This window comes from Sedimentitalea sp. XS_ASV28 (assembly GCF_041224545.1).
Taxonomy (GTDB): domain Bacteria; phylum Pseudomonadota; class Alphaproteobacteria; order Rhodobacterales; family Rhodobacteraceae; genus Sedimentitalea.
On the sequence record NZ_JBGFGP010000090.1, the window covers coordinates 1 to 56,933 of the forward strand.

54 protein-coding genes and 1 tRNA gene (1 of these 55 running past the window's edge) are annotated in these 56,933 nt (G+C 61.9%); 28 read left to right on the top strand and 27 right to left on the bottom strand.

From position 1 onward, the window contains the following. Positions 1-106: 106 nt before the first annotated feature. From AB9K34_RS04720 to AB9K34_RS04765, 10 genes are all read right to left on the bottom strand, one after another. Positions 107-1,198, bottom strand: a complete 1,092-nt coding sequence (locus AB9K34_RS04720; protein ID WP_369953279.1) for a hypothetical protein — start codon at positions 1,196-1,198, stop codon at positions 107-109. Continuing rightward, complete coding sequence (locus AB9K34_RS04725) at positions 1,195-1,428, bottom strand: acyl carrier protein (protein WP_369953280.1); 234 nt, start codon at positions 1,426-1,428, stop codon at positions 1,195-1,197. The genes AB9K34_RS04720 and AB9K34_RS04725 overlap by 4 nt, the downstream gene beginning before the upstream one ends. Next, positions 1,425-2,372, bottom strand: coding sequence for a ketoacyl-ACP synthase III (locus tag AB9K34_RS04730; protein ID WP_369953282.1), 948 nt, complete (start codon positions 2,370-2,372; stop codon positions 1,425-1,427). The genes AB9K34_RS04725 and AB9K34_RS04730 overlap by 4 nt, the downstream gene beginning before the upstream one ends. Next, on the bottom strand, positions 2,362-2,943 hold the full coding sequence (locus AB9K34_RS04735) for a hypothetical protein (RefSeq protein ID WP_369953283.1): 582 nt from the start codon (positions 2,941-2,943) through the stop codon (positions 2,362-2,364). The genes AB9K34_RS04730 and AB9K34_RS04735 overlap by 11 nt, the downstream gene beginning before the upstream one ends. Positions 2,944-3,257: 314 nt before the next feature. Continuing rightward, positions 3,258-4,211, bottom strand: coding sequence for a hypothetical protein (locus tag AB9K34_RS04740; protein WP_369953284.1), 954 nt, complete (start codon positions 4,209-4,211; stop codon positions 3,258-3,260). Then, complete coding sequence (locus AB9K34_RS04745; protein ID WP_369953285.1) at positions 4,175-5,485, bottom strand: TRAP transporter large permease; 1,311 nt, start codon at positions 5,483-5,485, stop codon at positions 4,175-4,177. The genes AB9K34_RS04740 and AB9K34_RS04745 overlap by 37 nt, the downstream gene beginning before the upstream one ends. Further along, entirely contained in the window at positions 5,482-6,195 is a 714-nt protein-coding gene (locus AB9K34_RS04750; RefSeq protein ID WP_369953286.1) for a TRAP transporter small permease, read from the bottom strand. Before AB9K34_RS04750 ends, AB9K34_RS04745 begins: the two co-directional genes overlap by 4 nt. A 59-nt stretch (positions 6,196-6,254) precedes the next feature. Then, positions 6,255-7,226 carry a TRAP transporter substrate-binding protein gene (locus AB9K34_RS04755; RefSeq protein WP_369953287.1) on the bottom strand — a complete coding sequence of 324 codons (972 nt, stop codon included), beginning with the start codon at positions 7,224-7,226 and terminating at the stop codon, positions 6,255-6,257. Between the two features lie 26 nt (positions 7,227-7,252). Further along, positions 7,253-8,503 (bottom strand): NAD(P)/FAD-dependent oxidoreductase, encoded by a 1,251-nt coding sequence (locus AB9K34_RS04760; protein WP_369953288.1) that lies wholly within the window; start codon positions 8,501-8,503, stop codon positions 7,253-7,255. A gap of 83 nt (positions 8,504-8,586) precedes the next feature. Beyond that, positions 8,587-9,483, bottom strand: a complete 897-nt coding sequence (locus AB9K34_RS04765) for an alpha/beta fold hydrolase (protein WP_369953289.1) — start codon at positions 9,481-9,483, stop codon at positions 8,587-8,589. A gap of 190 nt (positions 9,484-9,673) precedes the next feature. On the opposite strand from AB9K34_RS04765, the gene ppk2 reads away from it, so the two are divergent. The 4 genes from ppk2 (at position 9,674) to AB9K34_RS04785 (ending at position 12,611) form a co-directional block, all read left to right on the top strand. After that, positions 9,674-10,648, top strand: coding sequence for a polyphosphate kinase 2 (gene ppk2, locus AB9K34_RS04770; RefSeq protein WP_369953371.1), 975 nt, complete (start codon positions 9,674-9,676; stop codon positions 10,646-10,648). Between the two features lie 472 nt (positions 10,649-11,120). After that, on the top strand, positions 11,121-11,702 hold the full coding sequence (locus AB9K34_RS04775) for a TetR/AcrR family transcriptional regulator (RefSeq protein WP_369953290.1): 582 nt from the start codon (positions 11,121-11,123) through the stop codon (positions 11,700-11,702). 6 nt (positions 11,703-11,708) lie between these two features. Continuing rightward, entirely contained in the window at positions 11,709-11,996 is a 288-nt protein-coding gene (locus AB9K34_RS04780; protein WP_369953291.1) for a YciI family protein, read from the top strand. Between the two features lie 3 nt (positions 11,997-11,999). Continuing rightward, positions 12,000-12,611: a DNA-3-methyladenine glycosylase I gene (locus AB9K34_RS04785; protein ID WP_369953292.1), complete on the top strand. Its 612-nt coding sequence runs from the start codon at positions 12,000-12,002 to the stop codon at positions 12,609-12,611. Between the two features lie 278 nt (positions 12,612-12,889). Here the strand turns inward: AB9K34_RS04785 and AB9K34_RS04790 are convergent. After that, positions 12,890-12,975 (bottom strand) — tRNA-Leu (locus AB9K34_RS04790). Positions 12,976-13,175: 200 nt separating this feature from the next. Between AB9K34_RS04790 and AB9K34_RS04795 the strand changes: the two genes are divergently transcribed. Further along, positions 13,176-13,754: a YqaA family protein gene (locus AB9K34_RS04795; RefSeq protein ID WP_369953293.1), complete on the top strand. Its 579-nt coding sequence runs from the start codon at positions 13,176-13,178 to the stop codon at positions 13,752-13,754. Beyond that, positions 13,751-14,233: a disulfide bond formation protein B gene (locus tag AB9K34_RS04800; protein ID WP_369953294.1), complete on the top strand. Its 483-nt coding sequence runs from the start codon at positions 13,751-13,753 to the stop codon at positions 14,231-14,233. Before AB9K34_RS04795 ends, AB9K34_RS04800 begins: the two co-directional genes overlap by 4 nt. Positions 14,234-14,398: 165 nt before the next feature. Here AB9K34_RS04800 and AB9K34_RS04805 read toward each other — a convergent pair whose 3' ends face one another. Further along, entirely contained in the window at positions 14,399-15,148 is a 750-nt protein-coding gene (locus AB9K34_RS04805; RefSeq protein WP_369953295.1) for a DsbA family protein, read from the bottom strand. 204 nt (positions 15,149-15,352) lie between these two features. Between AB9K34_RS04805 and AB9K34_RS04810 the strand changes: the two genes are divergently transcribed. From AB9K34_RS04810 to AB9K34_RS04840, 7 genes are all read left to right on the top strand, one after another. Next, entirely contained in the window at positions 15,353-16,498 is a 1,146-nt protein-coding gene (locus AB9K34_RS04810) for a pyridoxal phosphate-dependent aminotransferase (protein WP_369953296.1), read from the top strand. Between the two features lie 134 nt (positions 16,499-16,632). Next, positions 16,633-19,185: a penicillin-binding protein 1A gene (locus tag AB9K34_RS04815; RefSeq protein ID WP_369953297.1), complete on the top strand. Its 2,553-nt coding sequence runs from the start codon at positions 16,633-16,635 to the stop codon at positions 19,183-19,185. A gap of 84 nt (positions 19,186-19,269) precedes the next feature. Further along, complete coding sequence (gene prfB / locus AB9K34_RS04820; RefSeq protein WP_369953298.1) at positions 19,270-20,397, top strand: peptide chain release factor 2; 1,128 nt, start codon at positions 19,270-19,272, stop codon at positions 20,395-20,397. Between the two features lie 93 nt (positions 20,398-20,490). Beyond that, a complete protein-coding gene (locus AB9K34_RS04825) occupies positions 20,491-21,981 on the top strand; it encodes a calcium-binding protein (protein WP_369953299.1) in 1,491 nt (496 codons plus the stop codon). A gap of 180 nt (positions 21,982-22,161) precedes the next feature. Beyond that, on the top strand, positions 22,162-23,955 hold the full coding sequence (locus tag AB9K34_RS04830) for a calcium-binding protein (protein WP_369953300.1): 1,794 nt from the start codon (positions 22,162-22,164) through the stop codon (positions 23,953-23,955). A gap of 86 nt (positions 23,956-24,041) precedes the next feature. Further along, positions 24,042-25,439 carry an amidase gene (locus tag AB9K34_RS04835; protein ID WP_369953301.1) on the top strand — a complete coding sequence of 466 codons (1,398 nt, stop codon included), beginning with the start codon at positions 24,042-24,044 and terminating at the stop codon, positions 25,437-25,439. Between the two features lie 25 nt (positions 25,440-25,464). Next, complete coding sequence (locus tag AB9K34_RS04840; protein ID WP_369953302.1) at positions 25,465-26,244, top strand: DUF2189 domain-containing protein; 780 nt, start codon at positions 25,465-25,467, stop codon at positions 26,242-26,244. On the opposite strand, the gene AB9K34_RS04845 is transcribed toward AB9K34_RS04840, so the two are convergent. The 3 genes from AB9K34_RS04845 to AB9K34_RS04855 all read right to left on the bottom strand — a co-directional run bounded on the left by AB9K34_RS04845 (position 26,241) and on the right by AB9K34_RS04855 (position 28,527). Beyond that, the gene (locus AB9K34_RS04845) at positions 26,241-26,456 is read right to left on the bottom strand and encodes a hypothetical protein (RefSeq protein WP_369953303.1); all 216 of its coding nucleotides are present in this window, start codon (positions 26,454-26,456) and stop codon (positions 26,241-26,243) included. The two genes, AB9K34_RS04840 and AB9K34_RS04845, sit on opposite strands and share 4 nt — an antisense overlap. Next, the gene (locus AB9K34_RS04850) at positions 26,453-27,613 is read right to left on the bottom strand and encodes an aromatic ring-hydroxylating dioxygenase subunit alpha (protein ID WP_369953304.1); all 1,161 of its coding nucleotides are present in this window, start codon (positions 27,611-27,613) and stop codon (positions 26,453-26,455) included. The genes AB9K34_RS04845 and AB9K34_RS04850 overlap by 4 nt, the downstream gene beginning before the upstream one ends. Positions 27,614-27,729: 116 nt before the next feature. After that, positions 27,730-28,527, bottom strand: a complete 798-nt coding sequence (locus AB9K34_RS04855; protein ID WP_369953305.1) for a helix-turn-helix domain-containing protein — start codon at positions 28,525-28,527, stop codon at positions 27,730-27,732. A gap of 240 nt (positions 28,528-28,767) precedes the next feature. Between AB9K34_RS04855 and AB9K34_RS04860 the strand changes: the two genes are divergently transcribed. Beyond that, entirely contained in the window at positions 28,768-29,133 is a 366-nt protein-coding gene (locus tag AB9K34_RS04860; RefSeq protein WP_369953306.1) for a hypothetical protein, read from the top strand. A gap of 75 nt (positions 29,134-29,208) precedes the next feature. On the opposite strand, the gene ilvN is transcribed toward AB9K34_RS04860, so the two are convergent. The 6 genes from ilvN to AB9K34_RS04890 all read right to left on the bottom strand — a co-directional run bounded on the left by ilvN (position 29,209) and on the right by AB9K34_RS04890 (position 34,411). Continuing rightward, entirely contained in the window at positions 29,209-29,769 is a 561-nt protein-coding gene (ilvN, locus tag AB9K34_RS04865) for an acetolactate synthase small subunit (protein WP_369953307.1), read from the bottom strand. Positions 29,770-29,841: 72 nt separating this feature from the next. Next, positions 29,842-31,593, bottom strand: coding sequence for an acetolactate synthase 3 large subunit (locus AB9K34_RS04870; protein ID WP_369953308.1), 1,752 nt, complete (start codon positions 31,591-31,593; stop codon positions 29,842-29,844). 411 nt (positions 31,594-32,004) lie between these two features. Continuing rightward, positions 32,005-32,826, bottom strand: a complete 822-nt coding sequence (locus AB9K34_RS04875) for an arginyltransferase (protein WP_369953309.1) — start codon at positions 32,824-32,826, stop codon at positions 32,005-32,007. Between the two features lie 64 nt (positions 32,827-32,890). Next, entirely contained in the window at positions 32,891-33,334 is a 444-nt protein-coding gene (locus AB9K34_RS04880) for an RDD family protein (RefSeq protein ID WP_369953310.1), read from the bottom strand. 68 nt (positions 33,335-33,402) lie between these two features. After that, positions 33,403-33,831 carry a DUF2852 domain-containing protein gene (locus AB9K34_RS04885; RefSeq protein ID WP_369953311.1) on the bottom strand — a complete coding sequence of 143 codons (429 nt, stop codon included), beginning with the start codon at positions 33,829-33,831 and terminating at the stop codon, positions 33,403-33,405. A 112-nt stretch (positions 33,832-33,943) separates the two neighbouring features. After that, positions 33,944-34,411 carry a YbaK/EbsC family protein gene (locus AB9K34_RS04890; RefSeq protein WP_369953312.1) on the bottom strand — a complete coding sequence of 156 codons (468 nt, stop codon included), beginning with the start codon at positions 34,409-34,411 and terminating at the stop codon, positions 33,944-33,946. An 83-nt stretch (positions 34,412-34,494) separates the two neighbouring features. On the opposite strand from AB9K34_RS04890, the gene AB9K34_RS04895 reads away from it, so the two are divergent. Genes AB9K34_RS04895 through AB9K34_RS04910 form a run of 4 tightly spaced genes read left to right on the top strand, consistent with a single transcriptional unit; the run spans position 34,495 to position 39,349 of the window. Next, a complete protein-coding gene (locus AB9K34_RS04895; protein WP_369953314.1) occupies positions 34,495-37,278 on the top strand; it encodes a bifunctional [glutamine synthetase] adenylyltransferase/[glutamine synthetase]-adenylyl-L-tyrosine phosphorylase in 2,784 nt (927 codons plus the stop codon). After that, positions 37,275-37,547 (top strand): hypothetical protein, encoded by a 273-nt coding sequence (locus tag AB9K34_RS04900; protein ID WP_369953315.1) that lies wholly within the window; start codon positions 37,275-37,277, stop codon positions 37,545-37,547. Before AB9K34_RS04895 ends, AB9K34_RS04900 begins: the two co-directional genes overlap by 4 nt. A gap of 54 nt (positions 37,548-37,601) precedes the next feature. Continuing rightward, positions 37,602-38,810: an RSP_2647 family RNA methyltransferase gene (locus tag AB9K34_RS04905; protein ID WP_369953316.1), complete on the top strand. Its 1,209-nt coding sequence runs from the start codon at positions 37,602-37,604 to the stop codon at positions 38,808-38,810. After that, positions 38,807-39,349, top strand: a complete 543-nt coding sequence (locus AB9K34_RS04910) for an RSP_2648 family PIN domain-containing protein (protein ID WP_369953317.1) — start codon at positions 38,807-38,809, stop codon at positions 39,347-39,349. Before AB9K34_RS04905 ends, AB9K34_RS04910 begins: the two co-directional genes overlap by 4 nt. 8 nt (positions 39,350-39,357) lie before the next feature. Here the strand turns inward: AB9K34_RS04910 and AB9K34_RS04915 are convergent, their stop codons facing one another. The 6 genes from AB9K34_RS04915 to AB9K34_RS04940 all read right to left on the bottom strand — a co-directional run bounded on the left by AB9K34_RS04915 (position 39,358) and on the right by AB9K34_RS04940 (position 44,824). After that, positions 39,358-40,047 carry a M48 family metalloprotease gene (locus AB9K34_RS04915; protein WP_369953318.1) on the bottom strand — a complete coding sequence of 230 codons (690 nt, stop codon included), beginning with the start codon at positions 40,045-40,047 and terminating at the stop codon, positions 39,358-39,360. Between the two features lie 72 nt (positions 40,048-40,119). Further along, positions 40,120-41,304 (bottom strand): VWA domain-containing protein, encoded by a 1,185-nt coding sequence (locus AB9K34_RS04920; protein WP_369953319.1) that lies wholly within the window; start codon positions 41,302-41,304, stop codon positions 40,120-40,122. Positions 41,305-41,308: 4 nt separating this feature from the next. After that, a complete protein-coding gene (locus tag AB9K34_RS04925) occupies positions 41,309-41,476 on the bottom strand; it encodes a hypothetical protein (protein ID WP_369953320.1) in 168 nt (55 codons plus the stop codon). Between the two features lie 7 nt (positions 41,477-41,483). Next, complete coding sequence (locus AB9K34_RS04930) at positions 41,484-42,863, bottom strand: DUF2927 domain-containing protein (RefSeq protein WP_369953321.1); 1,380 nt, start codon at positions 42,861-42,863, stop codon at positions 41,484-41,486. Further along, a complete protein-coding gene (locus AB9K34_RS04935; RefSeq protein WP_369953322.1) occupies positions 42,860-43,315 on the bottom strand; it encodes an N-acetyltransferase family protein in 456 nt (151 codons plus the stop codon). The genes AB9K34_RS04930 and AB9K34_RS04935 overlap by 4 nt, the downstream gene beginning before the upstream one ends. 105 nt (positions 43,316-43,420) lie before the next feature. Then, positions 43,421-44,824, bottom strand: coding sequence for a diguanylate cyclase (locus AB9K34_RS04940; protein ID WP_369953323.1), 1,404 nt, complete (start codon positions 44,822-44,824; stop codon positions 43,421-43,423). Positions 44,825-44,919: 95 nt separating this feature from the next. Here AB9K34_RS04940 and AB9K34_RS04945 point away from each other — a divergent pair, with 95 nt between their 5' ends. The 10 genes from AB9K34_RS04945 to AB9K34_RS04990 form a co-directional block, all read left to right on the top strand. Further along, positions 44,920-45,204: a DUF3572 domain-containing protein gene (locus tag AB9K34_RS04945; RefSeq protein ID WP_369953324.1), complete on the top strand. Its 285-nt coding sequence runs from the start codon at positions 44,920-44,922 to the stop codon at positions 45,202-45,204. A gap of 28 nt (positions 45,205-45,232) precedes the next feature. Beyond that, complete coding sequence (locus AB9K34_RS04950; RefSeq protein ID WP_369953326.1) at positions 45,233-45,922, top strand: HAD family hydrolase; 690 nt, start codon at positions 45,233-45,235, stop codon at positions 45,920-45,922. A gap of 115 nt (positions 45,923-46,037) precedes the next feature. Beyond that, a complete protein-coding gene (locus tag AB9K34_RS04955; protein ID WP_369953327.1) occupies positions 46,038-47,597 on the top strand; it encodes a trimethylamine methyltransferase family protein in 1,560 nt (519 codons plus the stop codon). Between the two features lie 91 nt (positions 47,598-47,688). Further along, a complete protein-coding gene (locus AB9K34_RS04960; RefSeq protein WP_369953328.1) occupies positions 47,689-49,461 on the top strand; it encodes a hypothetical protein in 1,773 nt (590 codons plus the stop codon). An 89-nt stretch (positions 49,462-49,550) separates the two neighbouring features. Next, positions 49,551-50,138, top strand: coding sequence for a heme NO-binding domain-containing protein (locus AB9K34_RS04965; protein WP_369953329.1), 588 nt, complete (start codon positions 49,551-49,553; stop codon positions 50,136-50,138). Further along, a complete protein-coding gene (locus AB9K34_RS04970) occupies positions 50,135-51,175 on the top strand; it encodes a diguanylate cyclase domain-containing protein (RefSeq protein WP_369953330.1) in 1,041 nt (346 codons plus the stop codon). Before AB9K34_RS04965 ends, AB9K34_RS04970 begins: the two co-directional genes overlap by 4 nt. A gap of 315 nt (positions 51,176-51,490) precedes the next feature. Further along, on the top strand, positions 51,491-52,201 hold the full coding sequence (locus tag AB9K34_RS04975; protein WP_369953331.1) for a hypothetical protein: 711 nt from the start codon (positions 51,491-51,493) through the stop codon (positions 52,199-52,201). Between the two features lie 5 nt (positions 52,202-52,206). Next, a complete protein-coding gene (locus tag AB9K34_RS04980) occupies positions 52,207-53,931 on the top strand; it encodes a S1C family serine protease (RefSeq protein WP_369953332.1) in 1,725 nt (574 codons plus the stop codon). Between the two features lie 7 nt (positions 53,932-53,938). Beyond that, positions 53,939-54,997: a hypothetical protein gene (locus AB9K34_RS04985; protein WP_369953333.1), complete on the top strand. Its 1,059-nt coding sequence runs from the start codon at positions 53,939-53,941 to the stop codon at positions 54,995-54,997. Between the two features lie 5 nt (positions 54,998-55,002). Then, positions 55,003-56,933, top strand: partial view of a virulence factor SrfB gene (locus AB9K34_RS04990; protein ID WP_369953334.1) — the 5' portion only. It continues 1,150 nt past the right edge of the window; 1,931 of the gene's 3,081 nt are visible here — the first part of the coding sequence; its start codon is at positions 55,003-55,005; its stop codon lies beyond the right edge, outside the window.

The window sequence follows — 56,933 nt, forward strand, 5'->3', positions numbered from 1 at the left end:
GCCACTGCAAGCGCGCCGAGCGCTTGAGCAATTTGAGGGCTCCGCGCCCGGCGCGCTTGCCCAAACCGAAACCCATGATTATCAAGATCAAACCCGCAGACTCTCGTTATGAACGAGGGACCGAAGGGGGGCAGGTCAGGACGATTACGGTATGCTTGTCGGACTCATAGAGATGTGGAACGACGATATCGGTATTGTCCTTCAGCGCGGTCATCTGTGACATGTCGAATTCGTGATATTTTCCGACAAAGAAATCGACCCGCTTGATTCCCGAGTTTTTGACGACGCTGATCAGATCGATGAGTTCGAGTTCGCCCGCTTCTGCCGCAGCTTGCGCACGGTTGAAGTGCTGGCGATTCTCGGCTTCGACCCCAAGTTCAAAAGACGTCGGGCCAGACGTCGCAATGACGTGGTCGATCCCGAGATCGCAGCTCATGTGCAGGGCACCGTAGACACCGGCAGATCCTCCGATCGCGGTAATCTGGGTGTCGCGAAACTCATCAAGCAGATCGTGCAGGTAGGCAAGCGTCTGCTGTCGGTTTCCGATCTGTCTTATGCCGCCGAGATACAGAAGACGCGCCTTGTCAAAACAGGCAATGACATTGGCGTTCAGGGGCTGACCAATCGCGCGGTCCAGAAGACAGGTCGTCAGGTTGGACATCAGATAGGGGATGCCGGGAAACATCATCAGGGTGCGGGTGGCGCCGGGGCGGCGGATGACGACGATCCCCTCTTCGGGATCGATGCGCGGTGTCGGTTTCACACTGTCAATCGTCTGATAAAGCGAGGAAAGTTCGTTCGGTCCCTGCGCTTGCGGATATGTTGCGGCGATCCCCGCGAGGAACGGTTTCTGGAACTCGAAAACCGGGCAGTCGCGTTCCAGTTCCCACAACTGGATACGGGCTTCGTTGATGTTCCGGTAATTCGGAACCAGTTCTCCGGTCAGCCGCCAATGAGCGAGAGATTTGTAAACGCCCAGCTTCGCACGCCGTTGGGCGCCACCTTGCCGGGGCGGCAGCTGTTCGATCCGGTTCAGGATTTGCTGTGTCTCTTCGCGCCGGTCAGCATCCCAGAGAATGTCGCGCGCATCTTCCAGAAGTTTCAGCAGCGGGCGCGCTTCTGCGTCTGCCATGTCGTCATCCGTTCCGGTGCGCTCTGGCTGCGCCGCTTTGCGCTTGAACAGGTGGAGTGGATTCACGCTTGCGACTCCGAGACATAGGCGACGAGGCTGTTCAACGTGTCGTACTTGTCTTCGTCGCCTTCCGCGATCACCACATCGAACTCTTCCTGCACTTCGAGAAGCACGGTCGCCAGGTCCAGGGAATCCAGCCCGGAGTCGAAAAACTTGGCATCTGCCTTGATCATGCTGCCATCGATACCGTCGACATTTTCGGTGATGATCTCGCGAATTTTGGCTTCGATTGTCATTGGGTTTCCTTTGTCGTCAGAATGGTTGTCGCCCAGCCAAGGCCGACGCCGAACCCCGAGACCATGACGGTCCGGACCGCGGCGCGATCGAGATCGGCGAGGATGAGCGGAATCGAGGAAGAAACGGTATTTCCATAGGCGGCACAGGGCAGCACGTCGGGCGCAGGAATACGCGCGCGTTTGCACACCGTGTCGACGATGAACTTGGAGCCGGGGTGCAGCGCATACGCGTCGATATCCTCGGCGACCAGATCGTTGGCGGCCAGCGTACGCTTGAGGCTCTTGGGAACGTTGAGGGCGCAGAAATCGAAAACCGCGCGTCCGTTCATTTCCAATACGCCGTCTGCGTTCCGACGGATGGCTGCGGCCTTTTCCCCCTTGGTTCCAAAGTCGAACGCGCCGATGCGCCAGGAGGAACCCGGCTCGATCAGGGTCGCGGTTGCCGCGTCGCCAAAGATCATCGAGGTGTTCTTGTCATCCTCGCTGAGCGATTTGGAATAGGGGTCGGCGGTAAAGATCACCGCGCGCTGTCCACCCGCTGCCATCAGGTGCCCGGAAACGGTCGCCAGCGCCGACACGAAGCCCGAACAGCCCAGCGAGATGTCGAATGCGAAACAGGACGCGGGCAGGCCCAGCTTGTCATGCACTATAGCGGAACAATGCGGCAGCCCGTGACCATCCGGATGCTGGGTCACGACCACGATCAGGTCGAGCGAGTCCGCGTCGAAATCATCACCCAGTTTGTGGGTCAGATCCGAGAATGCGGCGACGCAGAGATCGCTGGTTTCCTGTTCCGCGTCCTTGCGGGCGGTTGCCTTGAAACCGATCTTGGAACGCAGGGAATCGAGATCGTATTCGAACTTTTCAGCCCGGGGCACATTGTCGAGGCGCGTCTCGGGCAGATAGGTGCCGATCTCGGAAATCGCAAAGGGGTTATTCGCCATAAAAAACCAATTCTCCACAAGAGGTTCCATTCGACAGAATTCGCGACTTGAATATTCGCGTTCCCATGTGCGAGGCAAGCTCTAGATCAAAGGGCGCATCATTCGGCAGGAAACGACCCAGAGAGACTTTGGCGGCGATCAATTTGACCCCGGGATTAAGCTCCTTGTTGATCAGAACCTTGTTGGCGGCGATCAACCGGTCAAAGACCGTCGCGCCGGGCTTTGGCTCCGAATGGATGGTTTTTTCAGTCACGTCCGCAGGGTCGGCAAGGGCGGCTTCGTCATAGCTGTCGCGTCTGACCACGGGCATATCGGTGTCTTCGGACAATTCCCAGCTGCGGGTCACGTCGCCGCGGGTGATCGTCACATGGCCCGAGCCGCTCTTGGGGCGGGGGGCGTCGACGGGCGTAAAGCAGACCCGGCTCGTCATCCAGTTCCGGAGCACCAGAGACATCGCGTCATAAGGTGCGAAACGCGCGGTCAGTTCGTTGCACAGGCTTGCGCTGTGAACATAGCTGCGCGCTTCGCGGAACGGGCAATCAAGATGAAAAGGGATATGTTGCAGCGTCAATGCAGGCTCCTCTGAGCGTCGCCCCGTTCAGGTGGGCATCTTCAAAGCCTGCGTATTGGAAGCGCCGCAGCGCGGCAAGCGCCTATTGGATTTCCCAGATGCATAGGTGACGTGTTTTTGCGCGGTCGCGAACCGATATACCGCCAACGGCGAAACCGACGTAATTCCAGGAAATGCCAGCGGACGTATCGTCAACTGGGTTCTGACGAATTCCAACGCGATGTCATGGCGCGATGGCAAAGGCCTATGGATCTGCGGTCTATCGGCCAGCGCATCGCCGGGCGTCTGAACGTGGTGGCTCCGGTCCCGGCAGTCTAGTGGCGATAGGCTCGCGCCAGCAGTACCGGGGTCAGCAGCATCGGGAGCTGATAGCAGCCCAGAAAGACCAGCAGCGGCGCGGTCACGTCCGGGGGCAGGGCGACGAAGAAAAGAGACACGTTCCGGTTGCCGGCGACGAGGGCGCGGGCACCGCTGACCGGATCGCGGCCAAAGCACAGCATGAAGAGCTGGGTGCCGAAATTCGCGGCGAATGCGACGATCAGCCAGAACAGGAAGGTTGCCGTGTCCTGTGTTATCGCCTCGGAGACAGAGGCCATCAGCGCGATGACGAATATCGCCAGAGCAACCACGGATAGCCCATCCATGCGCTGCACGGTTACGGCTGCGGGACCGGCTTTGGAGAATGCGACACGGCGCAGGATGATCGCGCCGCCCCCGGCAAGCAGGATGGTCAGAACCAGTCGCAGGGTTGCGGCGATAACCTGTTCCGGCGGGCCAAGTGCGGGCAGCAGCCAGAACACCGGCAGGGCCGTCAGCGGCAGCAACACGCTTCCCATACTCATCAGCTGCATCGCGGTCGCCACATCCAGCCGCATGATGGCGGCGATGTTGGGGCTGCTGACGATAGGGGGCGCGCAGGCCAGCAGGACAAGTGCCAGCGTCACGGCGGAGTGCGCGGCATCGAGGGCGAAGGCGACCGCCAGGATCGCCATCGGCAGGGCCAGTTGCGCGATCAGGACATATGCCGTGGCACGCGGCAGGCCACTGCCCAGCAACCGCAGATCGGCCGGTGACAGGCGCAGGGCACCGAAAAACAGCAGGATGACCACCATCTCGGGAATCCAGCGTGACAGGATCTCTGCAAGCCCGGGCAGGGCGATGCCGACCGCAAGCCCGGCCACCAGGATCGAGCGCGCATAACGCGATGCGAAAAGCAGCGGGTCGAACGAGATCATCCAGGCGATTGCCGGATGTTTTCGGGCAGCCATGTGGCCAGTTCGGGCCAGATCACAAGGATCACCACCATCACCATCATCAGCAGAACCATCGGGATCGCCGTCTTTGCGATATAGGAGATTTCATGGTTGGTCATGCCTTGCAGCACGAAGAGGTTGAAACCGATCGGCGGGGTGACCTGTGCCATCTCGACCACGACCACGATGAAGATGCCGAACCAGATCACGTCGATCCCGGCGTCCCGGATCATCGGTTCGACAATCGCCATCGTCAGCACGACCGAGGATATGCCGTCCAGGAACATGCCGAGCACGATATAGAACAGCGTCAGCGCCATGATGAGCACCACCGGCGTCAGGTTCATCTGGTCGATCCATCCGGCCAGCGCGCGCGGCAGGCCGGTAAAGCCCATCGCGAGCGACAGAAACGAAGCCCCCATCAGGATCAGGGCGATCATCGCCGATGTCGCCGTCGCGCCCATCAGGCTTTCGCGGAAGGTCGACCAGCTGAGCGAGCCCTGTGCGCCGGCCAGCACCAGCGAACCGAGTACCCCGACCGCCGCCGCCTCGGTCGCCGTGGCCCAGCCGAAATACATCGACCCGATGACCAGCGACACCAGCAGCAGAACCGGGATCAGGAAGCGGCTTTCGCGCAGCATCTCGGCCAGGCTCAGCTTTGGCTCGGGGCGGGCGTGTTCGGATTTGCGCAGAAAATGCCAGGCAATGATGTAGGTCGTGAAAAGCCCTGCCAGAACCAGGCCCGGTATGATCCCGGCCATGAATAGCTTGGTGATCGATTCGTTGATGGTGACGCCGTAGACGATCAGCGTCAGTGACGGCGGAATCATCAGACCCAGCGTCGCGGCGCCGGCCAGCGTTCCGATGATCATGTATTCCGGATAGCCACGCGCGCGCAGTTCCGGGATCGACATCTTGCCCACGGTGGTCAGCGTCGCCGCAGACGAGCCGGAGACAGCGGCGAAGATCGTGCAGCCGGCGATATTGGTATGCAGCAGCCCGCCGGGCAGGCCGCGCATCCAGGGCGCGAGACCGCGGAACATGTCTTCGGACAGCCGCGTGCGATAGAGAATCTCGCCCATCCAGATGAACAATGGGAGGGCGGTCAGGGTCCAGCTGGAGGCACCCGACCAGATGGTGGTCAGCATGGCATCACCCGCAGGCCGGCTGGTGAAGAGCTCCATGCCGACCCAGGCAACGCCCATCAGTGCAAGCCCGACCCAGACCGAACTGCCCAGCAGGGCGAAGAGCACAAAGAGAAAGATGATCGTGGCGTAAAGTTCGCTCATTCCATGGCCTCCGTCTTGATCCGGCTTTGGCCGGTGGCCGCCATACGGGTCAGGTTGTCCCAGAGTGCAATTGCAAGCAGGATGGTTCCGATCGACATCGGCAGTTGTGGCAACCAGATGGGCGTATAGACCCATCCGTCACCGGTTTGTGCCCATAGCGCGGGCCATTTGCCCGGTGCCGTGACGAACGTCGCGAAAAAAGACAACAGCCATTCGGGGACCATGTCCTGCCCCTGCGTGCGGTCGTTCAGCATCTTTGAGAGCAGGTTCGTCTTGACGGCATAGCGCGCGAAATACGTGGCGATGATCGCTGCGAGGAACGTCGCGAGCAAATCCAGCCAGCGTCGTGTGAACGCGTTGAGATTAAGGAAGATCGACACCCGGATATGCGCGCCGCGATTGAGCGCATAGGCCAGCGCGAAGAACGAGGTTGCGGCCATCGCGTACCCGGCGAACTCGGTCGAACCGGGAAAGGCGATGCTGCTCCAGCGCGTGACCATCTGCAAGACGATGATCACCAGGATCATCACCAGAAAGAACGCGGAGATCGCGCCGCTGACAAGATAAAGCCGGTCCAGAATGTTCCAGAGCGGCGCGAGCAGGCGTTGTGCCGCCCGTGGACGCAGCGCGCAGAGCGCCACCAGAACCGTCGGCAGCACGAACAGCCAGACCCACAAGGGCAGCCCCATCCAGGCGGACCAGTCATTCATTCAGTCTCTCCGTCAGGAATGGCGGCGCATCCCGGCCGGGTGCGCCGCCGGTTGGCGTGTTACCGGGCGGTGTAGGCGTCGATGATCGCCTGACCTTCGGAGCCGGTGACTGCGAGCCAATCCTCTTGCATCTTCGCGCCGATCGCCTGCAACTCTGCCAGGAATTCCGGCCCTGCGTCGGTCACGGTCATGCCATTGGCTTCGAGCTGTTCGAAATACCAGTTCGACAGCTCTTCCGCCTTGGCGAGACAGGCGGCGCCGGTTTCATCGGCGGCCTTCTGAACCGCGGCGCGGGTGTCGTCATCCAGCCCGTCCCAGGCCTGTTTGTTGACCATCACGTAGTTGCGCGGCAGCCAAGCGTTGACCTTGTAATAATGGCTGAGCTGCTCCCAGACCTTGCGATCATAGCCGGTCGAGCCGGACGAGATGAAGGCCTCGGCAACGCCGGTGGCCAGGGCCTGGCTCAGTTCGGCGGCCTCGACCTGCACCGGTATCATGCCCAGCTCTTCTGCGAAGGTGGCGGTGGCGGTGTTGTAGCTGCGAAACTTGACGTTCTGGGTGTCGGCCGAGGAGTTTACCTCTTTCTTGAAGTAGAACCCCTGACCCGGCCACGGGCAGGTATAGAGCGTCACCAGGTTCTGTTCGGCAAGCGCGGTATTGACCGGTTCCTTGGCAGCCTGCCAGAGCTTTTCGTTGTCGGCAAAGGAGGTGGCGAGGAACGGGACGTTGTCCCAGCCCAGCAACGGAGTCTCGTTTGCGTGCGATGACATCAGGCGTTCACCGATCGGAGCCTGCCCGGTCTGGATGGCGCGTTTGATCTCGCCGCCCTTGAACAGCGCGCCGCCCGGGTGAACGGTGATTTCAAGCGCGCCGCCGGTGTATTCACCCACCTTGTCGGCAAAGACCTGGCCCATCTCGGAATGAAAGTTCGACGCGGCATAGGCCATTGGCATATCCCAGTTTTCAGCCTGGGCTGCGGCCCCCAGGGCCAGTGTGGCGGCGGTCGCGCCCAGCAGTTTCGTCAGTTGCATCCTGATATCCCCTCTGTTGATTGGGTTCATGCCTGTCGCGCCGGTGAAAAGGCCGACAGGTCGGTGTTGACCGGTTGCCCGGTGATCATCTGCGCCAACCAGCGCCCCGTCTTGGGGCCGCCGCTGAGGCCGATATGATGGTGCCCGTAGCCGACATAGACATTCCTGGCGGCTGGTGCCTGTCCGATTGCGGGAATGGAATCCGCCGTTGCCGGACGATGGCCCATCCATTCCACAATGTTGTCATAGGTGAGGTCCGGAAACAGCGCGGCGACCTGTCGCTTCAACAGGTCGAACGGCGCACGGGACGGGCCGGTGTCGAGCCCTCCGAATTCGACGACCCCCGCACAACGCAGGCGTCCTTCCATGGAACCGACCACGAATTTGCCCGCCGCCACCATGATGGGCGATTTCAGGGTAATCGACGGATTCACGAATTCGACGTGGTATCCGCGCTCTGATTCCAGTGGCACCGTGATACCAAGCTGACGCGCAAGAGATCCGCTCCAGACACCGGTGGCGAGCACGAAACTGTCGGCGGCAATCGCGCCCGCGCGCGTGCGGGCGCCTGTCACGATGTCTCCGCTGAGATCGAAGCCGGTAATCTCATCTGTCAGCAATGTGCCGCCATTGGCCACGAAATGCTCGGCCAGCGCTTTCACATAGGCACCCGGATCGGTGATCAGCCCGTGATCGGGACATTCGACCCCATAGCCAAAGCGGCCTGCCAGTGCCGGGTCATGGGCGGCCATGTCGTCCGCGGTCATTTCCCGGAACCTGTAACCGCGCTTGCGACGGATCGACCAGACATAGCCATCCGCGTCGAAGGCGGCCTTGTCCGGATAGCCAAAGAGATAACTGCCCGGGCGGACATAGGCCGCGGCAGGCGTGCCCTGCGCCAGGGCGATATGCTGATCCGCACAATCACCGAGCAAGTCCGTCAGCGCGCGCGAGGTCCGTTCGACCTGCGCATCGGTTGCATTGGCAAGGTATCGGCGCAGGAAGGGCAGCAGGCGCGGCAGGTAGCGCCATTTCAGAAACAGCGGCTGGTCGGGATCAAGCAGCATTCGCGGTGCCCTGGCGAGCAATCCCGGAACCGTGACCGGCACGACGGCACAGGCCGCCAGAATGCCGCCATTGCCGTGGGAGGTGCCGCTGGCGGGACCGCTCCGGTCAGTCAGCGTGACATTCAGACCGGCGCGTTGCAGCCAAAGCGCGGTCGATACACCGACGATGCCGGCACCGATGACCAATACCTCTGAATTTTTCCCTGTCACGTATTCCCCCGTCATTCCCCCGCAGATTGACGTGTTAACGAATTAAATGCCAACGGTTTTTCGCGAAACGTCCTGGTGCCGTGTCAAGCGTCGATCTTGGCCAGCCAGGCATTGATCGCATCGGCAATGGTCTGCGGGTCCTGATGGATCAGCCAGTGATCCAGATCGGGCAGGGTCACGCGGGTCAGATCGGTTGCGAACGCATCCAGTCCGGCCGTCGATTCCGGAAGCAGTGCCGTATCCCGCTCGCCCCAGATCAGCAGATGCGGACACCGGACCATCAGGCGATCAACCGGCAGATCGGGCAGGTCGGTCAGGGGCTTGCCCGGCTCGGCGATCCGCAGCGGCGACGCGCGATACCAGTTGATCATCGTCCGGAGCCGCCCCGGCCGCGACCATTCGGCGAGATAGGCGGCACGGGCTTCTTCGGTCAGCCAGCCGGTGTCCATCTTGGCAAGGAACAGGTCCTGCATCCTGGCGAACCCGTCGGCGGCGAGCAGGTCGTGGCTGTCGTCGCGGCGCAGAAAGTTGATGTACTGGCTGGCCTCTGACTGCGCGCCGCCAGATGCCATTGCACGCTGGAACGGCACCGGATGCACGCCGTTCGCAATGATCAGGCGCTTGACGAGCTCGGGTTTGAACATGGCCAGCCCATAGGCGACCGCCGCACCCCAGTCATGCCCCATCACGGTGACCGGAGCGCCGATCTGCGAGATCAGTTCGGCCATGTCGCCGACCAGTGCCGAGGCAGTGTAATTCTCGACGCCCTCGGGGGCCCAGCTCTGGCCGAACCCGCGCTGATCGGGCGCGATACAGTGGAAGCGATCTGCCAGCAGCGGGGCCAGATCGGCCCAGGCCCCGCCGTATTCGGGAAACCCGTGCAGCATGAGCAGCGGCGGCAACACATCGTCTCCCCAATGGCGCAGGAAGAACGGGTTTCCGCCGAGCAGGATGGTTTCGGTCCGCACCCCATTGGTCATGTTCTGGCCTCCTGTGTTGCCTGTTGCGCGCAGTCTGGCATCCCGGTGCGCGCCGTGGCTCTGAATGTGACAGTTTCTTGACGGGGATCAAGGTGCGCGAACCAAAGGCCGGTTAGGCGGGCAGGGAACCAAACCCCAGCCGGAGACGCCCATGACCCTGTCCACCACCGCCGACTCGACCCCGCTCGATATGGATGTTGCTTCCGAGGGGGCGACCGACACGTCCGGGCAGGTGATCGGGATATCGGTCGCGCCGGACGCCGGGGCGGTGCAGCCGCCGGCCGGCCCCACGAAAGAACAGGTGCGGCGCGCGTTCGAAAGCGGCCGATACCCGTATCCCCGCAAACTCAGCCGCCGCACATACGAGGCGGACAAGGCAAAATTGCAGGCCGAACTGCTCAAGGTGCAGCTCTGGGGCCAGGAGACCGGTCAGAAATTCGTGCTGCTGTTCGAGGGGCGCGATGCGGCGGGCAAGGGTGGCACCATCAAGCGGTTCATGGAGCATCTGAATCCACGCTCTGCCCGTGTCGTCGCGTTGAACAAGCCGACCTGGGAGGAGAAGGGCCAGTGGTACTTCCAGCGCTATGTGCAGGAATTGCCGACGGTCGGTGAAATGGTGTTCTACGACCGGTCCTGGTACAATCGCGCCGGGGTCGAACGGGTGATGAATTTCTGCGATCCGGCGGAATATCTGGAATTCATGCGACAGACCCCGGAACTGGAGCGGATGCTGGTTCGGTCGGGCATACGGCTTTACAAATACTGGTTCTCGGTCACGCGCGACGAACAGAAACGGCGTTTCGTCAGCCGCGAGACCGACCCGCTGAAACGCTGGAAGCTGAGCCCGATCGACAAGGCGTCGTTGTCGAGATGGGACGACTATACCGAAGCCAAGGAGGCGATGTTCTTTTACACCGACACTGCCGATGCGCCGTGGACGGTGATCAAGTCCAACGACAAGAAACGCGCACGGCTGAACTGTATGCGGCATTTCCTGTCCTCGCTTGACTATCCGGACAAGGACGAGGCGGTCGTCGGCGCGCCCGACCCCCTGATCGTCGGGCAGGCGCATCACGTCATTCACAAATCGAACCACATTCTCGGAACGGCGCTGCATCCGGACAGCCGGACAAAAACTGCCGGCCCCGCGCAGAGCCGCGACTGACCACGACCTGCGGCATCATGGATCGACGGCTGCTCTGGTTCTTATTTGTTGCGGGCAGAGCGTGGGCATCGACCCGCGTCGAATCGATGTGCCGCCTGCACGCCACCGGGTCATTTCGCAAGCGGTAATCTGCCTCGATACTGCGCAACTCCGCTACTTCGACCGGGTTGGAAGGATGGTGAATTTCCACCTGAAATCAGCAGTCCGCCCGCTCAACAGTCAGGACCTCGCCCTTTCGGATCGCAACTTTCCCTTTGGCTGCGATAGCGCCCTGGCTCGACGTCCGCTCGAAACGAACACCGATCCGTACCCGCCGCGCGAGTGCACCACTTCATGAAAACCTAAAGGTTGGTTTTGAAGCCTATCTTGCCGGTTGCCGCGCGATACCTGAACGGCCGCTTTCAGAGTCCATGTTTGACAAATTAGGACGAACGTCCTAGTGTTGGATTGCAGTGACTCTGCGGAGGTCCCCATGTCACGATCAGGTACACGCGAACGAATAGAAGAAAAGGCGGATGCCCTCTTCTACGAGGCAGGTTTCGAAGCGACATCCTTTGCGGACATTGCGGGTGCGGTTGGTATCTCCCGCGGCAACTTCTACCACCACTTCAAATCCAAGGACGATATTCTGGACGCGGTGATCAGCCGTCGCATGGCGGCAACGCGGGCGATGCTCGAAACCTGGGATACCGACGTCGCACCGAAAGACCGAATTTTGTCTTTCATCCGCATCCTCATCGCCAACCGAACCAAGATCATGGCGTTCGGATGCCCGGTCGGGACGCTCACCACCGAGCTTGCCAAGCTGGATCACATCGCAGAGTCCCGCGCCGCCGAGATTTTCGGCCTGTTTCGCGACTGGCTTGCCGATCAATTCAGGGCGCTCGGGCATAAGGATGATGCCGATGCTCTGGCCTTGCATGTCCTCGCCCGCTCGCAAGGCGTCGCAGTGATGGCCTCCGCCCTCAAGGACGAGGCATTCCTCAGGGCGGAAGTCTCCGAACTGGAGACGTGGCTTGACCGACTTCCCGATCAAACATCAACGAAAGGCTAGACAACCGTGTTCATCATCTATCTCCGGTTCTCCGAAAACAAATCAGCCGCCTCGGATTTCATGTCGGCCCACAACGAATGGATCGCTCAGGGTTTCGAGGAAGGCATCTTTCAATGTGTAGGCTCCCTGACGCCGGAAGGTGGCGGTGCGATTCTGGCGACAGGAGAAAGCCGCGAAGAGATCGCGAGGCGTATCAATAACGATCCGTTTGTAGAGCACGATGTCGTCATTGCCGAGGTCGCCGAAGTCGACGTCAAGAAGACGACACCCGCGCTTGACGTCTTAAAAGCCTGAGCGATGCCAGAGCTCTTCACAGGACCCGATGGTGAACCGCGCTGTAGCTGGTCGGCTGCGGCGCCGGAGTTCCTAGACTATCACGACAAGGAATGGGGTTATCCGGTGGCCGACGACACCCGTCTCTTCGAGAAACTCTGCCTTGAGAGTTTCCAATCCGGTTTGAGTTGGCGCACGATTCTGACCAAGCGGGAGAATTTCAGAGCCGCATTCGCCGGGTTCGACTATGCGAAAATTGCCGAGTTCGGAGACGCTGATCTTGCGCGACTGATGGAAGATACCGGCATCGTTCGGAATAAGGCCAAGATCGAAGCGACGATTAACAATGCCGGTCGTATGGCTGAATTGGTCAGGGCGGAAGGATCGCTCGCTGCCTTCGTCTGGCGTTTTGAACCCAAGTGTGAAGAACTGGCCGAGCCGCAAACGGTTTCCACGTCCGCAGCTTCGCAATCGCTTTCCAAAGAGTTGAAAAAACGTGGTTGGAAATTTCTTGGTCCAACAACAATATTCGCTTTCATGCAGGCTATGGGATTGATCAACGATCATGCAAAAGGCTGTGTCGTTAGGGAAAGGGTCGAACGGGTAAGGTCAGAGTTTGTGCGACCGGGCCGCTAAGTCTGACAGCAGAGAAAGCGGACATTGGCGCAGCCGTAGCGAACGCTGGATTTGTCCGCATGGTAGCCACTCCGACCGTGTCCGCCCTGGTCAAAACCGTTACGAAAAACGCATTTTTTTGTCGGTCGAATGTTGCCCATGTGTTCTCAAGAGGGTGTTGAGATTACAATGGACAAATCCCGTCGACGTTCGGCATGCGTGTTTGCGCGACGAGCGACAGAGCCGCAGCAAACGACGTACCGGTATAGACCGAATTATGGCTATTCGTATGGACAGGGTGGTACCCGAGGCCGGACTTGAACCGGCACGCCCGTCAGGGCAACGGATTTTGAATCCGTCGTGTCTACCATTCCACCACTCGGGCACGAGGCTGCGTATATCGCGGGGAATCCGGGGCGTCCAGACAGAACATGCGCGGGCGCGCGGCGACTGACATTATTTCGGCGGACCCTGGGTGTCAGGCGGCAGCGGCGCGGGTTTGGCGGAAAAAATGTGTGTGACCTGTTGACCCTGTGTGCACCGCGTGGTTTGCGAAACCGACCATCTGGCCAAGGGTGAGACGCGATGCTCAGAAAGATGTATGACTGGACAATCCGGCTTGCCGACCATCCGCATGCGCTGTGGTGGCTTGCGGTGGTTGCCTTCCTCGAAAGCTCGGTCTTTCCGATTCCACCGGACCTGTTGATGATCCCGATGATCCTTGCCCAGCCACGGCGCGCCTGGATCATTGCCGGCGTGGCGCTGGTTGCCTCGGTGCTCGGCGGGTTGCTGGGCTATGCCATCGGTGCGTTCGCCTATGAAGAAATCGGGCAGCCGATTCTCGCCTCGATGGGCAAGGCCGACGCGATGGCCGAGTTCAACACACGTTTCAACGATTTCGGCTTCTGGGCGGTTCTGACAGCGGGAGTCACCCCCTTTCCCTACAAGGTCATCACGATCATGTCCGGCTGGACGGGGATGCCGCTCGGCACCTTTGTCGCGACATCGATTCTGGCCCGGGCGTTGCGCTTTTTTGTGGTCGCGGGTTTGCTGCGGGCATTCGGCGCGCCGGTGCGCGGCTTTATCGAAAAGCGGCTGGGGCTGGTGTTCACGGCCTTTGTCCTCTTGCTGATCGGGGGTTTTGCGGCGGTGAAATACCTATGACACGGCGGCTTTGCATCCTCGCCGCGTCCGGCGGCTCTCTTGCGTTGCTCGCGGGGGCCTTTGCCTTCCAGTATATCGGTGGTCTGGCGCCTTGCGACCTGTGCCTTTGGCAGCGTTGGCCCCATGCGGCGGCCATCGTGATCGGCCTTGTCGCGCTCGTCGTGCCCGATCGCATGTTGCTCATGCTCGGGGCGCTGGCCGCGTTGGCCACGGCGGCAATCGGCGGCTATCACACCGGGGTCGAACGCGGATGGTGGGAGGGGCCGACCACCTGCTCTTCGGGGTCGACCGAGGGGATGACGCCACAGCAGTTGCTGGACCAGATCATGACGGCGCCGATGGTGCGATGCAATGACGTGGCGTGGGAATTGTTCGGGCTGTCCATGGCCAGCTGGAACATGATTCTGTCTCTGGTGCTGGCGCTGCTGTGGCTGGCCGCGCTGCGGTATCCGCGCGAAGGGGTGTCGCGTCAAGCCTGACCCGGATGACACCAGAATATCAACGCGGCGGCGATACCGGATATTTCACGTGGTCGCGGCTGGCTGCGGCAGCACCAGTTCCTGTTGGCCCGGAACGATCAGGGATCGATCGACCCACCGCCTCGCAAGCAGGCGACGGGTCGGGACATCGGGGCGCTCGGAGATTTAGCCGTCGCGTTTTTCAGAGACGATGATTTCGAGTTGATCTGCTGGCAGGTAGCCGCGCAGCAGTTCGTCCTCCAGCACGAAGGTCGGCGTGCCGCTGATTTGCAGGCGCTGCGCCAGCGCGCGGGTCTCGGCGATCTCTGCGGTGATGTCGTCATCGTTCATGCGGGCAAGGATCGCGGCGCTGTCCAGACCCAGACCTTCGGCGAGCCGGCCTAGGATCACGTCGTTGACGTCGCCGTCCAGTTCCATCAGCGCGTCATGCACCTGTTCATAGGCCTCATCGCCCGCCACCTTGCGCGTCGCGATGGCAAAGCGGGAGGATGCAACCGATGCGTCGCCGAGAATCGGGAATTCCTTGATGATCAGCCGGATGTTGCCGTCCGCGGCGAGCAGCTTGTCCACTTCGGGCTTGGCGCGACGGCAGTAACCACAGCGATAGTCCATGAATTCGACCAGCGTGATGTCGCCGTCCGGATTTCCTCCGACCCAGGAATAGCCGTCATTGAACAGCGCATCGGCGTTGTCTTCGACGAGGGCAACGTCGGCCTGTGCCTGCTGCTCGGCGTTGCGTTCCTTGAGCAGGTCGACGGCCTCGATGATGACCTCGGGATTATCCATCAGATAGGCACGCACCTCGTCGCGGAATGCGGCACGCTCGGCCTCCGTGAGGTCGGTCAGATCGGCGGCGCTGGCCGATCCGGCGAACAGGGCAACCGCAGTGAGGGCGGGGGCGGCAAAGCGGATCATGTTTGGACATCCTTGTTGAAAGCTGCTTGGGGGCAATGAACATATCTTTTGTCCGCTGCCAAGGTGTCGGATCTTTCGGTAACGACCTTGTGCCCCTGTGTGTGCGCACGAACGCGGCCTGTCAAATGCGGGTTTTCCGCGGCCGGCATTGACCTTGGAGCGGATACGCGCTCAAACCGCCGGGAGCCAGCGCCGGAGAACGACATGCGAAATTCAACCAGATCACAGGTGGATCCCTTTATCGTGATGGATGTCATGGAGGCTGCGCGGCGGGCAGAAGACACCGGGCGGCGGATCATTCACATGGAGGTGGGGCAACCGGGAACCGGTGCGCCCAAAGGGGCGATGCGCGCGCTGAGCCACGCGCTCGACAGCCAGCCGCTTGGTTATACAGTCGCGCTTGGGCTGCCCGCGTTGCGCCAGCGGATCGCGCGGCTCTACGGCGATTGGTACGATGTCGATCTCGATCCGGGCCGTGTGGTGGTGACGTCCGGTTCTTCCGCCGGTTTCCTGCTGGCTTTCACCGCGCTTTTTGACACCGGTGACCGCGTCGGGATCGGAGCGCCGGGTTATCCGAGCTATCGCCAGATCCTGCGGGCGCTGGATTTGGTGCCGGTCGATCTGCCGACTGCGCCCGGCAATCGCCTGCAACCGGTGCCGGCGGATTTTTCCGGTCTCGATCTCGCCGGGTTGATGGTGGCCTCGCCGGCCAATCCGTCCGGCACGATGCTCGATCGCGCCGCGATGGGCGCGCTGATCGACGCGGCGGCGGGGCAGGGCGCATCGTTCATCAGCGACGAAATCTATCACGGGATCGAATACGACTCAAAAGCGGTGAGCGCGCTTGAACTGACCGACGATTGTTACGTCATCAATTCCTTCTCCAAGTATTTCAGCATGACCGGCTGGCGGGTGGGCTGGATGGTGGTGCCGCAGGACCACGTGCGCGTGCTGGAACGGATCGCGCAGAATATGTTCATCTGTGCGCCCCATGCCAGCCAGGTGGCGGCGCTGGCGGCCATGGATTGCGAGAGCGAGCTGACCGCGAATCTGGATGTCTACAGGGTCAACCGCGCGCTGATGCTCGACGGGTTGCCCAAGGCGGGCTTTACTAACATCGCGCCGCCGGACGGGGCGTTCTATGTCTATGCCGATGTGTCCGACCTCACCGATGACAGCCGCGCCTTTGCCGCCGAGATTCTCGACAAGGCCGGGGTAGCGGTGACGCCGGGGCTCGATTTCGATCCGGTGCGCGGGCACCGGACGCTGCGGTTTTCCTACGCGCGCTCGACCGAGGATATCGAAGAGGGGCTGAAGCGCCTTGCGCGGTTCATGGCGGAACGGGGATAGTCGCGTGTGCGACGCGGGCCATGCGTGTGTTTCCGCTGACCTGACGACAGGGCCTCGTATTATTTCGCGTTGTGTTTTGACGCTCTCGCTGCTCATCCCTATATAGAGGCCAGCGCGCCAGCAGAGGCTATCCCGTGATCCGTTTCGTCCTATCCTTCTTTGGAGCGATTTTTACGCTCGTCACTCTTGGTATCGCCGTGCTGGCGCTCAGCATCGGCGCCATTTTCTGGATCTACGGCCGGGATCTGCCCAGCCACGAATCGCTGGCCAATTACAAACCGCCCACGATCAGCCGGATCTATTCCGGTGAAGGTCACATGATCGACGAATTCGCCAAGGAACGCCGGCTGTTTGCGCCGGCGGACGAGATTCCGGACCTTGTGAAAGAGGCGTTTGTCTCAGCCGAAGACAAGAATTTCTACACGCACAAGGGCTATGATACCCGCGGCATCGCGGTGGCGGCGTTCGAGGCGGTGAAATCGCGTGGCCAGAACGTGCGCGGTGCCTCGACGATCACGCAGCAGGTGATGAAGAACTTCCTGCTGTCTGCGGATCGCAAGATCGAGCGCAAGATCAAGGAGATCATCCTTGCCGCCCGGCTCGAAGAGACGCTGGACAAGGAACAGATCCTCGAACTCTACCTGAACGAGATTTTCCTCGGGCAGAACTCCTATGGTGTTGCGGCGGCGAGCCAGACCTATTTCAACAAGACGCTGGCCGAGCTTGCACCGCACGAGGCGGCGATGCTGGCCGCGATGCCGCAAGCACCCAGCAAATACCATCCGGTTCTCGCCAAGGAACGGGTCACCCAGCGGCGCAATTATGTGCTGCGCGAAATGTACGAGAACGGCTATATCGACCACGCGACCTTTGAATACGAGGTGAAACAGCCGCTGCGTTCGGTTCAGAACGGTGATTTCGAGAGCTTCCGCACGGCCCTGCCGCCGCGCGATTATTTCACCGAGGAGATTCGACGCCAGTTGAAGGATGAATTCGGCGACGGCGAGTTCTTTACCGGCGGCTTTAGCGTGCGCGCCACTATCGACGAGGAAATGCAGACGGTCGCTGCTGAGTCGCTGCGACGTGAGTTGGAGCGTTATGACCGTGGGCTTGGCATCTGGCACGGTACAGAAGACACGATCCCTGCCGAGAAGTTGACCGATGAGGCAAGCTGGCGCGAGGCGCTGCTCTCTGCCGACGTGCCGCGCGATGTCGTCCTGAACGGCGAATGGCACCCGGCAGTGGTTCTGGAGATGGGCGCGCAGGACGCCCGGATCGGCATTGAAGGTGTCGAAGAGGACGCCGACGGGCACTGGATCACCGCAAAAGATGTGCAATGGGCACGCAAGCGCAATCGTGATGGAACGCTGGGCCGCAAGGCGCAGGTGGCCGGCGACCTGCTGGATGTGGGCGACGTTGTGCTGGTGCGCGCGATGACGAATGACGATGACGGTTCGTTCATCCGCTGGACGCTGCGCCAGGTCAGCGATGTGCAGGGCGGCTTCATGGCGATGGACGTCAATACCGGCCGTGTCCTGGCGATGCAGGGCGGGTTCAGCTATCAGGATTCTGTGTTCAACCGTGCCACCCAGGCACAGCGCCAGCCGGGGTCGAGTTTCAAGCCATTCGTCTATGCTGCCGCGCTCGACAGCGGCTATAGCCCGGCGACCATCGTGGTCGATGCGCCGATCGAGGTGAACACGCCGCAGGGGCTCTGGCGACCGCGCAACTCGTCCAACAAGTTCTACGGGCCGACGCCGCTGCGTACGGGGATCGAACAGTCAAGGAACCTGATGACCATCCGCCTCGCACAAGAGGTGGGCATGTACACGGTGGCCAATTATGCCGAGAAATTCGGCGTGTATGATGATATGGGACCGTATCTGGCCAATGCGCTCGGCTCGGAGGAGACGACGCTTTACAAGATGGTTGCGGCCTATGCCATGTTTGCCAATGGCGGTGAACGGGTGGAGCCGACGCTGGTTGACCGGATCCAGGACCGCTATGGCAAGACCATCTACCGGCATGACAAGCGCGATTGCGTCGATTGCGACTCGGCGGCGCTGCAACCTGGTGCGACCCCCCGGATCGTCAGCGATCGCGAACGGGTGATGGACGCGGTGACGGCGTATCAGCTGACCTCGATGATGAAGGGGGTCGTCGATCGCGGCACCGCGAGCGGCGTCGTGAAGCTGCCGGTGCCGACGGCGGGCAAGACCGGCACCACCAACGAGGCGCGCGACGTCTGGTTCATCGGCTTTACCAGCAATATCGTTGCCGGGTGCTATATCGGCTATGACCGTCCGCGCCCCCTCGGGCGGAGCGCCTACGGATCGTCGCTCTGCGGTCCGGTGTTCCAGTCCTTCATGCTCGAGGCGACCGAGAAATATGGCGGCGGCCCGTTCGAAGTGCCGCCGGGTGGCTATTTCATCAAGATCGACCGCTTTACCGGAGGGCGTCTGCCGGACAGCGCCAGCGGCCCGAATGTCGTTGCCGAGTATTTCCGCGATGGCACCGATCCCGATTTCGGCCGTACCTATGACGGCGGTTTCGCTATGGGATCGAACCTGCCTCTGGTGGAAGAGGTGCAGAGCGGCGGGCGGCAGGTCAAGACATCTACCGGTGGCACCGCGGTTGTCGGACCCAAGGCGAATTTCGGCACCGTGAGTTCGGGCGGATTGTATTGACGCCCTATGGGCGCAAGCGGTGCTTGCCGCGCTGGCGGGGCTGGTTTATCACCGGGTCTCACAGACTGAACCGCTAGGATTGCCATGCGCGCCGAAACCCAGAACACCGTTGCCGAGATCGAGAAATCGCTGGAGCTGCTGGCGCAGCGGCTCGATTGGGAAACCGCGCCGCACCGGCTCGAGGAATTCAATGCACGTGTCGAGGATCCCAACCTTTGGGATGATCCGGATGCCGCGCAAAAGCTGATGCGCGACCGGCAGACGCTGGTTGACGCGATGGAGACCTACGAGTCGATCAAACGCGACCTCTCGGACAATGTCGAAATGATCGAACTGGGCGAGATGGAAGAGGATGAAGAGGTGGTCGCCGATGCCGAGACCGCACTCAAATCCCTTGCCGTCAAGGCCGCGCAGAAAGAGCTTGAGGCGCTGCTGGATGGTGAGGCGGATGGCAATGACACCTTTCTGGAGATCAACGCCGGTGCGGGCGGCACCGAGAGCTGTGACTGGGCGTCGATGCTGGCGCGGATGTATGTTCGCTGGGCCGAGAAAAAGGGCTACAAGGTCGAGCTGCAATCAGAAAGCGCGGGCGACGAGGCGGGAATCAAGTCGGCAACCTACAAGATCAGCGGTCAGAACGCCTATGGCTGGCTGAAATCCGAGAGCGGTGTGCACCGGCTGGTGCGGATCAGCCCCTTTGACAGCGCCGCCAAGCGTCACACCTCGTTCTCTTCGGTCTGGGTATATCCGGTCGTGGATGACAATATCGAAATCGAGGTCAACCCGGCGGATATCCGCGTTGACACCTACCGGTCCTCCGGGGCGGGCGGGCAGCACGTCAACACCACGGACTCGGCGGTGCGGATCACCCATCACCCCACGGGGATCGTGGTGACAAGCTCGGAGAAATCCCAGCACCAGAACCGCGACATCGCGATGAAGGCGCTCAAGTCGCGGCTGTATCAGCTGGAACTCGACAAGCGCAACGCCGCCATCAACGAAGCGCATGAAAACAAGGGCGACGCCGGCTGGGGCAACCAGATCCGATCCTACGTCCTGCAACCCTACCAGATGGTCAAGGATCTGCGCACGAACTACGAAACCTCGGACACTAAGGGAGTGCTCGACGGCGATCTGGATGGATTCATGGGCGCGACGCTGGCGCTGGATGTGACCGGCAAGAGCCGGGCCGAGGCACGGGCCGAGGGCTGACGGGCTTGCGGTGACGCAACGTCCGCCCCGAGACGCCGCAATTCCGTCATGCTTTTTCGCTAGCGATCACGTGCCCGAGCACAGGAGCGCGTCATGGCCACCGAGATCATCGACGGCGATCTGACGTCGACCTATTTCCTGGACCTGTCCGATGAGGTCATCGTCACGCCCTTCGGCAGTGTGTTCACCGATGATTTCCTCGGTCTGACCAACCGCACAGAGGCGGATATCGGCGTCACCCTTCAACTCATGGGGCGGATTCAGGCGGACGGGATTGCTGTTGCACTGGTTTCGGATCAGGGAACCGGGGTCGGGCAGGGTTTGCGCTCGGACATCAGTGTTGGTCAAACCGGATATCTTTCCGGGCAATTTGGGCTGCTGGTCTTTCAAGGATTCGGCGCGGATATTCGTGTCGCCGGAGATATACGCGGCACTTATGGCGGAATTGAAACGGCATCGCCCGACACGGTGCTGAGAGTATCCGGCACCGTGCATGGCACAGGTGTCGGGATCAGGATCGCCAGTCAGGGTGACGAGTCGGACGGGTATGCCGCGATTTTCAACCGTGGTTGGATTTCTTCGGGCGACGGCGCGGCCATCGAACTTCTTGATGCCGGTGGCGCGATCCGCAATGTCTCGGTGATTTCCGGCGCTTTCGGCGTGTCTTCTAACGGTCATCAGGAACTCGTCATTCGAAACGAGGGAACGATCCTTGCGTCCGTGTCGCACGCGATCGAACTGACGGATGGCGATGAACTGGCGACCATCACCAATTCTGGCAGTATCAGCACGGTCGGGGATGCGATCCATTTGCAGGATGCCGATTTGCGATTGGTAAATTCGGGTACGCTCGCGGGAAATCTGGGTATTTGGCTCGACAGCGCGGGTGACCTGATCCTGCGCAATTCCGGGGTGATCAGCGGCGATATCGATGCGTTGGTCGATCATCGCTGGTCTGGCAACACGGATATCGTGAATACCGGCGTGATCTCGGGCAACATCAATGGCGGCGAGAGCCAGGCCGATTATCGACTGATCAATCACGGCACGATTGTCGGCGATATCGGTCTTGGCGCGGGCGATGATTTTTACAAGCTGACTGCGACCGGGATCACGACCGGTGCGGTCGACGGCGGGACGGGAAACGACACTCTGATCGGCAATGATGGGGCCGACAGGCTGTCCGGTGATGACGGCGATGACCGGCTGCGCGGTCGTGGCGGCGATGACACGCTGGACGGTGGCGCGGGATCGGATCGGCTGCATGGGGGCGCGGGCAACGATACGCTTGACGGCGGTCGCGATTTCGGGCCCGAAGGTTCGGACGAGACCCAGACCGACATTCTGACCGGAGGCAGCGGCGCCGACATATTCGTGTTCGGTGACCGGAGCGGTCAGGACCGGGTTGTCGATTTCGAGCAGGGCAGTGACCTTTTGCGCCTGGAGGGCCATGTCGGCGGGTTCGAGACCTTGGACATCCGTGACCAAAACGGCAACCTGCGTGTGGAGCATGACAACGGATCGATCACCCTGGTCGGTCTGGCCGGGTTAGACCTGTCGGATTCCGATTTCGATTTCGTCTGACCGGATACGGCCGACGGGCCGAGAGCCACATTCAACCGGACATTGGGCGCGCTGAAGCCGCGCGAAAGTTCCGCCGCATTCAAGCGGCCGGGAAGCTTTGCCTCGGTATCTGTATTTTTGGCGCAATTTATGTTAAGAAATTCCCATTATCCAGCACATATATTTTAGAGGAGAAGAATAATGCCAACGCGGTTTCTGAATGTGACATTTGATGGTGTAAACGACGTTCCGCGTTTGCCTGGCGCAAGTGCAGTTTCCTGGAACACCGGCGGGTCCCGGCCGACGATTGACAGATATTCGGTTTTCGTAGAAGCGCCCGACGATCTGGATGCGACCCTGAACCTGACCGGATCGGATTGGCGTATCCGGATGTTGCAGGTTGCCGGTGACGATCACATCACGCGGATCGTGGATGCCGATAACGCTGCCGGTCGGGAAATCGAATATCTGAACCTTGGCTACAATTCCGATGTCGAGCTGACATCGACCAGGGTGCGTTACATGAACGGGTGGGAGGGTGATCTGCATGACATCACGCTGGGCGCCCAGAACGACTGGATGCACTGGATCAGCCTTGGCGCCGATGTGAACAGGCTCGACACCGCGGTCGGGAATATCGGCGGGATCGACATCTACCGGGGGCGCGGCGACTTCACCGTGCGCGGTGGAGTGCAGAGCATCGGTTTCGGAACGCTCGATGACAGTCTTGTGGTGGATGCCGGGCGCGTGTCCTCGGTCAATATGCGGGAAGGGAACGACACGGTCGTTGTGCGAAATGGCGGCCTCATAGAGATGTTGAAGGATTTCGGTGGAGCGAGTGATGTCAGGGTGCTCGCAGGCAGCAGTCTGGACAGTTTCCGGGGCGGCGAGGGCGACGTCTCGATCGCGCTTTTCGGAACGGCGCGCGCGGAATCGATCCGTGTCTTTGACAGCGATCTGACCTTTTCGTCCAGAAAGGGCGGCGTGCAGACCATCTTCGGGTGGGAAGTCAGTTCGGACGTGACCATCGGCAGCGGGGGAGTCGCGAGCATCAAGTTCACATCCGACACCACCCAGTCGCATCAGATCACGGGCTCCGCGAATGGCTATATCGGGTCAATCGAAATAACCGACCGACGGGATGACGCAAGCGACGACCAGAGTACGGTGGTGGATCTGACCTATCTTGCCGGATCGGTTCGCCTCGGGAACGGGGCCGACAGGGTGACCACCGGGAACGGCGAAACCGGCTGGGTCGAAAACATCTCGACCTCTGGCGGCAATGATGTGGTGACTCTCGGCTCGGGGGGGGCCGGTCTTGTCGGCACCGGTCGCGGCAACGACCGGATCAACGTGCGGGACCTGTTCTATACCACCGAAGACGAGGGGGTTGTCATTCGCGGCGGTGCCGGTGCCGATACCCTGAGCTTTCACGCATTTTCACAGGGGGTGACCTTTAGCCTGGCCTTGAATGGCGCCTATCAGGAAGTTGCCAGCGACGCCGGATATTTCAGTGCCGTCGGCGTCGAGAACCTCATCGGCAGCCAGCGCGCGGATACGTTGACAGGTGATGCCGGCAGAAATGTCATCTCGGGCAAGGGGGGTGCAGACCGGATACTGGGCGGCAGCGGCAATGACACGATCAGGGGCGATGCGGGCAACGACAAGCTGTTTGGACAGATCGGCCGCGACACCGTGATCGGTGGTGCCGGCCGCGATACCATTGATGGCGGTTTCGGCAATGATACCCTGCGCGGCAATGGTGGAGCGGATATCTTCGTATTTGGCAGGAGGAGCGGTACGGATACCGTTGTTGATTTTGCCGACGGGACTGACACGCTGCGCCTGGTCGGTCATACCGGTGGGTTCGGGGATCTCACGTTCTCCAATTCCGGCGGAAATCGCGAGATCGAACATGACAATGGAACCATTGTGCTGGCAGGGCAGGCCGGTCTGGTTCTGACGCCGGCAGACTTTGATTTCGTCATGGCCTGAGATCGGGTTGTGCCCCTGCAATCAGGGGGTTGCATGGTCCGGGGCAGCGGCTAGTTTGGCAGCACGACTGTCCGAGGAACTGCCCCATGTCCCTGACCCAGCAAACGGCAACCAGCCTGCTCGCCAAACTGTCCGACGGGTCTTTGTCCGCGAGCGAGCTGATGCAGGCGACATTGGCGCGGATCGATGCGGTGAACGGTGCGGTCAATGCGATTGTGTCGTTGCGGGACCCGGACGAACTCATGGCCGAGGCGCGCGACCTCGACAATGGTGCCAGACGCGGCCCGTTGCACGGCCTGCCGATCGCGGTCAAGGATCTCGTCAATGTTGCCGGGGTGCGATCGACATTCGGCTCGCCGATCTTTGCCGATAATGTGCCCGAAAAAGATGACATGATTGCCGCCCGGATGCGCGCGGCGGGTGCCATCCTGATCGGCAAGACCAATACGCCGGAATTCGGGCTTGGCAGCAATACGTTCAATCCGGTGCATGGTGCGACGCGGAACCCCTATGACACGTCTCGCAGTTGCGGAGGCTCGTCGGGCGGGGCGGCGGTGAGCCTGGCAACAGGGATGACGGCGCTGGCGGACGGGTCGGACATGATGGGAAGCCTGCGCAACCCGGCAGCCTGGAACAATGTCTACGGGTTCAGACCCGGCTGGGGACGGGTGCCGTCCGAGCCGGAGGGTGATATTTTTCTGCACCAGTTGTCGACATTGGGTCCGATGGCACGCTCGCCCGAGGATATCGCCATCCTGCTCGACGTGATTTCCGGACCTGACCCGAGGCAACCGCACGGGTTGCCGGTGGACCCGGTCGCGCCGCTGTCTGCCGCGGACCCCAAGGGTCTGCGGATCGGCTGGCTGGGCGACTGGGGCGGGGCATATCCGATGGAAGAGGGCATTCTCGACCTGTCATGCGACGCGCTCAAGGTGCTGGAAACGCTCGGTTGTGTGGTTGAGCCGCTCGCCGCCCCGTTTTCGGCAGAGGCCATCTGGCAAAGCTGGATCGATCTGCGGGCCTGGCAGGTTTCGACAGGATTATCGGGTTTTCTGGCGGAAGGGGCCGAGTTGAAAGACACCGCGATCTGGGAAACCGAACGCGGGCTTGGGTTGTCGGCCCTCGATGTTCACAAGGCCAGCGTGATCCGGTCGCAGTGGTTCATGACGGCGGCGGCATTGTTTGAGACCTATGATGCCTTGGTCCTGCCCACGGCGCAGGTCTGGCCCTTTGACGCGGATATCCCGTATCCGACCAGCATCGCGGGCACGGCGATGGACACCTATCATCAATGGATGCAGGTCGTCGTTCCGGTCAGCCTGATCGGTTTGCCGGCGCTGGCGGTTCCGGCCGGGTTCGGTTCTCGGGGGCTTCCGATGGGGGTCCAGATTTTCGGGCCGCGCGGGAGCGACGCGAAGCTGCTGGCGCTTGGCGCGGCCTATCACGCGGCGACCGATTGGCCGGCACATCGCCCGCCACTGTAGTCGAGGCGATCGGGGAGGAGAGGGAATGGAGCAAACACTCGAACATGGTGTGCCGCCGTTGCAGCCTGTGTCTGGCGGGATCCTGCGCACCGCACTTCGACGCGGCTGGCGGGATTTTCGCCGCGCACCGGTCTATGGGCTGGTCTTTGCCGCGTTCTACGTTCTTGCAGGTTGGCTGATGACACTGATCACCGCCCGCACCGGCACGACCTTCTGGCTGGTGCTGGCGGCCATCGGCTTCCCGCTGATCGGTCCCTTTGCCGCCGTCGGTCTTTACGAGGTCTCCCGCCGGCTGGAAAAGGGTATCCCGTTGGACTGGGGCGGCATACTCGGCGTGGTCATTCATCAGAGCCGACGGCAACTCCCGTCGATCTGCGCCATCATCATCGTGGTGTTCCTGTGGTGGTTCTTTATCGGCCACATGATATTCGCGCTGTTCCTGGGCCTGTCGACGATGACCAATATCTCGACCTCCTTCGATGTGTTCCTGACGATGAACGGGCTGATGATGCTGGCGGTCGGCACGGTTGTCGGCGCGTTGTTTGCGCTGCTGCTCTACATGATAACCGTTTTGTCGCTTCCGTTGTTGCTCGATCGCGAGGTGGATTTCGTGACCGCGATGATCACCAGCTTCAAATATGTCACGGCGCACCCGCTGCCGATGCTGCTCTGGGCGGCGTTCATCGCGGTGGCGAGTTTTGCCGCCCTGTTGCCTTGGTTCCTGGGCCTGTTTCTGGTGCTGCCGCTGCTCGGTCATGCTACCTGGCACCTGTATGACCAGCTCAAGGACGTCGCTGGCGGCTAGGCGGGCTCGCGGCCTTCGCTGACCAGGCGGGCGCGCAGCGCCGGCGCTGCCGGGTGATCCTGTTCCAACGCGAACACATAGGCGTGGGTCAGGTAAAAGCCCGCCGCATCCGGGGTTTTTGCTGTCTCTGCCGCCTCGCGATACAGATCGACCAGGGCGCGGTGGTCGCGGGCGGCATGGGCCGCCAGCAACCGTTCGTCCAGATCCGTCATTCGGCGGCGCGGGACTGGGCGCGGTGGGTTTCGAGCTTGCCGGCGACCCAATCGTGAAACAGATGCGTCGGCCCATCCATCGCCGGTGAAAATCTGCCGCCGTCGAAACCGGGGGCCAGGCGACCACGCTGCATGCCTTCAACGACAAAGATGTCCTCTTCGAATACGGTCTTCCACTGCTGCGCGTTGCGCGCGCGCAGCCCTTCGTCGGTGGACGGCCGGGCGTAGAAGATATGCACATGTTCGGTGGTGTGACCGACGGCATCCGGCACCAGGATGATTGCAAAGGCGTGATCGCGGTGCACGCCAAGCAGGACATTCGGATAGGCCGCGACATATTCCGCAGCGGTATTCCATTTGTTGCTCAGCGCCTCGAAATCGGGAAAGACATCGCCGTTCTCGTCGCGGATCTGACGATAGACCAGGGTGCCTTGTCCGGAATATTCTCCGGGCTGTTCAATGTGATAATGATCTTCCAGCCGCGAATAGCTGTTCAGGCCGGGATGAACCCAGGGCAGGTGATAGCTCTCGCAATAATTTTCGACCGCGAGCTTCCAGTTGCAATCCACCTCAAGCTGGAACCGGCTTTCGGCACCGCCATGAAACAGGGGATGGTCGAATTCGGACCAGCGTTGGAGCAGGTCCGACATCGCGACCTCGAATGCCGGTGCATCACCGGAGAGGTTTATCCAGACCACACCGAACCACAGGTGGCTGCGCACCTCGATCAGGCCCAGTGTGGCCCGGTCGATCCCGTCATGGGTGTTCTGCCCCGGCCCGCCCACATGAGGGGTGCTGACAAGCCGCCCGTCCGTGGCGTAACACCAGCTGTGATAGGGGCAGCGGATCGCGCCCTCGATCTTGCGAGGTTCCTCGACGAGGATCATGCCACGATGGCGGCAGGTGTTCTGGAACACCCGGACCTGACCCTGCTTGTCGCGGATCAGGAGCAGCGGTACTCCCAGAAAGCTCATCGGGACCGCATCGCCCGGTTCGGGCACATCCGCCTCGGCGGCAAGACCGGCCCATTGCGAAAACAGCAGGGCCTGTTTCTCTTCCTCGAACACGCCCGCATCGGTGTAATGGGCGTTTGGCAACCCCTGTGCGTGGGTGATCGGGCGGCGAACGGCGGACAGATCCGAAAGGGGATTTGGCATGTGGCTCTCCTTGGCTTGCCCCGAATTTGTATCCGGCAAAGCCATGCCTCATCCGCTCTCTTTGCGACGAAAGTTCTCTCACCGCGACACCGAACCGGTTGGGCGGCCCTGTAAGGTCAGCGAAACGGGTCTGCGGGTTGCAGAAGCCGGCGGTGGAACGGGAGCAGTTCCTCTTCGGTCTTGAACCCGGTATGACGGGCCGCATCGAGAACGCCGCCCCAACCGCCGCCAAGATGTTCATAGACCATGCGCGTAACCCGGGTTCCGGTGGTGCTCTCGCGCACCGTGCGGGTCACGTAGCCAACCCAGTAATTGTTCTCGAACGAAGCGACCCGTGCCAGGTAATTGAAGGAACTGGTCATCGCCTTGCGCCGTGAGATCATCAATGCGACGCCATCTTCCTGCCGGATCGCATAGCCACGGAATTCCCGTGCCCGGGCGTCGATGGGCAGGCCCTGCTGGCGCATCGCCTCGCGGGCTTCGTAGCCACGCACGTAGACGTGATTGGTGTATCGGAAGACATGCACCAGCCCGACGATGAACTGGCTTTCGTTGATGAAACTGCGTCGCGAAAACCGGTAGAACCCGCTGGGAAACACGTCTTCGTTCACGTCGCTGACTCCGGGACCGGTGAATTGCGACAGTATCGGCCCGTTGAGAATGGAACCGCCGGTGTTCAGGGTATCGACCGGATCGAGCAGGATGCGGGCATCGACATCGAAAAAGTCGCATATCCGGTCAAGGACATCGGGCCGTGGAAAACTCTCTCCAGACAAGTATCGGTTGAACTGTGTCCGGTTGATGCCAAGCTGCCGCGCGAGTTCTGAGATCGAGGGATAGTTTTTCGACAGGATGCGCAGATTTGCGCCAAACATGTTGCGCAATTCAGCCGGAGATCGTGTCGATTTGGACATGGAGCCTCCTTTGTTGAAGTGCGACTGCACCTGGGCTGCACCCAAGCAGTATGAATGAAAACACCCTACTTGAGATCCGATTTCGTGCTTTGACGCCAATTAGAGTCAGGTGTGACGCCAACATGTATCGGTAAGCTATAGTTTCAGACACAAAATGCAATAGCACGACGCAAGGTTTTCCATGTCTGATTGTACAGAATTGGCTCAAACTTAGTATAGAGAGATTTAGTGGGATGGATCATGTTTGGCGTAGTTCTCTGGAGTGACGAGGAAGATCACAAAGCGGTAATATGGTGCGAAGATCATGGGGATCTTGCATTTTATCGATCGACCAATGATGCACAAATGGTGTCGATGGATGCCGGAGATTGGGTCGAATTCGACCTGACCATGGACCGCAACATGCGATTTGCGCACAATCCCAGGTTGATTGCCGAGGGCGTCTTTCCGGAGCTGCCCGAGTCGCTGGAAACGGCCGGACAGGTCCGGGTTTCCCCTGCCACTCCCATGCACAAGCAGCGTGGTTCCGCCAAGATAATACCCTTCACGGCTCGGCGTCGGACCGGACGTGATCGACGCGGCACGGTTACCTTCGGACGGGCCTGATTTGGTGCTGATGTTCTGAGCGTCGCGGCAGACGCTCAGGGCGAGGGACCTCTCGCCCTCAGAGAATTCTTGTCATCAATCGCCACGCATCAACGCGGCAATCCCGGTCCGTGCGATCTCGGACAGGCCCAGTGGTCGCATCAGATCGGCAAAGGCGTCGATCTTTTCCGGGGCGCCGGTAATCTCGAAGACAAAGCTGTTCAGCGTGCTGTCGACCACATTGGCGCGGAAGATATCGGCAAGGCGCAGCGCCTCGACGCGTTTTTCCCCGTCGCCAACGACCTTGAGCATCGCCAGTTCCCGCTCGACCGACGCCCCTTCGACCGTGAGATCGTGGACTTCATGCACCGAAACGATGCGGCCCAGCTGTGCCTTGATTTGTTCGATGACCTGCGGCGTACCGGTGGTGACGATGGTGATCCGGCTCAGGTGGCCGGTGTGGTCGACCTCGGCAACGGTCAGGCTTTCGATGTTATACCCGCGTCCGGAAAACAGACCAATCACCCGCGCCAGAACGCCGGGTTCGTTTTCGACCAGAACCGCGATCGTGTGTCGTTCCTGAACGTCCGAAAAGCTTGGGCGCAGGTTATAGGCCGAATGCTTGGTCGCGCCTTTTTTGATGTGTAGGGCAGACATGATGTCCATACTCCTGAGATGTTCCGAATGTCGGGCGCCGCAGCGCCCGTTCACCGATTTCGGGATCGCGTCCTAGACCAGAACCGCGCCGCCAGCCTGGATCACGCCCTGGGTTTCCGCTTCGCCCAGCAACATTTCGTTATGCGCCTTGCCCGAGGGGATCATCGGGAAGCAGTTTTCGTGCTTTTCGACGAGGCAATCAAAGATCACCGGGCCGTCATGGTTGATCATTTCCATGATCGCGTCATCGAGATCCGCCGGATCCTTGCAGATGATGCCCTTGGCGCCAAAGGCTTCGGCGAGTTTCACGAAATCGGGCAGCGCCTCGGACCAGCTGTGCGAATAGCGTTCGCCATGCAGGAGTTCCTGCCACTGGCGCACCATGCCAAGGCGTTCGTTGTTCAGGATGAACTGCTTGACCGGCAGGCGATACTGCACCGCAGTCCCCATTTCCTGCATGTTCATCAACCAGCTGGCCTCGCCGGCGACGTTGATCACGAGGCTTTCGGGATGCGCCATCTGCACACCGATCGATGCCGGGAAACCATAGCCCATCGTGCCCAGCCCGCCGGATGTCATCCAGCGGTTCGGATCCTCGAAGGTCAGGTACTGCGCCGCCCACATCTGATGCTGGCCGACCTCGGTCGTGATATAGCGATCGCGCCCCTTGGTCAGCGCTTCGAGCCGCGCCAGCGCCTGCTGAGGCTTGATGGTCTTGTCGCCAGCGGTGAAGGCAAGGCAATCGACCTTTCGCCAGTCGTTGATCTTCATGTGCCACTTGGCCACCGCTTCCGCGTTGGTCTTGCGCCCGCGCGACTTCCAGACTTTCAACATGTCCTCAAGCACATGCGCCACGTCGCCGACGATGGGAATATCGGTCTTGATGACCTTGTTGATCGAACTCGGATCGATATCGACATGTGCCTTGATCGACTTGGGGCTGAAGGCGTCGATCCGTCCGGTGATCCGGTCGTCGAACCGGGCCCCGATATTGATTAGCAGGTCACAATCATGCATCGCGAGGTTCGCTTCGTAGAGCCCGTGCATCCCGAGCATCCCGAGCCAGTTCTTGCCGGACGCCGGATAGGCGCCAAGCCCCATCAATGTCGAGGTGATGGGAAAGCCGGTCGCGTCCACGAGTTCGCGCAGAAGCTGGCTCGCTGCGGGGCCGGAATTGATCACGCCGCCGCCGGTATAGAAAACCGGGCGCTTGGCCTTTTCCATCGCTGCGACCAGTTCGGTGATCTCTTCGAGATCGCCCTTGACGCGGGGTTGATAGTGGGACGCGGTGGGCGACGGCTTGGTATAGGTACCAGTGGCAAACTGCACATCCTTGGGAATGTCCACCAGCACGGGACCGGGCCGTCCGGACGTGGCCACGTGAAACGCCTCGTGGATGACACCCGAGAGCGTGTTGGTATCCTTGACCAGCCAGTTATGCTTGGTGCAGGGGCGGGTAATGCCCACGGTATCCGCCTCTTGAAAGGCGTCCGAGCCGATCATGAAGGTCGGCACCTGACCGGTAAAGACCACGATCGGGATGCTGTCCATCAGGGCATCGGTCAGCCCGGTCACCGCGTTGGTGGCACCGGGGCCGGATGTCACGAGCACCACGCCGGGCTTGCCGGTGGCGCGCGCATACCCTTCGGCGGCGTGAACCGCACCCTGTTCGTGTCGCACCAGGACATGCCGCACATCGTTCTGCTGGAAAATCTCGTCATAAATGGGCAGGACTGCGCCACCGGGATATCCGAATACCGTGTCGACGCCCTGATCCTTCAGCGCCTGCACCAACATCTTTGCTCCGGTCATTTCACGTGTCATCTGTTTTGCTCCATCCGAGACAACGTCCTGCGCATAAAAAAGCCCCCGTTCTTGGCGGGGGCGCATGGGTCGTAATATGGTTAACCGTTACCGGCCCATGCGCGTGGTTCCAACGATTACGACTAGGCGAGACATATTCACCACTCCTGTTCATGCCCGGGCGACATTATGGGCGCGAAACAGGGGCGTCAACCGTCAATCGTCGCGAATTCACGGTCCGGCTCTCGCCCCGTCTGCGACGTTTTGTTGCGTTTGCGGGTTTTCGGGCGAAATAATGCTGTGATTTTGCATGTTGCACCGGTCATTTTCGGAAACTGGTGCGCGCTTCAGGCAACTGCGCGCTGGATATGGCCTCGCGCATGAACGATCATTGCCGTTCGCACCACACACAGCAAAAGGGCAGGGGACGGATCAGAGCCGTGTCGGGCGGCCGTCGGGCAGGCTGATATTGGCAACCTGCTCGGCGATGGGATCGGTCGACAGGGGATGGGTTTCGGCGGTGAAATGGTCGGGGTTCGACACGGACACCCATTCGCCGCCGACATAGACTTCCAGCCCAGAAAACTTGGCCTTGTACCCCATCTTGCGGCTGCCTGGCACCCAGTAGCCGAGATAGACATAGGGCAGATCGGCGTTTCTGGCGATCTCGATATGATCCATGATCATGTAGGTGCCCAGGCTGTGCTGCAGCCGGTCGGGCGCGTAAAAGGAGTAGACCATGCTCAGCCCGTCTTCGAGCACGTCGGTCAGGCTTACCCCCACGAGTTCGTCTCCGTCTGGATCGCTGTATTCGATGACCCGGCTGCGAATGGGGGTTTCCTCGATCATCGCCGAGAACTCGAAAACATCCATGTCCGCCATGCCGCCATCCGCGTGCCGCGCGTCAAGATACCGGCGAAACAGGTCATACTGGTCCTCTGTGGCCCAGGGCGAGGTGGCGTGCCGCTCGATCTCCGCATTGCGCCGTGCGGCGCGCTTCTGGCTCTTGGTCGGCTTGTAACGATCCACAGCTATACGCGCCGACAGGCAAGCCGAGCAGTCCGCGCAGGACGGACGGTAGAGCACGTTCTGCGAGCGGCGAAAACCCTGTTGACTCAGGCCGTTGTTCAGCCGATCGGCATTGTCGCCCTGAAGCGAGGTGAACAGCTTGCGCTCCATCCTGCCCTCCAGATAAGGGCAGGGTTGCGGCGCCGTCACATAGAATTGTGGCGCAATGGGTAGAGTATGTCGCATGAACCGTCCGCTGTTGCTTTCATGAAAATGATAACAACCGATCTGCACGTCGCCAAGTGTCGATTCAGGCGCGCAATTCAGACCTTCGGTTGAGTGCGACGGTACCCAGGAACGCATCTGTCAGACCCTGACCCCGTGCGCCGGTCAGCATCATCACGATGGAGATGACCTGCAAGAGCGGGAGGGCGATGCTGACGGTGTATCCCGCCGTATGTGCGAGCGCCATGGGCAGGTCGAGCCGGTTGCCGTCTGCTGTTCGTATCTCGATACCGACAAAACGCATGCCCCAGGTCGCGGAGTCGTTTGCAAGGGTCACGACGCGATAGCAGAAGCTGAGAATGAGCCACAGGAAACCGAAAAAGAATGCGCCGACAAAGGCCGTCAGCAACACCCCCACCAGGCACAGCAGCAGGATGACGAGCATGTCGATGATCCAGGCCAGCAGGCGCTTGACAGGAACAGACGCGTAGAATTCCGGCTGGCGATCCGGATCCGGAAGATTGTACATCAAGAAAACCCCGAGTTCAGACGGAAAAGTGGCCTGCCCCGACGGATGCAGGGACAGGTCATATGGTATCAGGCGGCTTCGCCTTCGTCACGGTTGCGATCGGCCTGCTTGGCGCGCTCTTCCATGAACTGGTCGAATTCGGCCTTGTCCTTGGCTTCGCGCAGGCGTTCGAGGAAGGACTCGAAGTTGTTCTGTTCTTCTTCCAGACGGCGCAGCGTCTCGGCCTTGTAAGCGTCAAATGCGCGGTTTCCGGTCGATGAGGACATCGTCATGCGCTGCTGTTTCCACGAATGGCGGCTGTTGCAGGATTTGCTGAACATGCGTTTGCTCCAGATCATGTAGAAGAGTAGGGCCAGTCCGACCGGCCAGAAGAACACGAAGCCAAGGACCATCGAAGCGATCCAGGCCCCTTTGCCCTTGCTGTCAAGCCAGGCTTCGGCGCGGGAAAACCAGCCGGGATGGGCCGTGGCTGGAACGGGTTCGGTCATCATGCTCATGGTCGTCTCTCTCCTGAAGTGTGTCGATGTGAATGTCTTTCACATCACCTAGATCGGGATTGAGGCTGCCACTTGCAAGAGTTTATGTGAATGTTTTTTACATTAACTTTTATTATGAAGTGAAATCAGATGGTTGCGCGTTCGAAATTCGCTTCAGCACCGTCGGGGACACGCGAAAGACATGGTGCGGTGTGCCCGCTGCGGCCCAGATTTCATCAAAGTCCAGCAACCGGGGATCCATATAGGCGCGGATCGGCGCGAGATGACCGACCGGTGCGACGCCTCCGATGGCAAAACCGGTCTGTTGGCGGACAAGGGCCGCATCCGCCTTGCCGAGCTGTTCTCCGGCTGTCGACGCCGCCTTGTCTTCGTCGACCCGATTGCCGCCGGCCGTCAGAAACAGGATCGCTTCGCCGCTCTCTTTTCCCTGAAAGATGATGGATTTCGCGATCTGGTCCAGCGCGCAGCCCACCGCGTCGGCTGCATCCTGCGCCGTACGCGCAAGGCTGGTTTCCTGTATGTCCGGGGTCAGCCCGGCGGCCTCGAGGGCGGCACGGACGCGTTTCATGCTTTTGCTCATGCGCGCAACCTGACCCGAAAGCGATCGGTTTCGCAAGCGGTTCCTGCATTGACGCGCGCGCGAGGCGGCTTCACTCTGCGGCCATGTCGTTGTGCAAGAAAATGACCCGCATGCCGCGAAGCCATGATCGCGAACTTGGTGCCGAGGCCCGCGCCGCGGTTCCGGGTGCGTCGGGCGACCTCGCGTTGCTTATCGAGGGGGCCGCGGGCAGCAGCCCCTATTTGCGCGCCCTGATCATGGCCGAGTCCGATTGGCTGCCAGAGGCGGCGGAACACCCCGAAACCGCAGTTGCGGCATGTATCGACGGGCTTGCAGAGCTCGCGCCGGATCAGCTCAAGGCCGGTCTGCGACAGGCCAAGCGACGGGTTGCGCTGATGACCGCGCTGGCCGATCTGTCCGGGGCGTGGCCCCTGGAGCAGGTGACCGGAAGCCTGACCGACCTTGCCGGTCAGGCGTGCGACATAGTGGTGAAATCCGAGGTCGCAAATCTCATCCACCGAGGGAAACTGCCCGGCATGACAGAGGATGACGCAAGCACGGCCGGCGGTCTGTTCGTTCTGGCGATGGGCAAGATGGGCGCGCATGAGCTGAACTATTCCTCTGATATCGATCTTATCTGCCTGTTCGACGAAACCCGTTTCGATCCCGACGATTTTTACGAAGCGCGGCAGGGAATGGTTCGGGCGACGCGCAACATGTGCAGCCTGCTGAGCGAGCGCACCGCCGATGGCTATGTGTTCCGCACCGATTTGCGTCTGCGTCCCGATCCGGCGGTGACCCCGGTCTGCATGGCGGCAGAGGCGGCGGAACGCTATTATGAAAGTCTTGGGCGCACCTGGGAACGTGCCGCCTATATCAAGGCCCGCCCGGCGGCGGGGGACATTGCCGCGGGCGAGCGGTTCCTGAAAACCCTGACCCCGTTTGTCTGGCGCCGCCATCTGGATTTCGCGGCCATCCAGGATGCCCATGACATGCGTTTGCGGATTCGCGAAACAAAGGGCACGGGCGGCGCGCTCACAATACCGGGGCATGACATGAAGCTGGGTCGCGGAGGCATTCGGGAAATCGAGTTCTTTACCCAGACGCGCCAACTGATCGCAGGCGGACGCGACGCGGGCCTGCGGCAGCGCGAAACCGTGGCCGGATTGGCCGCGCTGGCGGACAAGGGGTGGATCCCGTCCGAGGTCGCCGAACAGCTCAGCGATCATTATCGTGCCCATCGCGAGGTCGAACACCGAATCCAGATGGTCAATGACGCGCAGACCCACAAGATTCCGAAATCCGAAGAGGGGATCGCGCGCATCGCCTGTCTGATGGACATGGAACCCGCGCAGCTTCTCGAACGGATCGGGGATCGGTTGCAAGAGGTTCACGCCCTGACCGAAGACTTCTTTGCGCCGGAGCAACCAACGGGCACTGTCGAGCGGTCGGTGGATTTCGATGCGAGCATCCTGGCGCGCTGGCCAACCTATCCGGCGCTGCGTTCGCAGCGTGCGCGGCAGATTTTCGAACGCCTGAAACCCGAACTGCTGGCGCGGCTGGGCCGCACGTCAAAACCCGAAGAGGCGCTGATTGCGCTGGACGGATTCCTGTCGGGCCTGCCTGCCGGGGTCCAGCTGTTCTCGCTGTTCGAAGCGAATACCCAGCTGATTGACCTGCTGGTGGATATCGTTGGAACATCTCCTGCGCTGGCGGGGCACCTGTCACGCAATTCCGGCGTTTTCGACGCGGTGATCGGCGGCGATTTCTTTTCCGACTGGCCCGGTGTCGATGCGTTGCAGGCCGAGTTGAGCCGCCTCCTGCGGCGTGAAAGCGACTACGAGACCCAGCTCGACACCGCCCGGCGCTGGACCAAGGAATGGCATTTCCGTATCGGCGTCCACCACTTGCGGGGGCTCATCGACGCGGAAACGGCGGGTGTGCAATATGCCGATCTGGCGAGCGCCGTGATCGCCGTTATCTCTCCACTTGCGGTGCAGCAGTTTTCACTCAAGCACGGAGATCCGCCCGGCCGTGGCGCGGCTGTTCTGGGCATGGGGTCGCTTGGTGCCGGGCGGCTGAACGCGATGTCGGATCTCGATCTCATCGTGATCTACGATCCGCTTGATGCAGAGTCTTCGGATGGCAAGCGGCCCCTGGCCACGCGCAGCTATTACGCCCGGATGACCCAGGCGCTGATCACCGCGATCACCGCCCGGATGTCGCAGGGCCGTCTGTACGAGGTTGACATGCGCCTGCGCCCTTCGGGCAATCAGGGGCCGGTGGCCACCAGCTGGTCGAGTTTTCAGAATTATCAAAAGGACGAGGCCTGGGTATGGGAACATCTCGCGTTGACCCGGGCGCGGGTGATTGCCGGGGTCGAGGATCTGTCGTCGGATATCGAAAGGTTCCGCGAAGAGGTGCTGTCCTTGCCGCGAGATCGTGCGCAGGTCCTGAGCGAAGTCGCCAAGATGCGTGCCAAGATCGCCGAGGCCAAATCCCCCGACGGCATATGGGATGCCAAGATCGGCGCCGGCCGGATGCAGGATATCGAACTGGTTGCCCAGACCGGTGCGTTGCTGTCCGGGTCGTGCGCGCGCGACGTGCGCTCCGGTTTGCAGGCGGCTGTCGACTGCGACTGGATGAGCGCCACGTGCGCGAAACGGCTGACCGAGTGCTATGACCTCTGCTGGTCGGTCCAGACCTCGGCGCGATTGCTGTCGGCGCAGACCCTTACCCGCGAGGGAATGGGCGAGGGCGGCGCGGTGTTCCTGTGTCGAAGCACCGGGTATGAAACTCTGGATGCGCTTGGCGAAGCGCTGGAAACCGCCTATGCAGACGCCGGCGCATTGATCGGGGCCCTGTTGCCGCAAGAGGACGAACCATGAAGCCGACGGACGGGATGGACCCCAAGGGCCTGATCTACGAAGCCTATCAGATCGAAGAGATCAGCGGGGCGGAATGCCGGTCGATCTTTCTCGACTGGGCGTTGAGCCTGCCCGAGGGCCATGAAACAGCCGCCGCCCTGCATCACCTGATCGAAAGATATGCCGACGCCCTGCCGGATCACCCGATGTCTGCGGTGCTGCGGGATGGGTTGACGTCGGTTGTATCGCCCCGACGCCGTGGCGGCTGGCGGTCGCGTCCGAGAAACTGAGCTGGAGTGCTGACAAGGCTGTTATCATCCGGTCCATGCCGCTAAGAGGGCGGCATGACCGTGACTTTGCAAACACCCGACCTGCCTCATGTGCGTCTCAGGCCCAAGGCCAATGCGCGCGGTATCCGCCACGGGTTTCCGTGGGTCTATGCCAACGACCTGGTGACCGACCGGCGCACCCGCGCGCTGACGCCCGGCACGATTGCCGTGCTCGAAGATGACAAACGCAACGCGCTCGGGCTGGTCAGCGTCAATCCGGAGTCCAGGATCATCTGCCGGATGCTGGATCGCGATCCGTCCGCGATCCTTGATCGGTCGTGGTTCGAGGCGCGTCTTGCCAGGGCGGTGGCGTTGCGCGACCGTTTGTTTCCCGAACCTTTCTACCGGCTTGTTCATGCCGAGGCGGACGGCTTGCCCGGGGTTGTCATCGACCGGTTCGGAGAGATCTGTGTCGTGCAACCCAACGCCGCCTGGGCCGAGTTGCATCTTGAGCCACTGACCGATGCGCTGGTCGCCAGCACCGGAGTGACGACCGTGCTCAAGAATGCGAGCGGTCGCACGCGGGCCTTCGAAGGGTTGGATGACCGATCGGGCGTGCTGCACGGATCGGCCCCAGCGGCGCCGATACCGGTACCGATGAACGGCGCGACCTATATGGCGGATCTGACCGGAGGCCAGAAAACCGGCCTGTTCTTTGACCAGCGGCCAAACCATGCCTTTGCCGCCCGGCTGGCCGCCGGCGGGCGGGTCCTTGACGTATTTTCCCATGTCGGCGGCTTTGCCCTCGCGGCTCTGGCGGGCGGCGCGGCCTCGGCCCTGTCGGTGGATGGGTCGGCGGCAGCTCTTGCGCTCGCCGAACAGGGCGCGGCGGCGGGCGGTATGGCCGGGCGTTTCGCGACGCGTCAGGGGGATGCGTTCGAGGTGCTCGCCGAACTTGGCGAGGACGGCGCACGGTTTGACCTGGTGATCTGCGATCCGCCGGCGTTCGCGCCGTCGAAATCCGCGCTGGAACCGGGCTTGCGGGCTTATGAACGGATTGCCAGGCTGGCCGCGCCGCTGGTGGCCGAAGGCGGCTATCTGTGCCTGTGCTCCTGCTCTCATGCAGCCGATCTCGGGCGCTTTCACGCGGCGAGCGCGAGGGGCATCGGGCGCGGAGGACGGCAGGCGCAGTTGATCCACACCGGTTTTGCCGGTCCGGATCATCCTCAGCTGCCGCAGCTGTCAGAGAGCGGGTATCTCAAATCGCTGTTCTTTCGCCTGTGAAAATCGTCATCGATACCTGCGTGCTTTACCCGACGGTGATGCGCGAAATGGTGCTCGGCGTTGCGCGGGCGGGTCATTTCACGCCGGTCTGGTCGGCGCGCATACTCGAGGAATGGGCGCGGGCGGCGGTCAAGCTGGGGCCACAGGGCGAGGCGCAGGCGCGCGCGGAAATCGCCATGCTGCGTGGTGCGTGGCCCGCTGCGGAATGCCCCGCCGCGCCAGGGCTGGAGCAGCGCCTGTGGTTGCCCGATGCCGCCGATATCCATGTTCTGGCCGTTGCGGTGGCAAGTTCCGCAGATGCAATCATGACCCTGAATGCCAGGGATTTTCCGCGCCGTGCACTGGAAGAGCAGGGGCTTGGGCGGCTGGATCCGGATGGATATCTGCATCGCCTCTGGCAGGTCGATCCGGACGGTGTCGGGGCGGTCGCGCAGCGCGTTCTGAACGATGCGCGGCGATTGTCAAGCGACAACTGGGACATGCGCCCGCTGTTGAAAAAGGCGCGACTGCCGCGACTGGCCAAGGCGCTCGCCACCTGAAACCGGGTTCAGATGGGGCGGTGCCACTTGCGTTCAAGATGTTCAAGCGCCGCGATCCGTTCCCCGGTCTTCGGATGGCTCAACAACCAGGCCGGCGCCATGCCCGCCCGCTGCTCGGTCAGCGCGTCGAGTTTGCGGAACAGTGAAATCTGCGGTGCGATGCCGATGCCCGCCTTGGTCAGGAGCGCGGCGGCGTAAGCGTCCGCCTCGTATTCATCCGCGCGCGACAGCCGCGCCGACAGCAGGCTGGTCAGGATATTCGCGATCCAGACCCCGACAAAGGGAACGAACCGCCCCAGAACCATGATCAACCCCGTGCGCAGCGCATTCTGCCCCGAGAAATCGATCATCCGCCGGCGCGCATGGCCAAGCGCCACATGGCCCAGTTCATGGGCGATCACGCTGGCCATCTCTTCGCCGGTGACATCGCCGTTCTGAAACTTGCGATAGAAGCCGCGGGTGATGAAGATCCGACCATCCGCTGCCGCGAGGCCGTTCACCGGGTCGATTTCATAGACGTAGACCGGGATGCGATGCAGGTCGAGCGACGCGGCCAGACGGTCGGTCAGCCGCTTGAGATGCGGGTCGGCCAGTTCGGTGGATTTCCGGTCGAGCTCCTTGCCGGTTCTCCAGACGGAAAACCGGTACATCGCCAGCGCATACAGAATGGCCAGCAGGATGGGGGTGAACTTGATCATGGGCTTGATATGGCCCCGGCGGGCTCGGTCGGCAAGTGGTCGGTAGCGATGTGTGCCACGTCCCGAAACGATCTAGCGGGTCAGCGCCTTCATGCCCCGGCTCAGCCCTTCAAGGGTCATGGGAACCATCTGGTCTTCGAAAATCTCGCGGATCATCTGGATCGAATGGGTGTAGGACCAGTATTTTTCCGGCACGGGATTGATCCAGAGATTGCTGCTCCACTGTTCGCGCGCGCGTTGCAGCCAGACACTGCCCGCCTCGGCATTCCAGTGCTCGTTGGCGCCGCCGGGATAGGCGATCTCATAGGGGCTCATCGACGCATCGCCGACAAAGATGCACTTGTAATCCGATCCATAGGTACGCAGCACCTCGTGGGTCGGCGTCTGCGCATCCCAGCGGCGGCGATTGTCGCGCCAGACGCCTTCATAAAGACAGTTGTGGAAATAATAGTATTCCAGATGCTTGAATTCGCTGCGCGCGGCTGAAAACAGCTCTTCAACCACTTTCACATGCGGGTCCATCGAGCCGCCGATATCCAGGAACAGCACGACCTTGACCGCGTTGTGGCGCTCCGGGCGGGTGATCACATCGAGATAGCCGTGTTCGGCGGTGGCGCGAATCGTACCATCCAGGTCGAGCTCTTCGGCGGCGCCTTCGCGCGCCCAGTTGCGCAGCCGTTTCAAGGCGACCTTGATGTTGCGTGTGCCCAGTTCCACGGTGTCGTCGAGATTCTTGAATTCACGCTTGTCCCAGACCTTGACCGCGCGCTGGTGGCGGCTCTCTTTCTGACCGATCCGCACGCCCTCGGGATTATAGCCATAGGCGCCAAAGGGGCTGGTTCCGGCGGTGCCGATCCATTTGTTGCCGCCCTGGTGCCGCCCCTGCTGCTCCTTCAGGCGCTCCTGCAAGGTCTCCATCAGCTTCTCAAAGCCGCCAAGCGCTTCGATCTCGGCCTTTTCCTCGTCGCTCAGATGCTTTTCCGCCATCTTGCGCAACCAGTCGCCGGGGACATCGACAGCTTCGATGACCTGCTGAAAGCTGATCTCTTCCAGCCCCTTGAAGCTGGCGGCAAAGGCCCGGTCGAACTTGTCGATATTGCGCTCGTCCTTCACCATCGACACGCGCGCCAGATAATAGAAGGCCTCGATATCATAGGTCGCGAGCCCCGCCTTCATCCCCTCAAGAAAGCTCAGATATTCGCGCAGCGATACCGGCACTCCGGATTTGCGCAGGTTTTCAAAGAAGGGAAGAAACATCGGTTCAGCCCGCCAGCCGGTCGATCAGCACCGTTGCGATCATTGCGACGACCCCGAAGGACAGTGCCGAAGCGATTGCATATTGTATGGTATCGGCGGTTTTCCCGCCGCGTTTCCTGGCGAGGACGACACCGAAGATGGCCCCCAGCAGAATAGCTGCGATTACGATCATGGCCTGTTTATCCGTTCGATTGGCTGTTGCGCTTTTTGTGGGGGTTCAGGGATGCAATTTCCTGCATCTTTGCCCGGACCGCCCAATCCGTGCCAAAGCCGTATCTTGCCCATCCGACACTGTCCAGCCTGACAGAGCGTGCGGCGTCCTCCTGGCCGGTCTGATCCAGCGCCTCGGCCTTGAGCAGCATCAGCGTCGCCAGCAGCGCCGCGTTTTCCGATCTTGCGGCCACGTCCAGATAGGGTTCGATCTGATCCAGTGCCTCGGCGCCGTCGCCGCGTGAAATCGCATAGGCGGCCGTCTGGGTGATGACATAGGCCTGATGCAGGCGGGTTTCCGGCAGGTTGCGCAGATAGCCAAGCGCGCTGGCGTAATATTGCTGTGCAAGTTCCGCATCATCCAGCTGGGTCATCCGCCCCAGCATGTAATAGCCGAACGCGCGCCGGTGATCCTTCCAACCGAGTTTCTGCGCCGTTGCCGCCGCCGATTGCGCGGCCTTGCGCCGTTCATCCGTGCCCGCGCCGGGTCCGAGCACGATCTGTACCTCGTCGATCCACGAGCGCGGGGTCGGTGCGATGGCATGGGCGGGTCGCTGGTCGCCGTGTGGATTGATGCGGGTCAGGATATCGGGCAATTCGGTCGCGACCTCGGATTTGGTCATGCCGCTGTAGATTTCGGGGGCATAGGTCGCGCGCAGGATCAGCATGTCAAACCCGGTCAGAACGGTATGCACGTTGTCGTCGTTGAAGACCGAATTGGGCAAGCGATAGAGATCGTTCAGCGGGCCGAGTGCCTGGGCAAGTTCCTCGTGCAGGCAGTCGCGGATTTCCTGCGGTGTCGAATCGTAAGGCAGGAAGATCGCCATTCGTTCGCGCCGCGTAAGCGTCGACCAGTTGGTGTCGGGGCTGCGGCGTTTGCGGCGATATTCATCCAGGCTGGACACGTTGGGCACGACGAAACACGCGGCATGGGGCAGGGCGCGGCGTATTTCGGCCCGGCTCACCGCTTCGATGGTTATGCTGGCCTCTGCGCCATCGGTCTCGCGAATGTCGATCGTGGCCTCTGTGCGCAGCCGGTCGAGCAGCCGGCGCAGGTCGGGTTCAAGGCTGTCGGGGGCACGACCGGCAACCCGCACGGTAATCGGGGTCTCGAACCGGGTGAAAACGGGCAGGCGGCGGCCGCTTTCCAGTTCGAAATGCAGCGACAGGAAATCCGCCGCAATATTGGAGTTGGATTGCGACGGGGCGCTCGGATAGGAAGAATCAAATCCCTTCATCGGCGACAGGCTGGAGTCCGCGATCGCGGCGCGGGTCGGCGTGTCGGCCAGGGGGCTCGCGGTGCATCCTGCCAACGCAGTTGCAAGCAGGATGGGCGCGATGCGGATCATGGGCGTTGATAGCGGATAAACGGCGTCACTTTCGCGATGCGGTCATACAGCTTGCGCGCGGTCTCGTTGAAATCCTGCGTCAGCCAGTACACGGTCGGTGCGCCCCGGGCATCTGCGGCGGCATACACCGCTTCGATCAGGGCGCGACCGATGCCGCTGCCGCGATGCTCCGGTCGGGCATACAGATCCTGCAGATAGCAGACGTCCTCGATTTTCCAGGCGTGCCGGTGAAACAGGTAATGGGTCAGCCCGACCAGTTCCCCGTCCTTTTCGGCAACATAGGCGCTGAAATCGTGCGGATCATCGCCGAGCAGCCTTGCGAATGTGCTTTCATAGACCTCGGGCGCTACGCTGGTTTCGTAGAACGCCAGGTAGGCGGTCCACATATCTGACCACTGCGGCTTGTCATCGGCGCGCAGCGGACGAACGGAGATGGCTGTCGTATCAGTCATGCTGCCGAGTCTGACCAACCCGACCGCGCCATTCAAGTTAAAAAACGGCGCTCACTATCCAAGGCGTTTTCGTTACGGGCGTTTCCTGACGGCTCTGTCATCACGTTAGGCGGCGACCCCGATCAGCGATACCTGGTTGCGCCCGGCATGTTTGGCCCCGTAAAGCGCGCGATCGGCCTGGCTGATCAGCAGTTCGGCATGTTGCTCGGGTTGCATCTTGGCCATCGCGGATGAGGGCGATCCGACAACGACTCCGATGCTGGTAGTGACGTTGATCGGCTGCGCAATGCCAGGACAGTGAAACGGCAGGGAATTGATCTGGCGGCACAGCCGTTCGGCGGCGAGCGTCGCCGCATGCTGGTCGGCATCCGGGATCACGATCATGAATTCCTCGCCGCCGACCCGCGCAACCATGTCGCAGGCGCGGACCTGGCTTTGCAGGCGACGCGCCGCTTCGATCAGGACCGAGTCGCCCGCCGGATGACCGAAACAGTCGTTGATCCGCTTGAAGTGGTCGAGATCGGCAAGCATGACGGCAAAGCTGCTGCCGCTTGTCGCGGCCTCTCCCGCGATCGCGGCCAGGTGCGGCAGGGCATAGCGGCGGTTGAAAAGTCCGGTCATCGGATCGCGTATCGCGGCGCGCAACCCGTCACGCACCGAGGCGCGGAACCGGTCCGACTGTTTCTTGTGCCGCAGTTGCGTGTCGATGCGAATCGCAAGCTCCTCGGCGCAGAAACCGCTTTGCAGGACGTCATGCGCACCGCGATCCAGCGCTTCGGCGCCCAGATTGCGGGCGGTTTCCGGCACAATGGCAATCAGCGCCGCATGGCTGGTAAAGGCCCTTGATCTGAGATCGACGAGCAGCCGCAGGGCAGGCTCGCTCTCGCTGTCGGTCAGGTCGACGACGATTGCTTCGGGCGGCTGCCCGGTCATCATGTCGTGAATGTTGTCGATCCGGTGGCATTGCAACCTGTGACTGGTCTGCTCTCTGAGGCGTGCGCGCCAGATCGCTCCGGTACTCGCGCGATGTGTCAGCAGGGCGATGTTCGATGGTGGGGCAAGTGCGGCCGCGGCCGGCTCGGCAAAGCCCAATGTCGCCGGTTGCGAGCGATCGTGCCAATGCAATTCCTCACTGCTGCTGCGGGCGCGGATCAGGCTGCGGATGCGCGCCTGTAACATCAGGTCGTCGATCGGTTGCAGCAAGACGTCATCGATGCCGGCCTTGAGCGCCGCAAATTGCGCCGCCCGGTCGTTGATCGCGGCGATGGCGATGATCGGAGTATTGCGCATCGTTTCATCACGATCCAGCAGCGCCCGCACGTCATGCGCGGTGCCATCCGGCAGGGTCATCGCCGTCACGATCAGCTCGGGCCGCGTGCGGCGAATCAGCGTTTCCAGACCGTCGATCCCGTCGCTTTGAACCACGTGATAATACGCCGCAGACAGCTGGACTTTCAGCATGATGCGGTTGGTGGATACGCCGTCTACGATCAGAATGGTGCCTTGCACGCGTGGCGCCTTTCATGTCTTGCGTTAATATTGTTTCAAAGTGTTTATGAGAGTCCTTAACAAACTGTTTCCGACCGGGGAAAAGCGATAGCACCATGCAGTATTCCGCCGACGCCGCCGAAACCCTTGCGCTCAGGGCGCTGAGCTGGTTGCTGGGGCAGGACGATCTGTTGCCGGTCTTCCTGGGGGCGAGCGGTGCCTCGGAGCAGGATCTGAGAACGCGTGCGGAAGAACCGGAGTTCCTGGGGTCGGTGCTCGATTTCCTGATGATGGATGATGCCTGGGTGATCCAGTTCTGCCAGGCCGAAGCGATTCCGTATGAACATCCGATGCTGGCGCGTGCGGCGTTGCCCGGTGGCGCGCAGATGCACTGGACCTGATGACCACTCATTTTGAGCGGGGCCACACATGACCATTTCAGCGATCCTGTTCGACAAGGACGGAACCCTGTTTCAATTCGGCGCCACATGGGAGGCCTGGGCCAGCGCCTTCCTGAAGCGTGTCACCGGTGGCGATGCTGCCGAGGCGGCGCGGTTGGGGCGCGCGATGGGGTTCGACGTGATCTCCGGGCGATTTCACCCCGACAGCGTGGTCATTGCCGGCACGCCGGCCGAGGTGGCGGATGCGCTGGCATCACATCTGCCGCAAATGTCACGGGACGATGTGATCGCAATGCTCAACGAGGAGGCCGAGGTCGCGCCACAGGCCGAGGCCGTGCCGTTGCGACCCTATCTTGAGGCGCTGCGGACACGCGGCCTGCGGCTTGGTGTGGCCACGAATGACGCGGAAACGCCGGCGCGGGCACATCTTAACGCGGCGGGTGTCGCCAACTGTTTCGATTTCGTCGCCGGATTCGACAGCGGATACGGTGCCAAACCCGAACCGGGTCAGCTTATTGCCTTTGCCCGCGCGGTCGGGGTGCCCGCAGAACAGATTGTGATGGTCGGGGACAGCACCCATGACCTGATTGCAGGGCGTAGCGCGGGCATGACCACCGTTGGCGTGCTGACCGGAATGGCCGGCGAAAACGAACTCGGCCCGTTTGCCGATGTGGTCCTGCCGGATATCGGCCACTTGCCCGGCTGGCTCGGCCTCTGAGGCCCGGTTCCGATTACGACGCTTTGAACCGGAATGCGACACCCGCTGTCGCGTTCAGACCGGCAGCGGGGCCTCGCCTATTGCTGAATGGTCTTGAGGTGGCGGAGGTCTGAACATGGCGGATGGTACTGAACGAAAGCGGCGCGGAGGCGGGCGGGCCGGAAACGCGGCACGGCGGGGTGGGCTGGTGATCGATCAGATGCCCTGGAACCCGCCGATCAACATCGACCGGCCCGTCGAGCCGCTGACGGAAGACGGCGTTGCGGCGATCCACCTTGGCGCGATGGAGATCCTCGAGGATATCGGCATTGCCATTCTCAACCCCGAGGCGCTGGAGATCTTTCGCGAGGCTGGCGCGCGCATCGAGGGCGAGATCGTGCGGATCGGTCGCGACTTCATCATGGAAATGGTCGGCAAGGCCCCGTCGCAATTCACCCTGACCCCTCGCAACCCCGATCGGCGGATCACGGTCGGCGGCAAGACGATCCTGTTCGGAAATGTGTCGTCGCCGCCGAATTACTGGGACATGGAAATCGGCAAGAAAGTTCCCGGCACGCGAGAAATGTGCCGCAACCTTCTGAAACTGACGCAGTATTTCAATTGTATCCACTTTGCAGGCGGCTATCCGGTCGAACCCGTGGACCTGCATGCAAGCGTGCGGCATCTGGATGTGCTGTATGACAAGCTGACGCTCACCGACAAGGTCATGCATGCCTATTCCCTCGGCCGAGAGCGGGTCGAGGACGTGATGGAGATGGTGCGCATCGCGGGTGGGTTATCGCATGAAGAATTCGACGCAAGCCCCCGAATGTACACGAATATCAATTCGACCTCACCGTTGAAACATGACCATCCGATGCTGGATGGCTGGATGAGGCTTGCGCGTCGCGGTCAGGGGCTGGTGGTGACACCGTTCACGCTGGCCGGGGCCATGGCACCGGTGACGATGGCCGGGGCGGTGGCACAATCCCTGGCCGAGGGGCTGATCGCGATTGCGCTGGCGCAGTACATCCGGCCCGGTGCGCCCTGCGCCATCGGCACCTTTACCAGCAATGTCGACATGAAATCCGGCGCGCCGGCATTCGGGACGCCGGAATACATGCGGGCGACACAGATGACCGGGCAACTTGCGCGCTTTTACGGGCTGCCATTGCGGTCAAGCGGCGTTTGCGCGGCCAATGTGCCCGACGGACAGGCGATGTGGGAAACCTCAAACAGCCTGTGGGCCGCGGTACAATCGGGTACGAACATGGTCTATCACGCGGCGGGCTGGCTCGAAGGCGGATTGATCGCGAGTCCGGAAAAATTCATCATGGATTGCGAGGTTCTGCAACAGATTCAACGCTATATGGACCCCGCCCTGACGGCGACCGGGCCGGATGAGATTGCGCTCGACGCCATTCGCGCAGTTGGCAATGACGGGCATTTCTTTGGTATCCAGCACACGCAGGATCGCTATACGACCGCGTTCTACCAACCGTTCCTGAGTGACTGGAAGAATTACGAGGGATGGGAGGCGGCGGGCGCCATCTGGACTCCGGAGCGTGCGCATCACCTGTTCAAGCGGATCATCGCAGATTTCGAAGCGCCGCCGATGGACGAGGCCATTCGCGACGAACTCGCCGCCTTTGTCGAGCGTCGCAAGGAAGAGGGGGGCGCCCCCACCGACTTCTGATGCAAAGCCGCGCCGGCGGCATCATTGCCGCTGGCCAGTGTCACGGCGGCACGGTAGGCTCCGCATGATGGCAAGCGGGAATTCTCAGGACATGTCCGAACAGCAACAGGCGGTGCGGCATCGGCTGATCATGGCCGGGCTCGGCGGAATTGCGGGGCTCGCGCTCTGGGCGCTCGGGGAACGCTGGGGCGATCCCGCGGTGCCGCCCGCCGCGTTCCTCGCGCTTTTTGCCTTTGTGGCGAGCTATGCGCTCGTTGCGCTGGCCTTGTGCGGCCCGATCACCGTTGCGCGTGCCCTGGCGGGCGGGCTTGCCTTTGCGGCGACGTTTACCGTGCTGATCAGCATTGCGGGTCTGCGCTACAAGGCGGCAACGGATCTGTTCAACGACGCGGCCATGCTCAGCGTGTCGGCGGTGCTGGTGCTGTTTTGTACGCCCTTTCTTCTGGTCTGGCTACAGGACCGCACTGCGGTGCTGCGTTATGACCGGCTGTTCGATGCGGCGTGGATGCTGACCGCGCGCTATGCGTTGGCCTGGGTGTTCGTGGCGGCCTTCTGGCTGGTGGCCTTCCTGAGCGATGCATTGCTCGATCTTGTCGATATCACGGTGATCGACACGCTGCTTAGACCCGGTTGGGTGCGCTTTGGCGTGAGCGGCGCGGTGCTTGGCCTCGGGCTCGCCGTGATGCAGGAACTGCGTCACACCCTGTCGCCATATCCGCTGCTGCGCCTGTTTCGGCTGCTGGTGCCTCTGGTGCTGGCGGTGATCGCGGTGTTCCTGGTGGCGGTGCCGTTGCGGGGATTGCGCGGGCTGTTCGGCGAGTTCTCGGCGGGGGGCACGCTGATCGGTGCGGCTGCGGTTGCGGTTTCACTGATCAGCATGGCGCTGGATCGCGACGATGCGATGGCGGTCCGCACGCGCGGGTTGCAACTGGCGACCCGGTGTCTGGCACTGCTGGTGCCGGCCCTGGCCGCGTTGGCGGTCTGGGCCGTGGTGCTGCGCGTGCGCCAATATGGCTGGACACCGGATCGGATATTGGCGATGACCGTGGCGTCTTTTCTGCTGATCTACGGTCTGGGCTATGCTGGCGCGGTTCTGACCGGGCGCAGCTGGATGGCGCGGGTGCGGCAGATCAACGTCTGGGTCGCCCTGCTGGCGATCGCCGTGGCCGTCGCCTGGATGACGCCGCTGCTTGATGTCTATCGCATTTCGACCGCCAGTCAGCTTGCTCGCTATGAATCCGGCCATACCGCGCCTGCGCAACTGGCACTCTGGCCGTTGGCTCATGAATGGGGCCGGGCGGGCGAGGCCGGGCTTGCCGCATTGGAAACCGCGGCCGAAAAATCGGATAATGCGCTTTTGGTGCAGCGGATTGGCGATGTGCGTATCGCCACCAACCGCTATCAGTTCGAAGAGGAACTGCAAATTCGTGACCTGTCCGAGCGCATGAGCGCGTTGCTGAATCTGATGCCGGTCCGACCGGATGGTGCATCGGTCGAGCCGGAGACACTACGCAATCTGCCGGCCTATCTGCTCAATGCCTGGCTGGACGGGTGCCGGCGCAAGACCGCCGATGGCCGCCCCGGATGTGTGATGGTCAAGGGCGCATTCCTGCCATCGGTGGCGGCTGGCGAGCAGGCGATGATCCTGTACCTTGACGATAAATCCGACACGCGCATCAGCCACGTGTTCCTGCAACCGGGCAGTTCGGTTTCGATACGCGACGTGCTCGACACGGAAACGCTCGGATGGCCGAAATTGCCGTCGGCGACGATTTCCGAGGTGCAGGATGGCCGGTATTCGCTGCAACCCAGCGGTGTGAACGCGCTGGCGGTGGGTGGCCAGCTGCTGGCGCCTGCGCAATGAGAGGCTGAAAACTCGGTCGCATTTGAATTGTTGGATCTTTCTTAACTGCCCGGGGAGGACAATCGACCCGTTCAACGAACAGGTCTGAGATGCACGGGCTCATCAACAAATCGCTTCAATCGTTCTTTTGCGCCACCTATGGCACGGCGCGATGGAGTCGCGTGACCGAAGCCGCCGGCTTTGACAGCCCGGATTTCGAGGCCATGCTGATTTATGACAAGGCACAGTCACGTCGCCTGCTCGACGCGATGGCGCTGGAACTGGACCGGCCTTTGAACGAGGTGCTCGAAGACATCGGCACATTTCTTGTTTCCAATCCGCAGACCGAGTCGCTGCGCCGGCTGTTGCGATTTTGCGGTGAAAGCTATCTCGATTTCCTGCACTCGCTCGACGATCTGCCCGACCGGGCAAGGCTTGCGGTCTCCGACCTGCATCTGCCGGCTCTCGAATTGCGTGAACACGCGGCGGGCCGGTTCAGCCTGACCTGCGGGCCGGGGCTGCCGGGTTTTGGCAATGTGCTGGTCGGTGTTCTGCGGGCGATGGCCGACGATTATGGCGCGCTGGCAATGCTCGAACATTCCGGCGGCGGCAGCGGGCATGACGTGATCAGCATCACCCTGGTCGAGCAGGCTTTTGCCGAGGGACGGAGATTTGAACTGGGGGCGGCCGCACAATGATTACGCAACACCAACTTACCGCATGGCTGGACACCCTGTGCCCGATGCATGTGGTGCTGGACGCCACCGGTCATGTGACCTCCGTGGGTCCTACTTTGCAAAAGCTGCGACCGGACGCGCCGATGGTCGGGCAACGGTTTCTGGAGTTGTTCGAGTTGACCCGCCCGAGGACCGTGACCAACGTGGCGGGGCTGCTCGCGCATGCGGGGGCCAAACTGCATCTGCAACTGCGCGATGAACCGCGCACCTCACTCAAGGGGGTCGCCGTCGCGACCGGTCAGGGCGCGATCGTCAACCTGTCCTTTGGCATTTCGGTTCTGGACGCGGTGCGGGATTACGCGCTGACCAATTCGGATTTTGCCGCGACCGATCTGACCATAGAACTGCTCTATCTGGTCGAAGCGAAAAGTGCGGCGATGGAGGCATCGCGCACGCTCAACCAACGCTTGCAGGGCGCCAAGATCGCCGCCGAGGAGCAAGCCTTTACCGACACCCTGACCGGGCTGAAGAACCGGCGCGCGATGGAACACGTTCTGTCGCGCAAGGTGACGGGACCCGAGCCGTTCGCGTTGATGAATCTCGATCTCGATTTTTTCAAGGCGGTGAACGATACGATGGGGCATGCGGCGGGTGACCACGTGTTGCAGGTGGCTGCGCGGATCATGGTTGAGGAAACCCGTGATCAGGACATGGTGGCACGGGTCGGCGGCGACGAATTCGTGCTGATGTTCGATGGTCTGCGCGACAAACGGCGGTTGGGCGGGATTGCGCGTCGTCTCATTGCGCGTCTTCAGGAGCCGGTTTCCTTCGAAGGCCAGCTATGCACAGTTTCGGCAAGCATCGGTACCGTGATTTCCGGCCAATCCTGTGGCCGCGACCCGGGCGAATTGCTGCAGAAGGCCGACATCGCATTATACGCGTCCAAGCGGGCGGGCCGGGGGCGGCATACCTTTTTCGACGACACGCCGAAGGGCTGCGACCGGGCGATTCTTCACGTCGATGACGCGCCGTCCCTGCCAGGTGGAAGCGCCGCCTGAGGCCGGGAGCGGCGGTTGCATTGACGAGGATATCCCACCATATGCCGTGAGTCGCGGGCACATGCCTGTGGCAAAACCGTTCCGGATGTGCCGGAAAGGGGAAAATCTCTCGAAAAGTGTCATCCATGATGTTGAGCGACCGGCAATTTGCAAAATCTGTGGTCCATCAGCACCACGGCCAAGACGACACTTGCAGCGGTCAAGGCCCCCGGAATAGGCTCGGCCCGATGACAACCGGGCTTCGGTGTCGCCACTGACGTGGTGGACGCGTCCCGGAAGATCGCGGGAGGCCGGAGTTTTGGAAGAACGGGTGGCATGCGACTTGCTGTGATTCTGATGGCGGTTGCTCTGGTCGCCGCGATCGGGGCATCGACCTATCTGTTGCTGCAATCCTGCGGTTTGAAACTGCCGTTCACGGACAGGACGATCAGCTATTGCGACTCAGCGGATCGGCTCCGGGCGCGACGGGATCTGGCGCTGGTCGACCGGTCGAATGCGGATCTGGCGATCAGGGTTAACGCGCTGGAGCGGGAACTCGGGTTGCTGGTGTGCAAGGCCGAACCGCCGGATCCGCCACCTCCGCCGCCGCCACCTCCGCCGCCCAAGCCGCCTGCAAAACCCGAGACACCGAGCGGCCTGGCACCAGACGCCTTTGACGGCAAAGATATTTCCGTGATGGAGGGCTGCTGGCAACTGTCGTCCAACTACGCGGTGCGTGACATCAACACGGGACGGATCACCCGGTTCAAATACTGGCGCATCTGTTTTGACAAGAACGGGAACGGGACCGAGATCATGCGGTCTACCGACGGGGTGAAATGCGAGGGGCGGCTGACCGGCCGGATGCGCGGCAATGGCACCCTGACGATGCGCGAACCGGCAAACCTGCGGTGTGGCAACGGTTCGTCGATCTTCCGGCGCGACGTGACCTGCAAGCTGGATTCGCGCGGAAACGCCAACTGCGACACCTATCAACCCGAAACCAACGGACGCGGCGCGGCAACCCTGCGCCGGGCCGGGAGATAACTGCGATGGCCGATCATTTTCTGTCCAAGACGCGCGTGAGCCCGGAGGATTTCGTCGAGGCCGGCGGCACGCCTGTGCTGGAGCGTTTCGATGCCTTGCGGACACTGCTTGTGGATCGTGCCGGGCCCGAGGTGGCCGACCTGTTCGCGGAACCTTTGATCAGCCGCGGCAACGACACCGCCCCCCCGACGGTGTCCTGGTACACAGCGACGGCAGGCGATGCGCGGCCACTGTCGAGCCTTGCGCCGGCAGAGCGGTCGCGTGCGGAAACCTATCTGTCCGATCACCTGCGCCCGCTGCGTGCGCTGACCGAACAGCCCGAGAATGCCGATCTCGCATTCGGCGCGCTCAGCACGCTGGGCCGTGATGACGTGTTGATGGTGGGCGACCGCCCGATGATCGTGAACTGGGGTCTGATGCCCGGTTGTCGCGGCGCCAATGTCTCGACCCGGCCCGATCATTTTGCAGAGACGCTGGGCCGCTATCTGACGCTGACCCCATCCGGAACGCGCATGCCCGGCGCGCTGATGGGAGAGCCGGTCATCCCGCCCCCTGCCGCCGGAGTCGCCGCTGCGACACCTGCGGTTGCCGCGCCTGTCGCGACGGCCGCACCGGTGCAGCATCGGATATCGCGGCTCGCCTGGGTGCCATTGCTGATCCTGCTGCTGCTGGCCGGGGGATTTCTGGCCTGGTTGCTGATGCCCGGATCACGCCTGTTTCACGAGGCCGGGCCGCGTGCGGTGACAGAAGAGGCGACGTTGCAGGCCGCGCGCGATCTGAACGACAGCCTGAGAGCGCGCCGGGCGACATTGCAGTCCGCGTTGGACGGGGCGATGTGCCGGGCCGATGGCATGCTGGTGCTGCCCGATGGATTGACACCCGAAGGGCTGACGCCACCCGCACTCGGGGTGAAGCCCGCGCAGCGCGCAACTATTGCGCCTGACGCTCTGTTGCCGAGCAGCCCCGCGCGGGTGGTGGTGCCGGATGTCTCCGAACCGGGGGCCGAGACCGATTTGCTGGCGTTGATCACCGCACGTACCGTGCTGGTGCTTGCCGGTTCGGCCGATGGGCGCGGCGCCACCGGATCGGGCTTTGTCGTCGGTCCGGGCCTGATCGTGACAAACCAGCATGTGATCGAAGGTGCGCTGTCTGATGGCGGGCAGATTCTCGTGACCGGGGGCAGTCTGGCGGAACCGCAGGTCGCCACCGTGATCAAGAGCGATGGCCCGCTGATGCAGGCGGGCGGGGATTTTGCGCTGCTGCGGATCGCCGACACGGGCATGACCGGTTTTGATGTTCACGTGCCGCAGGACTCTCTCAAGCTGAGCGGTGTGGTGGCGGCTGGATATCCCGGTGATGTGCTGGCAAGCGACATCAATTTTGCCGCGCTGAAGGCCGGCAATCTCGATGCGGTTCCCGACCTCACAGTGACCGAGGGGATCGTCAATACCGAGCAGCAGATCGGTCCGCAAACCCACGTGCTGATGCACTCGGCGGCCTTGTCGAGCGGCAACTCGGGTGGGCCACTTGTGGACATGTGCGGCCGGTTGGTGGGAGTCAACACTTTCGTGCGCGCGGGGCGGTTGCAGAATCGCGGCTTTGCCCTGACCACAGCCGACATGATGGCGTTCCTGCAAGGAACGGGGGCCGTGCCACGGGTCGACAGCGCACCCTGCGCGCCGGTGGTGCAACGCGCCGAGGCCGGGGCGCGCAAGGCCGTGGCAGAGTAGGGTCGGCATGTACGAAACCCTGCTTGCCACCACCTCTTCCGAAGGGTTGCAGCCATTGGGGTCTGCGGCGCAGCGCTCCTACGAACTGGTGAGCGATACCGTGCGGAACCGCCTGTCGTCGGCGCATGCCAACCTGTTCGCCGAGCCGGTGGCGACCGAGCATGGCGATATGATCGACTGGTACGCGCCGATCGAGGGTACGGCGCAGCCGCTGACCGCGCTGGACGAAGAGGCCGCCGACGCGCTGCGGGCGCGACTGGGCGGATTGATTGGCGATATACGGCGCGAAGCGGAAAGCCTTGCCGAGAGCCCCGAGGTGCAGGATCAGCGGCTCGCCGAGGCGCTCGGCAATGCGATCGAGATACCGTCCGAGGCGATGATCTATGCGCTGCGCCAGCCGGATGGCGCGGTACAGCCGGTGCTGGTGCATTGGGCGTGGCTCGGAGCGGAGCGGCAATCCGTGCGGGGCATCCTGACGACGATGGTGCCCAGAGCACAATCGCGCGCCGCCGGGGCAGGGCAGGCGTCTGCTGCGCCGGATGCTGTGCAGGCGGTGCGGACGCGGTCCTGGTGGTGGCTTTTGTTGCTGGGATGGCTGCTGCTCGCGGCGATGCTGGCTTGTATCCTCTACCTGTTGATCGCGCCTTGCGGATTGCAGGGCGGGCAGTTGTTCTTTTGCCCGGAACCGCCGGCGGAGGTTTCGGAGATACCGTTGGAGCGGCAGGTTCTGGAGGCAGAGATCGCGGCGCTCGAGCATGAGATCGCGCTGGTGGACCGGGCGTGCCAGCCGACGATTCCGGTGGGTCCCGCCGCACCCGACACTCAGACACCCACAGCTCCCACAACGCCCGGGACCACGATTCCGGTCCCGTTCCCGCTGGACAAGACCAAATTCCAGGGCGGTGCGCGCGAAGATCGTGTCACGCGGCTTGCAAGCAGCGCCGTGCGGATGCCGAATCCTTTCATGACGTCACCTGTCGGACGGGATGGCCCAAGCCCGTCCTATTCTGCTACAGTTCGGGACAAGGCCCCCGAGCGGCCGTTGAATACAAGTGTTTCGAGGTAGGCAGGATGCAGCAATCTGAAGACCTGGCGCAGTTGGTCGAATGGCGTGACGAAGTGACGCTGGTTCCCTATTCGGGCACCCAAATCCTCGATTTCGGGTTTCGCATCGACGCGGTCGAACTTCGGAATGCGCGTTTTGTCGAACGGGTGATCGGTGGTACCGATGCTGCCGAGGAATGGGCGCTGCTGCCCCTGACCGGTGACGCCGAAAGCGACGCGGCCGTGGAAGAGGCCGCAACGCCCGAGGACGATGAATATTCCGTGCGCACCGTCGCGGCGCTCGAACCCTTCCTGTCCAAATGGGTTCCGGTTCCGGTCTTGCGGGTCAAGACCGATCGCGGTGCAGGTGGCGAAGAACGCTTTGATCCCGGCCCGTCCAGCTGGGCGCGGATGCGGACGGTGGAACTGGATGAACCCGACCCGCTGACCGGCGATACGCATCGCGTGCAACTGGCGCTGGATACCGCGCTGATGGAGGCCGACCAAAGCTTTCAGTATCTCGCACCCGAGCGCGGCGATGCGGAAAAGTCGCGCGATTTCCGGTTCGTGTCCGATCCCGCGCGGATGGATTGGTTTCTGCGCCGGCTCGATCAGGCACATGACGGACAGATGCTCGATTTGCAGAAGTGGGTGTCGGACTGGCTCGATGACCTGTTCATGGCGTTCAAGCGGGCCGAAAGACCCGGGCGGCGTATCACCCATGACGACCTGCCGCACAAGTTCGAGCACTGGGCGCGCTACCTAGCGTATCTTCGGCTGATCGATCACGCGGTACAGGTGCCGAAACTTCGCTTTGCCAACACGGTCAGCGCCTATGACAGCACCGCGCCGGTCGAGGTGGAACTGGTGCTGGATGTGGGCAATTCGCGCACCTGCGGCATCCTGATCGAGCGCTTTCCGGGGGAATCTCGGCTCGATCTCGCGCGGTCCTTCCCGCTTGAGGTGCGTGATCTGTCGCGGCCCGAATTCCACTATTCCGGGCTGTTCGAAAGCCGGGTGGAATTCGCCGAGCACCGGATGGGAGACGAACGCTATGCCAGCCGGTCGGGGCGTCGCAACGCCTTCCTCTGGCCAAGCTTCGTGCGGATGGGGCCCGAAGCCCTGCGGCTGGTTGCGGGCGAGGAAGGGACGGAAACCGCGTCGGGCCTCTCCAGCCCGAAAAGATACCTATGGGATGACAAGCCGGTCTCGCAGGACTGGCGGTTTCACCATCATTCGGACCCCAACAACCTGCCCAAGGGGCTGCGCGCGGCGATGCGCTATCTGAACGAGGCCGGTGACGTCCTGGAGCAGATCGAGGCGGATGAGAAGGCGCGGTTGCGCCCGCGTGGCAAGACACCCAGAACGCCCGCGATCCGGCCGCGGTTTTCGCGGGCCTCGCTGTTCGGCTTCATGCTGGCCGAGATCATCTCGCATGCGCTGATCCAGGTGAACGCGCCGGCCAGCCGCGCCCGTCGCCCGCAATCGGAACTGCCACGCAGGCTCGACCGGATCATCCTGACCCTGCCGACCGCAACCACCGCGCAGGAACAGGCGATCATCCGCTCCAAGGCCAAGGGCGCGCTGTCGCTGGTCTGGGCGATGATGGGCCTGCGGGATGGCGACAGTTCGATCAGCCGGATGCCCGAGCTCATCGTCGAATGGGACGAGGCCAGCGCAACCCAGATGGTCTATCTCTATTCCGAACTGACCCAGAAATTCGATGGCCGGATCGACCGCTTTCTCGAACTCAAGGGCCGGGATCGCGTCGCGGCGCAGGGGCAGGCGGCGGCCCCGTCGCTGCGACTGGCCTGTATCGATATCGGCGGGGGCACGACCGACCTGATGGTCACGACCTACTGGGGCGAGGCCGGGCGGGTGCTGCATCCGCGCCAGACCTTTCGCGAGGGGTTCCGGGTTGCGGGCGACGACATGCTGCAACGGGTCATCGCGGCAAT

What these genes read in the sequence shown, in the direction of transcription:
- AB9K34_RS04750 (WP_369953286.1), bottom strand. Translation starts at nt 6,195, where the DNA reads ATGAATGACTGGTCCGCCTGGATGGGGCTGCCCTTGTGGGTCTGGCTG.
- AB9K34_RS04845 (WP_369953303.1), bottom strand. Translation starts at nt 26,456, where the DNA reads ATGACGGATCTGGACGAACGGTTGCTGGCGGCCCATGCCGCCCGCGAC.
- AB9K34_RS04880 (WP_369953310.1), bottom strand. Translation starts at nt 33,334, where the DNA reads ATGTACAATCTTCCGGATCCGGATCGCCAGCCGGAATTCTACGCGTCT.
- AB9K34_RS04730 (WP_369953282.1), bottom strand. Translation starts at nt 2,372, where the DNA reads ATGGCGAATAACCCCTTTGCGATTTCCGAGATCGGCACCTATCTGCCC.
- AB9K34_RS04805 (WP_369953295.1), bottom strand. Translation starts at nt 15,148, where the DNA reads ATGATCCGCTTTGCCGCCCCCGCCCTCACTGCGGTTGCCCTGTTCGCC.
- ppk2 (WP_369953371.1), top strand. Translation starts at nt 9,674, where the DNA reads ATGGATGTTGCTTCCGAGGGGGCGACCGACACGTCCGGGCAGGTGATC.
- AB9K34_RS04905 (WP_369953316.1), top strand. Translation starts at nt 37,602, where the DNA reads ATGACCGTGACTTTGCAAACACCCGACCTGCCTCATGTGCGTCTCAGG.
- AB9K34_RS04970 (WP_369953330.1), top strand. Translation starts at nt 50,135, where the DNA reads ATGATTACGCAACACCAACTTACCGCATGGCTGGACACCCTGTGCCCG.
- AB9K34_RS04895 (WP_369953314.1), top strand. Translation starts at nt 34,495, where the DNA reads ATGTCGTTGTGCAAGAAAATGACCCGCATGCCGCGAAGCCATGATCGC.
- AB9K34_RS04885 (WP_369953311.1), bottom strand. Translation starts at nt 33,831, where the DNA reads ATGAGCATGATGACCGAACCCGTTCCAGCCACGGCCCATCCCGGCTGG.
- ilvN (WP_369953307.1), bottom strand. Translation starts at nt 29,769, where the DNA reads ATGTCTGCCCTACACATCAAAAAAGGCGCGACCAAGCATTCGGCCTAT.
- AB9K34_RS04960 (WP_369953328.1), top strand. Translation starts at nt 47,689, where the DNA reads ATGTCCGAACAGCAACAGGCGGTGCGGCATCGGCTGATCATGGCCGGG.
- AB9K34_RS04925 (WP_369953320.1), bottom strand. Translation starts at nt 41,476, where the DNA reads ATGATCGTAATCGCAGCTATTCTGCTGGGGGCCATCTTCGGTGTCGTC.
- AB9K34_RS04800 (WP_369953294.1), top strand. Translation starts at nt 13,751, where the DNA reads ATGACACGGCGGCTTTGCATCCTCGCCGCGTCCGGCGGCTCTCTTGCG.
- AB9K34_RS04900 (WP_369953315.1), top strand. Translation starts at nt 37,275, where the DNA reads ATGAAGCCGACGGACGGGATGGACCCCAAGGGCCTGATCTACGAAGCC.
- prfB (WP_369953298.1), top strand. Translation starts at nt 19,270, where the DNA reads ATGCGCGCCGAAACCCAGAACACCGTTGCCGAGATCGAGAAATCGCTG.
- AB9K34_RS04955 (WP_369953327.1), top strand. Translation starts at nt 46,038, where the DNA reads ATGGCGGATGGTACTGAACGAAAGCGGCGCGGAGGCGGGCGGGCCGGA.
- AB9K34_RS04775 (WP_369953290.1), top strand. Translation starts at nt 11,121, where the DNA reads ATGTCACGATCAGGTACACGCGAACGAATAGAAGAAAAGGCGGATGCC.
- AB9K34_RS04765 (WP_369953289.1), bottom strand. Translation starts at nt 9,483, where the DNA reads ATGACCAATGGGGTGCGGACCGAAACCATCCTGCTCGGCGGAAACCCG.
- AB9K34_RS04920 (WP_369953319.1), bottom strand. Translation starts at nt 41,304, where the DNA reads ATGTTTCTTCCCTTCTTTGAAAACCTGCGCAAATCCGGAGTGCCGGTA.
- AB9K34_RS04975 (WP_369953331.1), top strand. Translation starts at nt 51,491, where the DNA reads ATGCGACTTGCTGTGATTCTGATGGCGGTTGCTCTGGTCGCCGCGATC.
- AB9K34_RS04980 (WP_369953332.1), top strand. Translation starts at nt 52,207, where the DNA reads ATGGCCGATCATTTTCTGTCCAAGACGCGCGTGAGCCCGGAGGATTTC.
- AB9K34_RS04870 (WP_369953308.1), bottom strand. Translation starts at nt 31,593, where the DNA reads ATGACACGTGAAATGACCGGAGCAAAGATGTTGGTGCAGGCGCTGAAG.
- AB9K34_RS04875 (WP_369953309.1), bottom strand. Translation starts at nt 32,826, where the DNA reads ATGCGACATACTCTACCCATTGCGCCACAATTCTATGTGACGGCGCCG.
- AB9K34_RS04755 (WP_369953287.1), bottom strand. Translation starts at nt 7,226, where the DNA reads ATGCAACTGACGAAACTGCTGGGCGCGACCGCCGCCACACTGGCCCTG.
- AB9K34_RS04935 (WP_369953322.1), bottom strand. Translation starts at nt 43,315, where the DNA reads ATGACTGATACGACAGCCATCTCCGTTCGTCCGCTGCGCGCCGATGAC.
- AB9K34_RS04985 (WP_369953333.1), top strand. Translation starts at nt 53,939, where the DNA reads ATGTACGAAACCCTGCTTGCCACCACCTCTTCCGAAGGGTTGCAGCCA.
- AB9K34_RS04950 (WP_369953326.1), top strand. Translation starts at nt 45,233, where the DNA reads ATGACCATTTCAGCGATCCTGTTCGACAAGGACGGAACCCTGTTTCAA.
- AB9K34_RS04830 (WP_369953300.1), top strand. Translation starts at nt 22,162, where the DNA reads ATGCCAACGCGGTTTCTGAATGTGACATTTGATGGTGTAAACGACGTT.
- AB9K34_RS04740 (WP_369953284.1), bottom strand. Translation starts at nt 4,211, where the DNA reads ATGGCTGCCCGAAAACATCCGGCAATCGCCTGGATGATCTCGTTCGAC.
- AB9K34_RS04915 (WP_369953318.1), bottom strand. Translation starts at nt 40,047, where the DNA reads ATGATCAAGTTCACCCCCATCCTGCTGGCCATTCTGTATGCGCTGGCG.
- AB9K34_RS04855 (WP_369953305.1), bottom strand. Translation starts at nt 28,527, where the DNA reads ATGTCCAAATCGACACGATCTCCGGCTGAATTGCGCAACATGTTTGGC.
- AB9K34_RS04810 (WP_369953296.1), top strand. Translation starts at nt 15,353, where the DNA reads ATGCGAAATTCAACCAGATCACAGGTGGATCCCTTTATCGTGATGGAT.
- AB9K34_RS04850 (WP_369953304.1), bottom strand. Translation starts at nt 27,613, where the DNA reads ATGCCAAATCCCCTTTCGGATCTGTCCGCCGTTCGCCGCCCGATCACC.
- AB9K34_RS04965 (WP_369953329.1), top strand. Translation starts at nt 49,551, where the DNA reads ATGCACGGGCTCATCAACAAATCGCTTCAATCGTTCTTTTGCGCCACC.
- AB9K34_RS04930 (WP_369953321.1), bottom strand. Translation starts at nt 42,863, where the DNA reads ATGATCCGCATCGCGCCCATCCTGCTTGCAACTGCGTTGGCAGGATGC.
- AB9K34_RS04745 (WP_369953285.1), bottom strand. Translation starts at nt 5,485, where the DNA reads ATGAGCGAACTTTACGCCACGATCATCTTTCTCTTTGTGCTCTTCGCC.
- AB9K34_RS04840 (WP_369953302.1), top strand. Translation starts at nt 25,465, where the DNA reads ATGGAGCAAACACTCGAACATGGTGTGCCGCCGTTGCAGCCTGTGTCT.
- AB9K34_RS04785 (WP_369953292.1), top strand. Translation starts at nt 12,000, where the DNA reads ATGCCAGAGCTCTTCACAGGACCCGATGGTGAACCGCGCTGTAGCTGG.
- AB9K34_RS04795 (WP_369953293.1), top strand. Translation starts at nt 13,176, where the DNA reads ATGCTCAGAAAGATGTATGACTGGACAATCCGGCTTGCCGACCATCCG.
- AB9K34_RS04890 (WP_369953312.1), bottom strand. Translation starts at nt 34,411, where the DNA reads ATGAGCAAAAGCATGAAACGCGTCCGTGCCGCCCTCGAGGCCGCCGGG.
- AB9K34_RS04860 (WP_369953306.1), top strand. Translation starts at nt 28,768, where the DNA reads ATGTTTGGCGTAGTTCTCTGGAGTGACGAGGAAGATCACAAAGCGGTA.
- AB9K34_RS04825 (WP_369953299.1), top strand. Translation starts at nt 20,491, where the DNA reads ATGGCCACCGAGATCATCGACGGCGATCTGACGTCGACCTATTTCCTG.
- AB9K34_RS04945 (WP_369953324.1), top strand. Translation starts at nt 44,920, where the DNA reads ATGCAGTATTCCGCCGACGCCGCCGAAACCCTTGCGCTCAGGGCGCTG.
- AB9K34_RS04835 (WP_369953301.1), top strand. Translation starts at nt 24,042, where the DNA reads ATGTCCCTGACCCAGCAAACGGCAACCAGCCTGCTCGCCAAACTGTCC.
- AB9K34_RS04725 (WP_369953280.1), bottom strand. Translation starts at nt 1,428, where the DNA reads ATGACAATCGAAGCCAAAATTCGCGAGATCATCACCGAAAATGTCGAC.